The following is a 46,922-nucleotide window of genomic DNA, read 5'->3' as shown; positions in this document are numbered from 1 at the left end:
GGATAGTTGCTATCAAATATTTGCAAGTTTTCATAATAAAAAATTTTTTTATTTTGTATCTTTATAAACAGAACTAAATCAAATTTATTAAAAAACTCATTTTCACTTTTAAAAAAAATGTTAAAAATTTTTTTAATTTCTTTTTGATATTTATTATTTAATAATATTTGTTCTATTTCAAAATTATTTAAATTAACAATAAATGCTGATAGTCTTTCTTTTAACCACAAATTTATTGTATTTTTTCTTCCTAAAAAAAAATTGTATATTGGTAATATTAGATCATTTTTATTATAATTTATATTTAATTCAATTTTTTTCTCTTTTATATTAAATTCTGGTATATAATTAATAAATTTAAATTTAAAATATTTATTATTTATTTTAAAATATATTATTTCTAAATCATTATTACTAAAATTCTTAAGAATATTTAATAAATCAATATCTATAATTTCAATTTTAGTGTCTGCAAAAAATATATATTGGCCATTAATCTCATTTAAAAAATTAAAATAAATAAAAAATATATTTGAATTATAATTTTTATCAAAAATTATAATTTTTAAATTATCATATCCAGACTTAAAAAAATATGTAAAATCTGTTCCAGAGTTAAAGTCAAAAAAAAATATTTCTATTGTTTCTAAAGAAAAATTTTTGATTTTTTCATAAAAATTATCAATATAGCTTTTAAAATCTATTAAATTTTTATTAAAAATTAGAAATGTTAATAAAGAATTATTTTTTTTAGTAAAATATTTTTTTTTATTAAGTAATTCTAATTTAGAGTATCTCATTCTACATAACAAATATTTATTTTTTAGAAAAAATAAAAAAGGTAATTTATTTATCTCAAAAGTAGAAAGTGTAAAATTCATTACAATTTTTACATATTTCCGGAAAATTTCCAAAACAATGATCCTTATAATAACAAAATATATTATTGAATACAGGGGAAAGTAAAAAATTATTTTCAAAAATATTAAATTTAATTAATTCCGAATTAAAATCAGATTTACATAATGAAATAGAACCATCAGACATTATATAAAGATCTCTTCTAATATGAAAACATGGATATCTTACTACAGGAGTTAAATCTACAACATCTCTATCTTCTAGAGCCAAAGAAAAATTGTTATATTTTCTAAAAATAATATTATCTTCAAATTTTTTCCATTTTTCATAAAATAACTCTAATTCATCATCATTCTCTTTCATTCTTATAAACTGGATAAAAAAATTATCAGGATATTTTTCTAAATAGTACTTGCAGAATGTTTCAAGTTTATTAAAATTCATCTTTTTACCAAGTTTAATGTAGGTATCACTACTATAAGCATCAAGATTTAATACAAAATATACATTTTCAAATTTTGTTAATTTTTTCGTTATATCAGAGGTAAATTTGGAACAGTTTGTTTCAACATAAACTTTGTTATTTTGACTTAAATAATTTATAATATCAAAAGCTTCTTGATTTTCAAAAGGCTCTCCAAAACCTCCTATTATAAATATAACATCTTTGAAATAATCTATATTTTTTTCATATAATTCTTTAATATTATCAAGAGTTAAAAATTCTTTTTTTCTTTTTAATTTTCCATATGTATAAGGACATGAAATACATGAAAAAGAGCAAACTGAAGATATTTCGAGAACAACAGTTTTAGGATAAGAAAAAACAATTTCAGGAAATATTCTTAATATATTATCCAAAAAGAAATATGGATTATTGAAAAAAGTCTTGAAAATATCTTGTAAATTTTCCTCAATACCTACATCTATAATATCTGCTTCAAAACTTCTAAATTTTATTTTATCTGATATAAATTCTCTAAATTTATTTACATTTTCATTAAAATTCCTACTTATATCAAAAAAATCTAAAGATTCTGTTGCAATTTTTGAAATCTCATCAAAATTATATTTTTCTTTAAATTTGCTAGAATTCAATAATTTTTCTTTATAAAAAATGTTATTATAATAATCTGAATAATCTCTAAATTCTATAAAATCTTTAAAAAAATCCTCCTTGCATAGTAATAAAAACAGTTCTTTATCATAAATTAATAAAGAAAAAGCTATAAATAAAATTCTTATAATAGGTGGAATATCTTCCTTTTTATTAATGCAAAAAGATGATCTAAAAGCTTCAAAATTTTCATTTCCTTCAATAAGTTCTATATCAAAATTTGTAATATTTCTTAATAAAATATCAAAAATGAAATTTTTTTTTATTTCATCTTTTTGCTTTATAATTGCAAGTATATCTTCTATTATTTCATATTTAAATACCTGTCCAACCACACCTTCTGGAAAACCTTCTCCATAGTAGTATTGAATATCTATTTTTTCTGATTCTTCAAGAATTTTTTTATTAATATCTAAATCAAAAAAAATATACTCAGGCTGGTATATTAAAAAAAATATATCTTCTTTATCTTCATAAGAATCATAATAGTTTTTTAATAATTGAAAAAACGATATTAAATTATTATATTTAAAAGTTAAAATATTTTGGTTTATTAAAAAAATATTTTTATATTTTTTTTCATAATTATCATTAGAGTTGTCTGGTAAAAATAATAAAATTTGATTAAAAGATATAGATTTTATAAGATTATTATATTTATATTTTACTAATTCTTCAAAAATACAAAAAAAATCATAGTTTAAATTATTTATTAAAATTATTAAATTTTTCATAAAATATAATTATAAATATTTTCATTTAATTATTTAAAAGAATTTTATTATTAAATTAAATTTATAATTAAATTAAAACTAAAATTTTTTTAAAAAAACTCTTCTTCTCTTATGTTGTCTTGAGTCAAAATATTTCCAATGACTTTGAACTTTATTATTAATTTCTAGCTCAGGATTAGTTTCAGTAGATATTATTTTTCTTTTAATAGCAGATTTGATCATTTCAACCATCATTAAGACATCTGCTCCTTTACCTTGGTGTTTAGGATCTACTGCTCCTAAATAAAGATCAAGATATCTAGGTTTTTTTAATGCTAATAAAATATGGATCCAACCAAAAGGAAATAATTTTCCTTTACATTTCTGTAAAGCTTTTGAAAGTGACGGCATACCAATTGTAAAAGCTACAACATTATCATTTTCATCAAGAACTACTTTTACAAAATCTTTATCAATATTAGGAAAGTATTGTTTTATATAAGTTTCAACTTGCCTTTCTGTTAAAGGAACCACTCCATATAAATCAGCATAAGCTTTATCTATAATATCAAATATTTGTTTTGCATAAGGCAAATAATCTTTGGGTGTTTTAGCATCCAAAATTTTATAATTTCTTCTTTCTCTTACAAGTTGTGCTAATTTTTCAACTTTTTCTGGAATTTTATCTGGTGTTTTTATATTAAACTCACACCAATCAATATCTTTAACATACCCTAACCTTTGTATATATTCAGGATAATATGGATAATTATAAATAGTGGCTAATGTTCCCAATTCTTCAAAGCCTTCAACTAACATTCCTTCATAATCAAGATCTGTAAAACCAAGTGGCCCATGAATCCCTTCCATACCTTTAATCTTAGCCCACTGTTCAACTGCTTCAATTAACTTTTTAGCTACCTCAAAATCTTCAATAAAATCTATCCATCCAAACCTTGCATACTTATTCTTCCATTTTTCAATATATTTATAATTAATAATCCCAGCAATTCTACCAACTATCTCATTTTTTTCATTATAAGCAAGATATAATACTGCTTCACAATATTCAAAAGCTGGGTTTTTATCCTTTGATAAGGTAAAAAATTCATCAGATATTATTTTAGGTACATAATATTTATTATTTTTATAAAGTTTTAGCGGAAAAAGAATAAAGTCTTTTAACTCTTTTTTATTTTTTACTTCTTTAATAAAAATCATAAAAAATCCTTTCAATTTAATTTTTTTTTAATAGATTTTTAATTATGAAAAGTGAAAATATTTTGTAATTTTATATAATTATTTATTTTCAACCTGTATTAACTTACCTTGAGCATCATATGTTTCAATTCTTACAAGTTTTCCTTTATCATAAATATATTTCTTAATTTGATATAGTGCATTATTATTGAAAATTCTAACTTCAACCATCTGATTTGCATTATCATATATTCTTTCTTGTACTTTTTCACTACTACTTTTGAAATAAACAACTATTTTCCCTAAATAAATCGATCCAAAATAATTTTCAATTGAAATAATAAATTCTGATTGATAATTAAATTTACTAATTCCTACTTTAACAAAGCCAGTAGTTTCATTAAATTTATAAATTACATACTCCTTTATCTTCCCTTCAGAAAGGGTAATTTCATATTTATATAATTCTTTAAGTATTGGTTTTCCACTAGATATATTTGTTTTCATTTTTTTAATAGTTAAATTACAACTATTATTCCCCTGCCAAAGAAATTCACCAACTGAATCTAAATTGTCATATGAATAGAATTCATATTTTAATATTTTTCCTCCATCAAAAAAAACTTTGTAATAAAAATTATAATTATACAAATTAAATTCACTTATTTCATTATAAAAATTAAATAAAAGTCTTAAGTCTCTATATTCATAATATTTAAGTTCTAATGCAAAAAGATTAAAAGTAAAAATAAATAAAAAAAATAATAAAAAAAATACTTTTTTTATCACAACTATTCCCAATTATTAAATATTAAATATCTATTTTTATTTATCTTTTTTCTAAAAAATTTTCTATTATAAAAAACTATTAATAAATATTAATTTAAAAAAAATCAAAATTTTTTTTAAAATCAATTAAATTTTATTTCATGATTTCTTATCATATTAATAAAAATAATTGCTAAATTAGGATCAAATTGAGACCCAATATTCCTTGATATTTCATCTATTGCTTCGTTTATATTTAATCCCCTTCTATATGGTCTATCTGAAGTCATTGCATCAAAAGCATCCGCAATAGTTATGATTCTACTAAATATGGAAATCTTTTCCTCTTTTTTACCATTTGGATATCCTCCCCCATCCCATCTTTCATGGTGGGATAGAACATCATCACTTATATCCCATGGCAATTCTATTGGTTTTACAATTTTATAAGATAATTTTGGATGATTTTTAATAATTTCAAATTCATCCTTATCAAGCTTTGAAGGTTTTGACAAAATTTCCTCAGGTATACCTATTTTACCAACATCGTGAAGAATTGCAGCAAATTCAAGTCTATCTAATGATTCATTATCAAGATTAATCTTTTTACCTATTTCAATTGAATAGTATGTAACTCTCTCTGAATGTCCTGCAGTATATGGATCTTTTGCATCAATAGCATTAACAAGAGTTTTAATTGTTGATTTATAAATCGTTTTTAATTTGTTAATTAAATTATTATTTAATATAACTATCGCTGTTTGATTTGCAAAAGAATTCATAAGGCTGATAATTTCTTCATCTTTCATTATACCTACAAGAGGAGTATCATTCAGATTAATAATGCCTATTAAATCTTTATGAAAAAAGATTGGAAAAATTATAGAATCTTTAATATCTTTTCTATCAATATTAAACTTTGTACTTTTAGTATCTTTTCTAATAATTATGGGCTCCCCAGTTAAAGCAACATAACCAGCTATTCCACTCCCAATAGAAATAGTATTTCCTATGAATTTTTTATCAATATTAAAAACATTATTTATAATAAGTTCTTCTCTTTTATTATCCCATAAAATAATAGATCCAGATTTTGCCCCAAAAAATTCTGCTATTTTCTTTAAAATGTTGTCAAGAAGAGTATTTAAATCCTCAATTTCAATTAACAATTTAGATATATCATAAAGAGTTTTTATTTTATTCTCAGAGAATATTTGATTTAAAATAATATTTCTAAATTCTTCTGATGTAAAAATAATTTCAGAATTTTCAGAAATATTTAATTTTATTGGTTCTTTTTCTTTAATTTTAATCATTTTATTGCTAATATCTTCTTGGTTTTCAGATAAAAAATAATTTTTTAAATTATCTCTATTTATATCATTATAATATATTCTTAATTTTGAAATTTCTCTCTTTCTATAAATAAATAAGAAAATAAGTTGAAAGATAAGAAAAGCTGAAAGCACTAAAATCGACATCAGTCCTTTAATAAAAACAAATAATAATGAAATAAAAATAGTTAATGTATTTAATATAATAATAATAAAAAAAATTAATTGAAATCTTTTTTGCATACTTAATTATAAATTAATATTATTTTTTTAAAATTCAATTCTATTTTTTTCACAATTGATTTTTTTTTTATATAGTCTAATTTTCTATAAAATAAAAGTTTAATCAAAATCAAAAATAATTTAAGGGAACAATTATGTTTAAAGATATTGAAGAATTAAGAAAATCATTTAATATTGATAGTAATTCTTTACCAAATCTTGAAAGTCTAAATAATTTAAAAATTAAATACTTAGGTAAAAAAGGATTATTAACAAATTTATTTGACAATATAAAAAATATACCTTTATCAGAAAGAAAGATTTACGGACAGGAACTTAATAAAATAAAAGAAGAAATTGAATCTTTTATACAAAATAAAGAAAGATATTTCCAAAAAATTATTAATGAAGAAAAATTAAAAAATGAATGGATTGACATTACATTTCCTTATGAGGTAAAAAAATTTAATGGACATTTAACACCTATTTCAAAAGTAATTTATGAAATAGTGGAAATATTTAAAAATCTAGGTTTCTCAATTTTTGATGGGCCTCAAATAGAAGATGATTATCATAATTTTACTGCATTAAATATACCTGAAACACATCCAGCCAGAGATATGCAAGATACAATCTGGCTTAAAAATGGATTACTTTTAAGAACTCATACCTCTGCTGTTCAAATTAGAGCAATGGAAAATTTCGAACCACCATTAAAAGGAATAGCACCAGGTAGAGTATTTAGATATGAAGCAATTGATGCATCCCATGAAAATACATTTTACCAAGTTGAAGGAATAATGATTGATAAAGATATATCTGTAGCTAATTTAATTTATTTTATGAAAACATTGCTTTCAGAAATATTTAAAAAAGAAGTTCACATAAGATTAAGACCAGGCTTTTTCCCTTTCGTTGAGCCAGGATTTGAACTTGATATAAAATGTTTAATTTGTGGTGGTAAAGGTTGCTCTGTTTGTAAAAATGTAGGTTGGGTTGAACTTTTACCATGTGGCTTAATACATCCAAATGTTTTAATAGAAGGAGGAATTAATCCAGAAAAATGGTCTGGTTTTGCTTTTGGATTAGGTCTTAATAGATTAGCAATGATGAAGTATGGTATAAATGATATCAGATGGTTTCAAAGCGGAGATCTAAGATTTTATTATCAATTTTAAATTCTAGATTTTTAATTAATATTTTAAATTAACTGGAGGTTTTATTATGTATATATCATTAAAATGGATAAAAATGTATGTTGATATTGATATAAATGATGCTAAAATGATTGGATCTGATTTTACTCTAAAAGTTGCAGAAATAGAAGATTTAATTTTCCAAAAAGATTTATATAAAAATATTGTTGTAGGTAAAATTCTTGAAATAAATAAAATAGAAAATATGGACAAATTATACAAGTGTGTTGTTTATGATGGTGAAAACAAGCTTCAAATAATTACTGGGGCTACAAACATTAAAATTAACGACTTTGTTCCTCTTGCAAAAATTGGTTCAATTATACCCTCAAATGGAAAAAAAATTGAAAAAGTTAATTTTAAAGGAATAGAATCTCATGGAATGCTTTGTTCTCCTTCCGAGTTAAAATATTATAATGATGAAAGTGGTATATTAATTTTACAAGACATAAATAAAATTTTTAATGATAATATTATAGACATTTCAAAAATTAAGGAAGGAGTAAATATTGCTGATTTATTAGAATTAGATGATGTTATAATCGAGATAGATAATAAATCCTTAACAAATAGACCAGATTTATGGGGACATTATGGAATTGCAAGGGAAATTGCTTCTATCTATGGTTTAAATTTAAAGCCATATTCAAAAGAAATCATAAAATTAAAAAATGAAAACAAGATCAACATAGAAATAGAAGATAAGGATGCATGTCCAGCATATGCTGTAATACATATTTCAAACATTAAAAATTGCCAATCTCCTATTTGGTTGCAAAAGTTTTTATACTCAATTGGACAAAGACCCATATCTCTTATCGTTGACTTAACTAACTTTGTTATGTTTGATATCGGAGAACCAATGCATGCTTTTGATACTGAAAAAGTAAATCACACAAATACTATTAAAATAAGATTCCCCAAAAATGAAAAAGAAAAAAAAGTTAAAACTCTTGATGGTAAAGAAAGAGAAATTACAGATAAAACTTTATTAATACTCGACTCAAATGATAATCCAATAGCAATAGCAGGAATTATGGGATTGGAAAACTCTGAAGTAAATGAAAATACAAATTCAATATTACTTGAAATTGCTAATTTTAATCAAGCTATTATTAGAAAAGCTTCCGTTAATCTTAAATTAAGAACCGAAGCTTCTCAAAGATTTGAAAAATCACTTGATCCAAACTTTATTGAATTAGCTTATAATAAATTTATACAGATTTTATCTGATCTTCAAAAAAATATTAAAATTGAGTCAGTTAATTATAAAAAATATTATGAAGATAAAAAAATTAAAATTGAATTATCTTATGATTTTATTAAAAATAAGCTTGGAAAAAATATTCCTGAAACAATAATTAAAAATATTTTAATAAATTTAGGTTTTGAAATTATTGAATATAATAACAATTTAGAAGTTTATGTCCCATCTTATAGGGCAACAAAAGATATTTCAATTAAAGAAGATATAGTAGAAGAAGTTGGAAGAATTTTTGGTTATATTAATATAGAACCTAATGCACCTAAAGTCAAATTAGATATGCCACATAAAATGGAAGAACCAGATATTGTAAAAAAAATAAAATTATTTTTATGTTATAATGAAGGATTGACAGAAGTTAACAACTATCCTTTTTCTAGTATAGAAATTGAGAAAATATTTAACGACAAAAAACCCGTTGAAATTGAAAATCCATTAGATGAAAAATTACCTATTTTAAAAATGAGTTTAATACCTGGTTTAATCAACAATGCTATTTTAAACCTTAAATACTTTGATGAATTTGGAATTTTTGAAGTAGAAAAGATATACTATTTGAATGATAGTAATAAAACAGAGGAAATATTAGAAATTGCTGGTTTGATATGTAAAAACGACCAGGTTGAATCAGTTTATTATGCAAGAAACGCTCTTATTAATTTATTTAATCACTTCAATATTTTTGATTTAAAAATTAAAAATGAAAGTATTCCAAGTTACCTTCATCCTTTTAAATCAGGAACTATTTGCCATAATAATGAAATTATTGGATATTTTGGAGAAATACACCCTGAAATAATTTCAAAATTTGAACTAAAAAAACCTATATCTATTTTCTTAACAAACTTTAATAATATAGTTAAATACAAAAAAGATTTTATCCCTTTCAAAAAAATACCTAAAATTCAATCTACAAAGTTTGATCTAGCTTTTATAGTAGACAAAAATACTTATTCAAATGAAATAGTTGAAATAATAAAAGATTTTAGTAACGAAAATTACTATATAGCTGAAGTTACTCCATTTGATGTTTATTATTCTAAGCAATTAGGTGAAGACAAAAAATCTATAGCATTTTCAATAACTGTGCAACCTTACGAAAAAAGCTTAACATCAGAAGACACAAATGAATTAATAAATAAAATAGTTAATTCATTAAAGAGTAAAGGATTTGAATTAAGAAAGTAATTATTGAAGATAATTTTTATAAAAATTACTGTATAAATAAAGGTTATAATAAAATTCTATAAGAAAATAGACAGTTGGGATAAAAAATAAATAACCCATATTTAGAAATATTAGATAATTTGTATAATCTTTTATCTCTCCAAAACTTAAATGTCTATCATAATAGTTATTAGCTATTGAAAAAGATATTAAAGATACAAGAAAATATATTCCTGTAATTTTAAAGTAATTTATTGCTTTTTGATAATATAGATTTGAATAATTAATAAAATAGGTTGTATAATTTTTAGGTTTTAAAAATATTTTTAATATTTTTTTTTCTTCTGATTTAATGACAAAAGTTGATTGATAGTGCTCAAAATTACTACTACTTATATGTAAATATATTATTCCCTCATATGTTTCATAATCAATAATTGGACTTTTGCCAATATAATTATTGTTAATAAATACATCAGAACTTTCAGGATAAACATAAATGGTAATTCTTGATTTTTTATCTCTTTTTTTTAATTCAACCTCTTTAATATAGTCAAAATTTAAATCAATATTGTCTATTAAAGATTCATAACCTTCATTAAACACTTCTAATGTATACTTTCCTTCTTTTAAATAATAGAGATTATTTGTCTTACCAAGAATTAAATCGTTTGCCTTAATAAAATAATCTTCTTTGCTTTTAATAAAAAATTTATAATATTTTATTCCTGTAATATCTTTAATAAGGTAATAATTTATAAAATTATTAATATCATTATAAATTTTTATATGATCAAAAGGCAATAAGTATATTAATTCTTTTTCATATTCTTTATTTAAATAATTAAGTCTAATTTTTAATAATAATCCCTTTTCATTAATAATAGATTCTGCATATACAATATTTTTATATATTTTATTCAAATTTTCTATCTGCGATTTATTTACTATATCATATTCTATATCAATTCTCAAAAATCGAACTATATCCTTATTTTTATTTATTTCTTTTTCATCTAAATATTTTAATTTAAAATTAAAATCAATATCTTCTATAAAATCAATATTTATATTTTCAAATAATTCAATATCTGATTTTTTATTAAAGTCCAATTTTTCAATTAAATTTGCAATATAAACTGCAAACAATTTCTCAAATTCTCCTTTAAATAAAAAATCTTTATCATTCAATATTTCTTTAATACTAGTAAATAACATGTTTATCAAATAATTAAATTCTATCTTTCCAGAATTATTAATAATATCATCTATTTGAAAAAATAGGTTTTCTTTTATAGGATTATCTTTAAGACTATCAGCTGCAAATAAAATATTTAAAAAATCTTTATTATTAAAAGTATAGGTTGGATCAAAAATTAAATTTAAGTTTAATAAAAACATTAAAATATTTAATAATAGTATAATAAATAAAAGTTTTAAAAAATAGTTAGCTAAATAAAAGATAATTTTTTTCATTTGAAAACTAATTTGGAAAAATTTTATACAATAGCTTTTTTTAGGGCTGAAATTATTCTTTCTTCTTTAAAAGGTTTTACTACAAAATCTTTTGCACCAAGTTTTATTGCATTTATTATTATCTGTTGTTGACCTAAAGCCGAACACATAATTACTATTGCATTAGGATCTATCTCTTTTATTTTTTTTAAAGCATCTATTCCATTCATTTGGTCCATAGTTATATCCATTAAAACCGCATCTGGTCTTAATTGCATATATAGTTTTACAGCTTCTATACCATTGGAAGCTTCACCCACAACCTGATAACCATATTTATGCAAAATTTCTTTAATCATCATTCTTACAAAAGCTAGATCATCTACAACTAAAATTCTATTTTTCATAAGAAAATACTCTCTTTTATAATTTTTAACATCAAAATTTTAAAAAGTCAAATTATTTGTTCCATTTTTTCTTAAATTTTAATTTAATCATCTCAAAAATAAAATCATCTATTTCCCCATCAAATATTTTATCGACATTTGTTGATTCAAATTCAGTCCTATGATCTTTAATTAAAACATATGGTTGTAAAATATATGACCTTATTTGATTACCCCATTCTATACTTTTTTTTTCCTCTAAACTTTTTTCAATCTCTTTTTCAGTTTGATCTTTATAATACATATAAAGTTTTGATTTTAATATTTTTAAGGCTATTTCCTTATTTTTATGTTGAGATCTATCATTTTGACATGAAACAACAATTCCTGTTGGTATATGTGTTATTCTAACTGCAGAATCTGTTTTATTCACATGTTGACCACCTGCACCTGATGCTCTATATGTTTCAATCTTTAAATCTGAAGGATTTAATTCAATATTTATATCATCTTCTACATCAGGATAACAAAACACAGAACAAAAAGAGGTATGTCTTCTTTTATTAGAATCAAAAGGAGATATTCTAACAAGTCTATGTATTCCAACTTCATTTCTCATTAACCCATAAACATTTTTGCCTGAGACATAAACTGTTACAGATTTAATTCCTACACCTTCTCCAGGCAATAAATCAACAATTTTATAAGAAAAATTTTTTCTTTCAAAATATTTCAAATAAATTTTTAAAAGCATATTAGCCCAATCTGTTGATTCCGTGCCACCAGCTCCAGGATGAATAGTTAATATTGCATTCTTAGAATCTATTTCTTCAAAAACCTCTGAATATATAAAATTTTCAAAATCTTCTTTATATTTGTTTACAATAATATTTAAATCAATTAAATCATTCTGGTTTTCCTCTAAAACTATATTAATCAGCTCAAGAATATCGTTCTCAAGTTCAACTAGATTATCAATAAGTTTTATTTTTTCTTTTAAATTATTAATTTTATATATTGTTTCTTTAGCTTTTAATTTATCTTTCCAAAAATTATCAGAAATTGTCTCTTTTTCCAATATATTAATTTGATTTAACAAAGATTCTTTTGAAATATCTTTCTTTATTTCATTAAACTGTTCTTGATAAGTGAAAAATTTTTTCTTTATTTCATAAAGAGATAAAACTTGATCTATTCTTTGTTTATCCATAAATAAAATTTATATTCAATATTTTTTTTTTCAATATTTTATAAACTATATAATTTAATTAATGTAAAATTTATTTGACAAAGATAATTTATTTTATATTTTTATTTTGATGAAGATTTGGCTTGCTCAAATAAACCCTAAATTTCTTGATTTAGAAAAAAATTTTTTGAAATCCATAAAAATATTAAAAAAAATAGATAATGGTATTGTAATTTTTCCTGAGCTATATCTATCAGGTTATAACTTTTCAACTAAAGAAGAAGTTGAAAAATCATCTTTAACAATAGACAATGATTATTTCAAAGAATACAAGAATATAACTAAAAAAAAAGAAATAGCAATTTGTGGTGGATTTGCAGAAAAAGATAATAACAAAAAAATCTATAATTCATCTTTTTTTATTGCAAATGGAGAAATAATTAATATATATAGGAAAACTCATCTATTTAGTAGAGAAAAACTCTTCTTTGAAAAGGGTAATACCGGTTTTAATGTTTTCGAATACAAAAAAGTTAAAATCGGCATGATGATCTGTTTTGATTGGTATTTCCCTGAAGCTGCAAGAACTTTAGCTATTAAAGGAGCTCAAGTTATACTTCATCCTTCTAATTTAGTTTTACCATATTGCCAAAGAGCACTTTTTACTAGAGCTCTTGAAAATAAAGTTTTTATTGCTTGTTGCAATAGAATTGGAAAAGAAAAAGAAAATCAAAATAATATAATTCTCAAATTTAGTGGAAGATCAACTTTAGTATCACCTGATGGAAAATATTTGCTATATTTACCAAAAAACAGAGAATCTATTAAATGTTATGATATTAATCCAGAACAAGCATTGGATAAAAATATTACTAAATTAAACAATTTTTTAGAAGACAGAAGACCTAATTACTACGAAATATTTTAACTTTTTAAAAAATATTTATTAAAATATTAAATATTATATTAATATTATTTTATATAATATCTAATTATATTTTTATATTTTTAAAATGAAATTATTTTAATTATTTTATTTTGAGTATTTATTTTAACTTATAAAAACTAAAAAAGTAATTTAACTTAAAGATACAAATAATGACAAAAAATTGAAATATATCGTCGAAGTGGTGGAACTGGTAGACACGCCAGATTCAGGATCTGGTGGAGGAAACTCCTTAGGGGTTCAAGTCCCCTCTTCGACATTAATTTTTTTTATTAAAGAAATTAAATAAAAAGAAATTTGAAATATGAAAACTCTATTAAAAATTATTAAATCTTTATTTAAGTATTTTATTTTTTTTAATTTTTTATTTGTAATTTATGTGTATATATTTATAAATTTATTTAACAAGATAAATCCTTCTGTTTACGGTTTTACTATTTACAGAACAATTAAAAATAGTTATAAAATTAAATTTCCAAAATATATTAACAAAAATGAATTACCTAACTTTGTTTTTAAAATGTTAATTTATGTTGAAGATTGTAATTTTTATAAACATAAAGGTTTTGATTTTGAAGCTCTAAAAGAAGCTTATATTTTATATAAAAAATATAAAAAACCTATCAAAGGGGGAAGCACTATTTCACAACAACTAGCCAGAACTCTTTTTCTTTATCCAGATAGAACAATCATTAGGAAATATTTAGAAATTATAGCTACTTTTATAATTGAAAATTCAATACCAAAAGATAAAATATTAGAATTATATATAAATACAGTTGAATTTGGTAAAGGAATATTTGGTATTGAACAAGCTTCTTATTTTTATTATAAAAAAAGTGCTAAATATTTAACAAAGGAAGAAACAATTATTTTATTAACATTATTGGCAAGTCCAATAAAATATGATGTTAATAATTTTTATAAAAGAAAAGCACTGATTCAAAGATATATTCTACTAAAAAATAAATTTATTGAAACAAATTAATTATTTCATGTGGCTTTTCTAATATAATATCTGGATAAATTTGATTTATTTCAAGATCTTTTAAACTTCCAAATCCCCATTTTACAAAACAACTATATACATTAGAATTTTTAGCTGTTAAAACATCTATTTTACTATCACCTATTATAACAATTTCATTAAATTTAATAGATTCGTAATCATCAATATAATTTAACAAATTGTATAAAGATTCTTTAGAAGGTTTTAGAGGAATTTTAGCTGATCCACCAATTATGGGGTAAAAATTATATTTTTTAAAATATCTATTTACCATTTTTTTTACAAAAACATCTGGTTTATTCGACAATATAGAAAAATTTATTTTTTCAATTTTTCTTATTAATTGCACCTTTTCAAGAAAATCAATAATTCCCTCGTATGGTTTTGTATAATTAAAGCAATTTTCATTGTAATTTTTGTTCATGTAATTTGTAAATATTTTTAAATTTATATTTTTATTTTTAAAAAATTCCTCCAAAATTTCTTTATCAGGTAATAAATCAAGATCAACTTTTTTCTTAACCAATTTCTTGAAACTATAAGAAATAGCCTTGGCACACAATGTTTCCATCCCTTCACCTATCATATTCTTACATTCATAAATATTAATTTCAGGTAAATCAAAATAATTTAAAGTTTTATTTATAGAAAAAGTAATATCTTCAATCGTATCCAACAATGTTCCATCAAGGTCAAAAATAAACAATTTAAATTTAGTTTTCATAAGTTCTAATTTTTCTTATTTTATTTAAAAATATAATAAAAATAATAATACCAATAAATAATAAGAAAATAGAGCACATAAAAGCACCTTTATAACCATGTATATCTGATTTACCACTTTTTATAATAATATCAGCAATAGGCGCTATAAGGATTGTAGAAGCTACACCCCAACTCAAAAAGAAAGTTGAATTATAATAACCAAATAGTTTTCCTCTTCTATTATAGGGAATTATTTTTGAAACTATAGTATAAGAAGTTGATGATATAATATTTTCAGAAATACCATTCAATAAATTAGCTAAAAATATAAAAATAACTTTTTTTGAAAACACATAAATAGCTAAATATAAAAATGCAAGAAATAATCCAAATATAAATAAAATCTCATCCTTAAATTTATTTGTTAAGCTTTTTATAAAAAAACTCATCATAAATAAACCTAAAGAATAAAAATTTATAATATAAGAAAGCATTTGACTTGATAAATTAAATCCATTTGGGGATTTTAAATATTGATTAGTTATGGAACTTATGCTGTTTCTCCCAAAGTTAATAAAAACAAGAGAAATAATAAATACTATAAATAAATTTATCAATAATTGTTCTTTTTTATAAGAATAGTCTAACTTTAATTCATTAATATTGCTTTCATCTAAATAATTTGAATAATTTACAAATTTATTATCTAATGAATTATTATTTTTAGAGTTATTTTTGTTTTCTAAATTAAAATTGCCAAATTTTCTATAAATATTAACACTATCTGGTATCTTAAATAGAGGAATAACTGAAAAAACCATAAAAAAAGATGATAGAAAAAACAACAAACCTTCTCTAAAACCATAACCTTCATATTTTAAGCCAAATAAATCGTATAAAAAACCAGCAGCAAAAACTCCTATCATTCTACCTATTGCTCCAGAACTTATAAATTTAGTTTGTATTAATGTTCTTTCATTATATAAATACACATCTGAAATATAGACTGCCCATCCTAAATTTGACATTGACCAAAATATTTCTACAATAGACATTCCTATAATTATTATCAAACCAGAATTTCTTAAATTATTAACAATATAATGCATATACCATACTAAAATTGTTCCAAAAGCTGCTAATAATTCCCCTATTATAATTAAATTCTTTCTCTTTTTTGTTTTATCAGAATATGGCCCCCATATAAATGTTTGAAAAAACGAATTTAAAATCATTGGAATGGTAGAAAAAAGAGTAGTTTCAGTAATAGACAGCCCTATATAATATCTCAAATATATTGTCATATAAGAATAAAATAAACCACGTCTAAACATAGCAAAAATTTGAAAAAAAGTTAAACTTCTGAAAATATCTTTTTTTATTTTTTCATTAATAATAAATTCCATAAACAAACTTTATCTATTAATTATTAAAAATTTAGTTAAGATAAATTAACTACTTTGAAATATCATTTAAAAAAATTTATTCAATAAAAATGTTTTATTGTTTTATCTATTTTAACATGTTATTAAATTATTTTATTTCTTTATATTAAGATATTTTATTTATTTTTAATAGAAAAAATATTTTTCTAAAAAATTTAATTTTTTAACAAAATTAAATTAAATTTAAATTGAAATTTATAAAAATTAAATTAAAATAGTTTAAGAAATCTTTTTATATCAAGGAGAAAAAAATGTATATATCAGCTTCAACTATTCTCAATATTGCCTTAAATAAAGAAAGAAAAAGCATAGAATTATATGAAAAAATTTTTCAAAAATTTAACAATCCCATACTGAAAAATCTAATTGAAGATGAAAAAAAACATATTGAAACAGCAACAAAACTTTTTGATAAAAATTCAAAAACCTTCATAGGAGAAAGATTTAATAATCCATATTTAGATGATGATTTTCTTGCTTATGCTTTTGCATCAGAAGGACCATATGATAAAATTAATATAGATAATTTAAATGAATTTGAGTTGTTAGATGTAGCATTAAATAAAGAAAAAGATTCTGTTGTTTTTTATTCAAACTTAATTGACACAATAGGACCAGATTTCCCTGAGGAAAAAAAATTTATTGAAGAATTAAGAAATCAAGAAAAACAACACATTATTAAGATAGTAGAATTAAAAAAAATTTTAAATAAATAAAACCAATTAATAATTTTTCTAAACAATTAAATTTTATAAGAACTTTAGAATAAATAATTCTATATACCTATATCATTAACTATCTTAATTTGATGATGAGCTATTTTAATGTTATTATTTTTTAATTCATTTAGTAATTCTTTAATAATAGTGTTTTTGACTTCTACAAAGTTTTCCTTTTGAAAGTATACCCCAAATAAAATTCTTATTCCATTAGTTTCAAGAGAATTAATAAGATAAAGTGGTTCTGGATCTTCAAGCACATAAATATTATTTTTTGCTAATTTTTTTAATATATTCTCAAGATTATCCAAATCAGTACCATATTCAACATCGAACAGTATATCCATTCTTCTAACTTTGAATTTTGTAATATTTATAATTTCAGTTTTAATTAAAACCTCATTTGGTATTCTTATCATTTGATTATCAAAAGTTCTTATTTTAACTGCCATCAAATCAATTCTATCAATTATTCCCATAATATTATTAACTTTGATAACATCTCCTATTTCAAAAGGTTTTTCTGATAATAAAAAAAAACCCGAAATAAAATTAGAAATACTTGTCTGAGCAGCAAAACCAACAGCAATACCAATAATTCCTGCAGCCCCTAATATTGCAGTTAAATCAATACCAAGTTTTCTCAATATAGTTGTAATAATTATAGCCCAACCTATAAATTTAATCACTTTTATTATTATATCTTTAGTTTGGATTGAAATTTTTTTACCTATAAGCTTTTTAGAAATCTTTATAATTATATTAAGAAAAATTATACTAATAATAAAAAAGAAAAATATCCTTAAAATATTAATGTAACTTTTTTTTTCAAAAAAATCTTTTATTGTTATTAAAAAAAACTCATCAAAAAAATTTTTTATATATACATATATATTTTTTATATATTTCATATTATAAAAATTTCCTTTTCTAAATAAAATTTATTGAAATAAAATATTCATTGTCCTTTTAATAATTGAGTTTTCAACAATTTCTCTTTTATTAATAACAGAAACCAAATTATATTCAAATTTAGTATTTGTGCTATAAACCTTATACTCTTTAACAATTTTATCTCCTGATAAAAATGTGTACTCTAAAATATCACATAATAATAATTTATTGTCAAAATTATAAACATTTAGTTCATTTTGTTCTAAAATTATATATTGTAATTCAATAATATTAAAACTTTTATTTACAAGTTTTAAAGGTAAAACAGAATATAAAAACATATTATTTTTTAAACTAAAATTACTGTTTATTAACAAATTATCTATATTTGAAAAACTAATTTCTTGTAAGTTTTCTTCAAATAAATTTAAATTAATAATTATACCATCAATAGAATAACAAAAATAACCATTATCTAAATTTATTTCTCCTATATAAGAATTTTTCATTTTTATTTCCAATAAATTAAAATAGACAGTATCATCATCTTTATTATATAAAGATATTTGAAATGGTAAAACTAAATTAAAATTTAATGTAGAGTCAGGGTATAATTTTATTTTGTTTTTAAACTTAACTTGTATAGGTTTATCTAAAAAATTGATATTCAATTTTAGTGAAAATTGATAGATATTAGAAATTATCTTTATTATTTTAAACTCTTCTTGATCTTCATTCTTATTACTATTTGGAACAATTTTATCAAAATTATTTAAAAGTCTATCTTTAATCAATTTAGGATCTACTTTATACTTCTCTAAATTAATTTGATTTCCAAAATTATTAAATATTTTTTCATCTTCGATAAATTTAACATTATCTTTTATAAAATAGGATAAATCTCTTTTTAATAATTCAAATATTATTAAAAAATCTTTATCTTTATAAATAAAAATATTTTTAAAACCATTTTTAATAGCTACTAAATTAATATCTTTAAAATCTATCTTTAAAGGTAAAGCCATAATTATTCTCAAAAAATAAATACTAAAAAAATAATATCATATAAAAAAAATAAAAAAAGAGGTATCCATCTTAGGATACCTCTTTTTAATAATTATACAATAATATAAAGTTTTATTTTTTGGTTTCTTCTGCGGATTCAGTAGCCATTTTTTTCTTTTCTTCAAATCTTAATAATTGTATTATTCCAACTCTAGCAGCTTCTGCTCTCTTCTTAGCTTCTCTTCTAGCAGCTAAAATACCCCAAACTAATTCATCATTAATATCTTCTTCAGCAGTTAATACAGCTAAATCATAAATCATTTCAACAGACTTTATATATATTATAAAATCACCACCAGGACCATCTGAATATTTATATATAATAAAAGAATCTAATTTAACATATGGTTCTTCTTGTGGATAAAGAGGAAATTTCTTTAAATTTCTTTTTCTAACATCTGGAATATAATTTGGGTTATCAATTCTAAAAGTTCTCCATCCATTAAAATCTAAATATCCAACAAAAATATCAATAAACTCATCATTTTGATTTTTTAATCTAATAGTTAATGAATGTGGGAAGTTTCTTCCTTTTACAGTAACCATAACAGTTTTAATTGGGCCAACATTTCTTAAAACACCCTTATTTACATATTTATTACCTATTTTATCATTTTGATCTGCTGCTTCATATGATGGGATTTCGTAAGGTGGCATTATCTTAGCCCATGCAGCATATTTTCCTGTTGGAAAGTGAATTCTAGCCCCAAGAACTTTTTGCCCTTTATATTCTCCACTTTCTGGAGTTACTGTTTTTGTAATAGAGTTTACAATGTTTTCTATAGTTCTTGCTGAAGGAGATAATTGAACCTCCCAGTTATTTGGGTCAAGGGAAATCAACAATTTATCTTTATCTGCATCAGCTACTGTTAATGCATTTGGTCCTGCAAGCTTAACTATATCGAGTTCAGTATTTGATAAATTATTAAAATCAATTAAAATTTGTCTTTCAGCAAAAATATTTATGCTGAAGAAGATTAATAAAAAAAGAACAACAGAAATCCATTTCTTCATATTTATCTCCTTTAAGTTTTTTTCTTTTATCGGATTCCCCTACCCCAAAATTTAAACATTTTTACCCTCAAAAATTATTTTAATTTAATTTTTCATATTTGTCAAATTTTTTTTTCTTTATTTTAATTTTTTAATTTTTATTTAAAATAAATTAAATAAAATATTTTTTTATAAAGATTTAACTTAATTGCTATTTAATCTTATTATTTCTTAATAACATTAATCTCTTTAACAGCAACCCCAGTAAAACTAGAAATAAAAATAATTTTTTCTATTTTAATTTTATGAATCATAAAAGTTCTCTTAATAGAAACTCCTATTAATTTTAATATATTATCATTTATTTCATTTATCTTTTTTAATCCTTCATTATTTAAAACTAAATAGAGTTTTTTATCTCTAACATCTATTTTTTCATAATATTTTAAATTAAAAATATAATCTGGAAATTTCTTTTTATTAAAAGGACCAGAAAAATATACACTACAAATATCTTCTACATTATAATTTAATGGCAAATTAAATTTTTCATATTTAATCTTTCCATAATAATCAACAAAATAAAATTTATACTTATCTAATTTTTTATATTTTAAATTATAAATAGTCAAAACAGCTAAAATAAAAATAATTAATGCTATTATTATTGGAATTAAACGAATTAAACTTTTATAATTATTCTTGAAGTATTTTGATAAATCACTTAAGGTTTTATTTAAATATTTAAAAAAATTATTAATAATATTTTTTAAATAAGAAATAATTTTATTATCCATAATTTCTCCATCTATTTTTTAAATCCTTTAGTATCATTATAATTTTTTATAAAAATATCAATAGCTTCCAAAATAGAGCTTATAAAATCATCTATAAATTTTTTTGATAATAAATTTTTAAGATCATTTTGATTGGTTAAATATCCTAATTCTATAAGAATCGAAGGTATTTCACTATAAGCTATAACATAAAAAGGGGCTCCAGCTAATTTATTAGGCAAAATGACAGGTTTTTTATTTTTATAAATTTCATAAAATGTCTTCGCAAAAAAATTTGATGCATAAATCAAATTCTCATTTAAAATTCTATTTATAAAATAATTTAAATCTTCTTTACTATTATTAGTGCCTAAATTATTTTCAGTTGAAACTAAATCCTTAATTTTACTATCGGCTATATTATAATCAAGATAATAAACTTCTAATCCATTGGATTTATTTGAAAGTGGATTAGAGTTGCAATGAATAGAAATCATTAAGCCTGTATATTCTTTAGTATTATAATTATTTATAAATTTAACTCTATCTTCAAGAGAAATATATCTATCATCTTTTCTTGTCATTAAAATTATAAAATCTGAGTACTTTTTATTAAGTTCAGAAAATAAAATATTTGAAATATATAGGTTTACATCTTTTTCCTTAATATTTCCATATATGGCACCTGGATCTTTTCCTCCATGGCCTGGATCAATTATAATATATTTTAATCTTTTATATTCAAATATCTCTTTTTTAGCAAAATCATAATAATTCTTAACTACATTTTCATCTTGTTTCTTTTTTTCAATCTCCTCTTTGATTATATTATCTTTCTTATTATCTTCCTCTATCTTTTCTTTTTCAACTTTATTTAGATCAAATATATTTTCTGTATAGCTTTCAATTGGTTTATAGTTTAATAATTTAAGTTCTTTTAAATATTTTTTATACTGAAACCACTTATCAAACTCATCTTTATAATTTTTTGGAATAAAAAATATTTTATAATAATAATAAACTATATCTGAATTAATGAATATCTTAAAATCAATATTTTTATTTAAATTAAAATTATTTTTTTCTTCTTGATTATTATTTTCCTTATCATTAATAATAATAATTAAAGGTTCTGAAAATGTTTTAAATATATACTTATAAATAGATATATTTTTTCTATTATTAATCCTTAAGGTTAAATTTGTATCTTTATTTTTAATATCAAAACAAAAGTCTTCATAATTATAAATAAATGAAAGATCAAAAGATTTTAATATAAAATTAAAGTTAAAATAATCATTTACCAAATTATTTTTTATAATATCTGGAATTAGAACTTCTTCTTCTGAAAATGAATTTATATTTAAATTATTAATTAATAATATTAGAAATAATGAAAATATAAAAAAATAAAATACTTTATTTTTTAATTTTTTATCCAATTTCATATTAAAGTTTTTATAGATAAAATTAATTTCATATATTTATCTAATAATTAATCTTTTTAAATTTAAATTTTTTCTATATTTTTTATACAGTAAACCTCAATTGTATCAGAAAAACCAATTTTACCTGCAATAAAATTATAAAACTTTTTTTTGATAAATAAAGATAATATTTTATTTTTTTCTTTCCACCTTAAATAATGATGCTCTGGTATATTAATTTTAATAACCTTAATATTATGCCTTTTTAATAACTTTTTAATACCTTTCAATGAAATATCATAATAATGTTCTATTGGTCTTGTATTAAAAAATTTTTCTTTATTAAAATAGAAAGTCGGGCCATAAGAATTTGGGAAAGCAAGAAATAAAATACCATTATTATTTAATATTTTTGAAACTTTATTTATAAAATCTTCAACATCAAAAATGTGCTCAATTAAAAAAGTAGCAGATATTATATCAAATTTATCATCTTTTAAATTATTTTCACTTTTTAAAATATAATTATTGTAAAAAGATTCAAAATCACAATTATAAAGATTAATAAATTTTGGAACAAAATTTTTTGATAATGGATTTATCTCAATGCCATAAAATTCAGTATTTAAATCCAATTTTCTTAGTTGGGGAGACAGAAAGGTATTAAAATCTTCAAGCAAAAACCCATATCCACAACCTATATCTAAAATTTTTAAAACTTTTTTATTATTTTGTATTAAATTTGAAAATAAATAATTCTTTTTTCTTTTAATAAAAAATTTTTTAATTAACTCAAATAATAGTTTTGATCTTTTAATATTTATATTTCTGATATTATTTCGATCCTGCAAATAAGTTTTACCATATCTCTCTTTATAATTAGAATCAAAATAATTTTCATCTATATAAGTATCTTTTTCTATTTCATTATAAAATATATCATCCTTAATTATACTTTTGCATTTATTACATATTAACAAATTATATTTTTCAGATAAATAAATTAAATATAAATTATTTGATAAGCAAAATGGGCAGATTTTAATAAAATTTTTCTTTTTCTCTATATTACTAATTAATTTTAAAATAATTTTTTTAACATCCTCATTAAATTTTACTATATTATTTTTTATTGAAGCTTCAAAATTAGCTTTTGTTTGATTAATCTCATCTTTTATTATATTTTTTAACCTCTTTATAAATTTATTAAGTAAAAAAGTTCTTATTATAGGTAAAAATAATATATTAGATAATATTCCACTATTTATTTTAGAAAAATTTTTCTCTGCTATAATATTATGATATCTTGTAGGTGAAATAATAATACATTTTTTATTAAGTTTTATAGCTTCATATAGTGATAAACCTGGATGTGAAATAAAAATATCACATTTTCTTAAATAAAAATAGTATTCATTTTCATCTTCAATAAATTTAATAAAATTAAAATTTTTTTTACATAGGATTTTATTTATATCTATTAAATTTTTTAAAATATATTTTGGTTTTAATATTACAATTCTAATTTTATTATTAATAATATAGTTTGAAAAAGAATCGTCGATAATCAATTTCAAAAATTTTAAAACCATTTTCTTTGGATCAAGAGTTCCAAACGAAACAAGAATAGTTATTTCATCCTTAAAATTTATAAAAAAATTATCTTCATAATTATTAAAAGAAAACTGATCCATTATTTTAGCATAAGAATTTTCATTTAATAAAACAAAATCAAATGAAGTGATATTTCCAAAATTCTTAATTGAGGGAAGTGAATTTATATAGTATAAAAAATTAATGTTTTTATTATTATATTTATAATAGTCATCAAATGTTATTAAAAACTTATCTTTTAATTTTTTTTCAATTTTTTTATTACCATCTCTGGTATCTTTTATAATTATATCAAAATCTTCAATTGGAAGATCAAGAAAATCGTTTTTTTTTTCTATCATCATTAATCTTGAATAATATAAATTCTCTTTTAAAAAATTATCCAAAACTTTCATTCTAATAAAATGACCAGAACCATAATATTTACCAAAGCCACAAATTATAGCAATTTTAATTTTTTTATCCATATAAATTTTTATAATCCATTAAAATTTATTTATTAATTTTACCTTCTTTTTTTTTTCTATTAATTTTTCTATCCTTAAATAATATTTCTTTTTGATAGCATTTGTTTTTTAATCTTTTTTCAACAAATATTTTACTTTTTGTTTGTGGATCCCGTTCAGTAAAGTAGATCAATGTTGCATAAGTTGATGGGGTAGGCTGAAAAATTTGAACTTGTTCAGGAATAGGATACTTACAATACATTTTAAAAAATCTCTTCAACTCCATTTGTTCCTTTATTGTACACCCTAAAAAAGCAGATATTAAATAAAATGTCAAAAAAATATTTTTATTCTCTTCTTTTTTTATTTTTTCAAATAAATTAATAAATTTAATAAGCTTATCAACTGTTGGTTTTTTCATAAGCTTTAAAATATTATTATTGACATGTTCTGGAGCAATTTTTAGTTGACCACCGACATGATTTTTTATTAAAATTTTTAAATACTCTTCTCCATTTCTATTATCTTCAATAATTAAATCGTATCTTATACCAGATTGAATAAAAACTTTCTTTATTTCTTTTATTTTTGAAACTTCTTTATACAATTTAATTAACCTATCATGATCTATCTTAAAATTTTTGCATACTTCTGGATATAAACAATCTTTATTTTTACACTCGCCTAATGTTGAAATTTTTTTACAATACATACCAAAAAGATTAGCTGTAGGACCACCTAAATCATAAATAATACCATTAAAATCTTTTCTTTTTACTATAAAATTTATTTCTCTTAAAATAGAATCAATAGATCTACTAATTACATTTTTCCCTTGGTGAATATTGATAGAACAAAAAGTACAACTTCCTGCACACCCTCTAGTAATTGTAATAGAATTTTTAATTGTCTCTAATGCTTTAATTATTCCCTTCCTTTTGTAAAAAGGATGTGCATCATATTCATATGGTAACTCATAAATATAATCAAGTTCTTTAGTTTCAAGATATCTTTGAGGTCTATTATGAATTAAATATCTATCTGCTACCTTTTGAATTAAAGAAAAAGAATTAATTGGATCACAATTTTTATTAAATATTTCATACATAATTTCAAATTTGTTTTTATCTTCTAAACATTCTTCAAAAGAAGGTAATATTATATAGTATTCATTATCATTTAAAAATTCACAAAAATTATCTAAATCTAAAAAGTTATTATTTATAAATAAGTTTAAAATTTGATCGTTATATAAATATAATTTGTTAAATTTATTTTCTAAATTGATCCTTTCATTTAAATACTTATAAAATTTATCAAAATTAAATTTATTATTTCTATAAACTTCTTTATAGTCAATTATTTTAAATTTTTCTATACTTTTTTCAATAAAACATAAACCCCTTAACTTTTTAATCATTCCTAAATAATCTTCTACTTTTCTTTTAATAATAAAAGAAAATAAGAGTGTTGTTAATTCACTCATGCCATAAATTAAAAAATTTGCTTTTGAATCAAAAAGTATCGGTTTTCTTAATCGATTTTCCCAAACATCATAATGAGTAATTCTTCTTAAACTTGCTTCTATTCCACCAAGCACCAGTGTTTTGTTTTTATAATATTTTTTAACTAAATTTGAATAAACAATTGTTGCTCTATCTGGCCTTTTAATATTAAATGCCCCAGGGGTTAAATCATCAATCTTTCTTTTTTTCATACTTGAAGTGTAATTTGCAACCATTGAATCAACAAGGCCAGCAGAAATACCAAAAAAAAGTTCTGGTTCTCCAAATTCAGTAACAGTTATATTATTTTCATTATTTTTTACATAGTCTGTATTTTCTCTATAATTAAATTCTGGTTGAACTATTAAAGCAACTCTAAATCCTTTTTGTAATAGCAATTTACCTATAATAGTTATTCCAGAATAAGGTGAATCAATATAAGTATCGCCATTAATTAGAACAATTTCAACATTTTGCCAGTTTAAATTTTTAACTTCTTCATTTGTTACTGGTATAAACAAGAATAAAAGCTCCAGAATATTTTTTATAATTCAATTTCTAAACCTTCATAAGCTAAAATAACTTTAAATTTAAAATTCCTTTTATTTAAATCTTTTTGAATTTGATCCAATTTCTCATCTGAATGAGTTGTATTAAAATGGGTACATATAAGATATTTTTTTATATTGGCTTGGTTAGCATTTTCTATAGCCATTTCATAAGTTGAATGCCCAAATCCTTGAACAATAAATTTAGAAGATATATATTCTTCTTCTGTATATTGAGTATCATGAATCATAACATCAGAATCTTTTGCAAAATTAATAACAGCCTTATCTCCCCCAATTTTAGATTCTATATCCCAAATACACGATAGAGAACTACCATTTTCTAAATCTATTATTTTATAATAAATAGCTCCCTGTTGAGGATGAGAAGGGGCAAAAGACTGCATTGCATTAATTTCAAAATAATCCCTTCCATTATAAGACAATTTAAACTTTGAATTATCTTTAATAACATAATGATTTCTTCTACTTTTTAAATCTTTATACTCTATAGGAAAGTTTGGTGGAATCATATTTCTTTCAATCACTTTGCCTACATGCATTTTTAATGCTTGCATTCCATACATATTTATAACCGCATCTTCTCTATAGTTTGGAGCAAAAAAAGGAAATTCTGCAGTATGGTCTGGATGTAAATGAGTAAATAATATAGTTAATGGTTTTATTTCATTTTCCCAATTTTGCATTATTTCCTTACCAAGTTTAACAATTCCTGAACCAGAATCTATGATTATCCTTAATATTTTATTATTTTCAATTACTTTATATACTGTAACACAACTTGTGTTTCCTCCATATCTAACTGTTGTATTACCTGGAACTGGATGACTCCCTCTGACTCCATAAAATTTAATTTTCATAATTTATTCCTTAAATATTTTTACTTAAAATATTTTCATTTAAATTTTTATTAATTTAATCTTTAATTTTTTTTAATAATTATGTTATTTTTAGAAATTTATATTAAAATTTAGTTTTAAAATATAAAAATTTACTTTTTATATTTATATATTAAAACATAAAATAATTATTTCAACATATTAAAAAATAATATAATATTTTTAATTTTTTTAAAATTAATAATTGTAATTTATTTTTATATTGCTAATATAAAAGAAAAAAATTTAAGGAGTAATTATGGACTACCCCAGTTCGAGTTCTATTAAGATTGGTTTAACATATGATTTAAGAAAAGACTATGTAAATTTAGGTTTAACAGAAGAGGAATTAGCAGAATTCGATTCGGAAGAAACTATTATCTCAATTGAAAACACTTTACAATCTCTAGGTTTTCACACCGAACGAATAGGAAACATAAAAAATCTTATAAAAAATTTATCAGATGGTAAAAGATGGGACCTTGTATTCAATATATGTGAAGGAATTTATGGATATGGAAGAGAATCACAAGTTCCAGCTATACTTGATGCTTACCAAATTCCTTACACATTTTCAGATCCATTAACTTTAAGCATAGCTTTGCATAAAGGATATGCTAAAGAGATAGTTAAAAATCATAAAATAAAAACTCCTGATTTTTATATTATAGAAAATTTAGATGAATTAAATAAAAAAATAAATGAGATTAAAAAATTAAATATCAACTTCCCTCTTTTTGTAAAGCCAATTGCTGGTGGGACAGGAATTGGAGTTTCTAAAAATTCTAAGGTATTAAATTTTAGAGAACTTGAAATACAAACAGAAGAAATAATCAGAAAATATAAACAACCTGCAATCATAGAAGAATTTCTTCCTGGTAAAGAATATACAGTTGCTATTCTTGGTACTGGAGAAAACTCAAAAATATTAGGAGCAATGGAAATAATATTAAAAGAAAATGCAGAAGAAGAAGTATATTCTTATTATAACAAAGAAAATTGTGAAAAATTAGTTTATTATAAAAAAGCTGAAGATGAAAATGCAAAAGAAGCTTCAAAAATTGCACTTGAAGTTCACAAAATATTAAATTGTAAAGATTCTTCAAGGGTTGATATAAGACTAGATAAAAATGGTGTACCACATTTTCTTGAAATAAATCCTTTAGCAGGGTTACATCCAACTCATTCAGATTTACCAATAATTGCTTCTATGTTTGATTTTTCTTATATAGATTTGATAAAATTTATTGTAAACTCTGCATTAAATAGAGCAAATTATAAACAAGTAATGGTTTAATTTTTTTAGTCAACAGTTATTGATTTTGAAACATTTTTCGGAGCATCTGGATGTACTCCATGGTTCTCAATATGAAGTGAATTTAAATATTTCATTTTCATAACTGACATTTTAAAAGCTAAATTTTGTAATATTACAGTTACAGGAAAAACAAATAGATTCTTATCATCTGTTTCTTTTACTTCTATAAACTTATAATAGTAATTTTTTGAATCTGCTGGACTATTTGAAATAGCTTTATATAACTCATCATCATTTTCAGCTATTAATATTATATCAGCTCCTCTTATCTTATGAGTATGAATCTGAGAAATTGTAATTCTTTTATCTCTATCATCGCTATTACATATAAATATTAGTGGATAGTTTGAAAAATAATTTTCAATATTTATACTTTTTTTAAAATCAAAAATTAATCTTTCTATATTACTTGCATTATTTTCATTAAAATTTTCAAAAAAATTCTTATCATTATCAAGTCCACAACTTAACAAAGCTTTAAAGAAATCGTTAACAATCTCACTTGTTAAATCTATTTTGTTTTTATCCATTTTAATCTTTAAAAAGTTGACAAAATCTGAAAAAAGTTTTGTAACCTCTTCTATTGAAAAAATTGTATTCTTGCCTAATATAGTATTTGGTCCATGCTTGAACTCAGCTGAATCATAACCTTCAGTATGATTTAAAACAACTTCTCTTATTTTCAATGCTCCTTCTTTAGCAATACCAATAAGTGAAGTACCTAAAATATGTATTGATGGTTTTAAATATAATTTTAATGCAACTTCAGTTAAATCTTTATCTGTTTTTTTTAATGAATCATCAATTAATTCTTTTATTTTATAAATTTTTGTTTTTAATTCATCATTAAATTTTAAGGATGTTCTCTTTAATAAAGGGTAAATTGAATCAAAATTTCTTTCACTATCAAGGTTACTATCTTCAAATATCTTTGAGATTCTAAATGCAATCATATAAAAAAGTAGTATCTGACTTATAAAAGATTTTGTTGCTGCAACAGCTATTTCAGGACCACACAATATTGGAAGATAAAAATCTGATAATTCTTGTGGAATTCTAGAATTTTCATTATTAACCAAACTTACAATATGAACATCATTACATAATTTTTTTATATCTTGAATAATATCAACTAAATCTTTTGTTTCACCAGATTGAGTAACAACAATAATAATATCATCTTTTTTAACCCCATTTAAATACACTGATCTAAAACCTCCGGGATTAGTTGCAATTAGAGATATTTTAGTAAGATTATTAAAAAAATATGAACCAGTTAGGCAAGCATGATAAGATGTCCCACTTGCTATTGTAAATATTCTCCCACCTTTTAAATAAGAAATAATTATGAGATAAATTAAAAAATTAAAAAAATGAATAATCTTTCTCTTCTTTTTCCATAAAATCATATTATCTATTAAAAAAAGTTTATCTTCTATATCAGCAAATTTTATTAATTCAGAAAGAAATTGTTTTTCCGAAGATATAAACTCTTTTCTAGAATAAATTAAACTTATTATAGCAATATTTTTATACTTTATCCATAATTCATTAAACAAATTAGAATTAATAAAATCATTAAATTCTTTTTTTAGTTCGTCTTCATTTTTTTTCAAACTTAATCCAGTAAAATCTGAAAATAACTTATAAAAATCCTCTTTGTTTTGTTCAAAAAAATCAAATAATTTCTCCTCTTTGGTATCATAAAAATAATACAATAATATTTCATCAATATTTGATGAAGATGAAAATATTTCCTGTTCCATATAAAAATGATATCTTGGAGAAAGTGTAGTATCCTTTAAATTCAATTTTGATCTTTTTGCCTCAGGTTTTATAATGTTTAATCTACCAGAAAGATTAAATATAAAATAATTATTGTAGTTAAAGAATATACCTTCCCCTTCTTTAATTGGGATAAGAAATCTAGTTTTACTTAAAACTGATGTTAGATCACTTGATACCAAAATAAATTTGCCATTTTCATCCTCACCAATCCCAGCATATAAAGAAGATCCAGATTTTATAGCAAAAATTCCATCTATTTCAGGATCTATTATTGCTGCTGCATATGACCCATTTGCCTTTTCATCGGCTTTTCTTATGGCATCTATAAAACAAAATAATTTTTTGTGGATATTATTAAAATTGTTTTTATTTTTTCCATTATTAAAATTATCAAATTTAAAAATATTAGTAAAAATTTTATTAAAATTATCAAAATCATTCGATTCATAAATATTTTCTTTATCAAAATTTTTAAGATTAATGTTGTAAAAATGTTCTACTAAATGCACTATTATCTCACCATCATTATCTGAAATAATTTTATGACCAGATTCTGCTAAAAATTCTTTAAGTGTATCACAGTTAGAAATATTACCATTGTGTGCTCCAATAAGATTTATAAAACAATTTACTTCATGTGGTTGAGAATTCTTATCGGTAACTGAACCAAAAGTTGCCCACCTTACTTGACCAATAAAGGTTTTGCCTGCGAATTTATCAATATTTAAATCATGGACAACTTTTGAAGGAGCACCTACTTTTTTCTTTAATATAATGTTACCTTTATCATCTATAAATGCAGCCCCAGTAGAATCATAACCTCTATATTCTAGTTTTTTGAGCAAATTACATGCTTCTATACCCATTTTTTTATTTTCTTTCTCATAAATAATAGAAACTATACCACACATAAATACTCCAAAATTTCTTATTAATTTTTTTATTTAATTAACTACAAAAAATATAGCACAAAAATTTAACTTTACTTATATTAAATTATTAACTAATTTTATAATATTAGCCTAATTCAATTATTTTATCTGCATATTTTAAAGATTCAATTCTATGAGTAACCATAATAATGGTATTATTTTTACTTAATGCTTTAATATTTTTAATAACTTTATGCTCAGTTTTAGCATCAAGAGATCTAGTAGAATCATCAAATATATAAATGTTCGGTTTTTTATAAATTGCTCTTGCTATTGTTATCCTTTCTCTTTGTCCGCCAGAAACCATTATTCCTTTAGTTCCAACTTTAGTATTTATTCCATCAGGAAACATTTTTATATCATCAGTTAAGTTAGCAAAATTAATAGATTCTATAAGATTTTCATCAATTTTAATCAAATAATTTAAGTTATATTTTTCATTTTCTTTAAATTCATCGATTTGAACTTTTTCTAATTTTTTATAATTAAATATTTCTTTTATATCTTCATTTTTATTAAATTCTTGGATCATTTTATAATTTTGATCTTTATTTAATTCTTCTCTTTTTTTTAATTCTTCATCTTCATCAATTTTAATCTCCCTATCTATCTTTTTAAAAAAATCAAAAAATTTTCTTTTTTCATATTCATAATAAAAACTATCTTCAATATTGGAGAAATTTAAGTTATCTAATTTTCTAGAATTAAAATTACTAAAAGTAATGTTTTCCTTAATTGATTCAGAAAAAAGCAAAGGTTCTTGTAAAACATATCCAAAATTGGCTCTATAACTTTTTATATTTATTTTCTCGATTGGTATACCATTTACTAATATTTCTCCTGAAGATGGCATTTCATTACCAACTATTAAATCACATAATAATGTTTTACCACTTCCTACTTTACCTTTTATACCAATAAAATCTCCCTTATTTATTGTCAAATTTAAATTTTCAAATATAGTTCTATCACCAAACTTTAATGTAACGTTTTTAAACTCTATTTTTTCAATATTTTCAATATTTATTAAACTCTTATATCCTTCATAAAATATTTTATCATATTTTAGTATAGAATCATTTTCATAAAGTTCCATAATTCTTTTAGAAGCAATAGTATTCCTTTTTAAATTTACAAAAAAATAAACTATAGAATAAAAATATTCATTAATAGTATAATAGTATTGTGTAAAAGCTATAAATGTGCCCAAACTTAAAGTACCCGCAATAACGAATTTCCCCGAAAATAAAATTATAATAAAAAATCCAAGATTCATATAAAACATATTTGAACCATGCCAAATAGCATCTAATAATACAATTCTTAATTCCTTGTTTTTTCTTTTATTCATTAATAATTCAAACTCTTTTGATGAAAATTCTTCCATATTACAACTTTTAATAATTTTTATAGCAGAAAAAGCTTTTTCAATATTATCATTAACTTCAGAAATACTTTTTTGCAATTGTTCATAAGCATAGTCAAGTTTTTTCTCAATTAAAACAATATTAATAAATATTAAAATAATTGGTATTAAAATAAAAAGAGTAATTTGTGGAGACAAACTAATCATAACTACAAAAGAAAAAATAATTATTGATAGAGCATCAAAAAACCTAAATATTCCAGAACATGAAAACCAAGACAAATTTTGTATATCATCTATAATTCTTGTTAGAATATCTCCTGTTTTGAATTTATTAAAAAATTTTTTGGATTGTTTTAGTATAAATATAACAAGATCAAGAGTCATCTTAAAAAAGAAAGATCTATTAATGAAAATTCTATTTAATTGTATCGAAGTATAAAAAAATACAAAAAGAAAAGATAAAATAACAAAAATAAAAAGATTTTTTAATACATTATTCAACTTTAAATTTTCTGTTATTGAGTCTATAACATTTTTGAGAATAACAGGCCAATAAACCATTATAATAGTACTAATTATGGAAAAAACAATTAATATTGATATTCTCCATTTATGTTCTTTCCAATATTTTAAAATATATTTTAATAACTTTTTCATAAGCATTCCTTAAAATTAGTAAATATATTTCTATAAATTTATTTATTAATTTAACATATTTTAATTTTTGTATAAGAAATTTATGTTTTTATATTTACAAGCTCAGCAAAATAACCATTTTTACTTACTAACTCATTATAACTACCTTCTTCTATAACTTCTCCGTTATGAAAAACTATAATTTTATCAACATTTTTTATAGTTGATAATTTATGAGCAATAATAATACATGTTTTATCTTTAGAAAATTTGTTTAATGATTTATAAATTAAATCTTCTGTCTCCCTATCAATAGATGCTGTAGCTTCATCAAAAATAAAAATTTCAGAGTTTCTTAAGTAGGTCCTAACTATAGAAACTAATTGTTTTTCACCTGTAGAAATATTAGTGGCTTCATTTCCTATATTTGTATACAAACCATTAGAAAATCTTTTAAAATATTCTTTTATTCCTATATTGTCAAGAAAACTAAAAATATAATCATCATCAATATTTTTTCCTATTGTAATATTATTTTTAACATTATCTTCAAACAAAAAAATATCTTGAAAAACTGTTGAAAATAAATTTCTTAAAGCTCCTTTGTTTATATTTTTTAATTCTATACCATCGATTTTTATAGAACCTTTATATCCATCATACAATCTTAATAAAATAGAAATAATAGTGGTTTTCCCTGACCCTGTTTTACCTACAAGAGCAACTTTTTCACCTTTTTTTATGGTAAAAGATACATTTTTTAAAACTATTTTCCTATTATCATAAGAAAATGAAACATTATTAAATACTATTTTATCCTTAAAATCATTGATATCCAATCCAGAAAAATCTTCTTTTTCAATATTTAGTATCTCTTCAATTCTAGATAAAGCAGCTAAAGCTTTTTGAACCTCTTGATATTGTTGGGTAAGATTTTTAATAGGCCCAAAAAATTGTCTTATATAAGAAGTAAAAAGGTATAATAAACCAACTGAGAAATTTACCTTAACAATTGATGTCTTAAAAACAGTAATCCATATAATTAAAGCTATTGTTAAAGATTCAAAAATAAATAAAGTATTATGATATAAACTATCAATGAAATCACCTTTTTTTCCTAATATAAATATTTTTTTTAATTCATTGTTTAGTTTATTGATGCCCCAACCTTCTAAATTATTTAATTTTAATAAGATAGATCCTTTAATTATATCAGATAAAACACCAGTCATAGAAGAGAATACTTTTCTAAATTTTTCCCATATAGGATAAATCCTGTTTTTATACCATACAGAAAAAATAGCTAAAAAAACAACTACTATCATTAAAAATAAAGTTAAAACCGGGGATTTATTAATCATAACAATTAACATACCAATAAACAAAATTATATCATTTAATATTAAAAGTATTGAATTAGTAATAAAAATTCTAACAGCTTCTCCATCAGATTCTATTCTTGATATAAATTTTCCAACTGGGGTTTTATCAAAATAATTACTTGGAAGGTATATAAGATGATCAAAAACTTTCTTCTTTAAGCTAAACAAAATATTTTGTCCTAAATACTCATTGGTATAAATGTTAAAAAAAGTAATTAAACTAAATACCATAATAAGAATAAATAGTTTAATAAGTTCATTATAAAAACCAACTAAATCTTTATTTTTAATATAAATATCTATTACATTTTTTGTAATTATTGGAATTATTATATTAACTATATTTGATAGCAAAATAATAATTATAGCAATAAAAAAAATCTTATAATTTTTTTTGATTAGATCAAAAAGTATACTATATTTATTAATTTTTTTATTTTTCCTCATTTTACTACTATCTATTTTGTTTCTTTTATAATTCATGTTATATCTCCTTAATAAAAATCCCTCTGGATGCTAATCCAGAGGGATTCTATATTTTATAATTATTATCTTTAATCTTAATATAATATCCTACTTATCATAGAGGATTAGCAAAGATTTTGAACCAATCCTCTAATTTTACTTGAAAGTAAATCAAATCATTCTACGTAAATTGACTAAATCTTATATTTCAATAATTTAAATTTTATATATTTATATCTACAAGTTTTAATTTAAATTATTACTTTATTTAGCTAATTTAAAAATCATTAACCATTATCAAATTGAATAATTTTTATTATTAGAAAATAATAATTAAGGATTGGCTCATATTAATATATATAATAATATATTAAAAATTATTTTGCTTATATTTAATTGATTAATCATTTTTTAACCTCCATTCATAAAAAGAATAGAAGCAAACATTTTTTTTGTCAATAAAATTTTAATTAAATTTACTTAACTATTTTTAACTTAATAATCTATCAATTTATTTATTTTAATTTATAAAGAAACTAAAATATTTTAAAAAACAAAAAATAAATGTAATTAGCAGAAATACCAGCAATTAAACCCCCTATTGTGTGTGAAATAATAGCTTTAGATGTAAGATCTCTATACCCTAATGCATCCATCATACCAACATGAGTTGATAGATAACCAGACCAGGTCATTCCTATTGCTGTAAATACTGCTATATCATTAGCTTTTATTAATCCTGCTTGTAAAAATTTTGGTATTAAACCTAAAGCAGCCCCAACAGCACCAAGTGAAGTTACAGGAAAAGCTATAGATTCTGGAGAAGAGAATCCGAATAAGAATTTTAATGGTTTAAATATTAATGAACCTATAAAAGGTAAAATTGGTACACCCTGATAAGCTGAACCATTATAGTGACCTCCTGAATCAAAAGTAACGAGCAAGACAAAGGTACAAATAATTAAAACCCCTGGTATAATTTGAAATCCCATCTCAAGACCATTCTTACCTCCATCTAAAATAGAATCTAAGAGTCTTTGAAAATAGTTTCCTTCTCTAATATATCTATAATTCAATAGATCTTCTTTATCCTTTTCATGTAAATTAAGATGTTTAAAGTCTTTATGAGTAGCAAAGTATTTTTTTGAATAATTTATCATCATTCTAGTTGAAAAAATAGATCCTATAACAGTCCCAACATTGCCAATTAGAGCTTCAATAAAAAACCCTTTAGAAAACATATAAGCAGTAATAATTAAGCCCATACCAAAAGATGTTCCAAAATTAGTTAATGCTGGTTTTTGATAATCTTCAAAATAACTCATAAAATTCTTATCTTTAGCAAGTGCTATTATTGCGGGATTATCAGAAATATAAGTTGACAAAGCTCCAATAGCAGCAGCTCCAGGTAACCCCCAAAATACTTTTATAACTGGAGCAAGTATTTTGTTTAATAGAGAAATAATACCAAACTCTACAAGAAAAGAACCAAAAGCACCTGATATTACCGACAAAGCCATTATGAAAAAACATGTATTAAGTAATAGATCATGTGCTGTTTTCATTATAGTAGAAATAAAATTTGCAAGCCCCATTTTGTAAGAAAAAAATAAAAAAATTAAAACTAATAAAATTAATAATATAAATGTTTTATATGTAATTGCCTTAACTTTTTTCATTAAAAGATCCTTTTTGAAAATTAAAATATTAAAATTATTAATAAACCTAAAAAGATAAAACATTAATTCCAATTTGAAATTTAATTATTTTTATTTAAGAAAAATTAATCATAAAATAATGAAATTACAAGCTAATTACATTTTAATTTTATATATTTTTATTTCTTTTTCTTTTCCTTTAAGTTTGACTTCATTAAACTCTACAAATTTTTCTTTGCTTTTAGAATTAAGATAAATTTCTTCAGAACATAATATTTCCATAGGTTTAGCAATTGAGCATAATCTTGCTGTAGTATTTACAGCATCACCTATACAGGTAAAAAGCATTCTAAAGTCTGATCCTATATTCCCTACTACTACATCCCCCATATGGAGACCTATGCCTACTTCAAAAATTGGTAAATTATCTTTTTTTCTTTTAATATTAAGCTCTTCTATATAATTTATTATTTCAATTGCTGTTCTGATACAATTATCAACTCTTTTTTCACCTTTAAAATGAGCGACTACTTGATCTCCAACAAAATTATCTATATCTCCCTTATTTTTTTTAATTATTTTAGACTGAGCATCCAAATAAATATTTAATATGCTTATTACATCATCTGGAGAACTTTTCTCTGAAAAAGAGGTAAAGCCTCTAATATCTGAAAATAAAAAAGCAAAATTTCTTCTTTCCTTAAGATTTAAGTTTTGAGATTTATCTTGCATATCTTTTATTAAATTAATTGTCCCCTTTGAAACATACCTTTCAAGGTGATATTTTTGTATCAATTCAGATAACATTATATTAAATATATCTGAAAGTCTCCCGACTTCATCCATTGAATTTATTTTGATTTTTGCATCAAGATTCCCTTTACTAACTTCGAGTCCCCAATTTTCAAGTATTTTAATATTTTTAACAAATATCTTTGATATTAATGAAATCAAAATGATTGATAATAAATATATCACTAAAAAAATTATGAATATGATTCTTAAACCTTTATTTATTTCTTTTTGAATATTAGTAATATCTAAAACAATCAAAACATTCCCAAGAAACCTAAACTTTTCAGCATAATCTCTTAATACAAGAAAATTTTTATAAATTTCATTTGTTATATTAGCAGCTAAAGTTATATTTTTATCTTCTAAAGCCTTTTGCTGCTTAATTTTCAAATTAATTAGCCAATAAATATTACAAAGCCATTCATCTTTTTTTTCAAACTTACCTTTTCTAAAATTAAAAGCTTCTTTGTATAAATTAAAAAAAATAAAATCTAAATCTCCATAGTATTTTGATTCTTTTCTAGTAATATCTTCTGATAAAAAACTATTGTACTTTTTAATTAAATAATTAACATAGTAATCTTTGCTTTTTGTTGATAATCCTTTATCATAATAAGTTTTAAAAATCTTATCAAAATCATTATTAATTGAAACTAATAAACCAAAATTTAAAAAAATAGGTTGTAAAAGTATTTTATATTTTAATTTCAAAACTCTATATTTTTGATTTTTGCTATCTTTATTATTGCTTTCTTTACTACTATTATTATTATTTTCATATACTATAACTTTTTTGTTTTTAATTATATCATAACTATTTTGACTAAACTTATCTTTTATCTTAAGACTGCTAATATCTTTTGAACTTATTACATTATTTCCTTCATTTACAAGAATTCTCATTCTATCATCAACAATTATTACTTGAACAACATCTTTATTAATATTAATAAAATTTACTATACTGTTTTTAACAAAATTTCTTTTACTCTCTTTTTCAAGTGAAGAGGAAAAAAGGCTTTCTTCCATAAATATTTCAGAAACATTACTTAAAATAGTATTCAAAATCGATGCTCTATTAAATTTTTCAATTAAAATAATTCTATTTTGATAAAAGTAGTTAAAAAATAAAATTATAGATAAAATCAAAAGAAAAATAACACTGAATGTTAATATTAATTTTAACTTTATCCCTAGTTTTACACTTCTGATTTTTGAAGACTTTAACTTTTTCTTTCTCTTAAATAAAGAAAAGAAAAAATTTAATATTTTTATTTTCATATTTTTATTATATTTAATATTAATAAAATTTCAATAATATTAAACAACATTAGCTTTTTTAAAAAAAAAAATAAAACAAAACTAAATTAAGAATTAAGAAATTAATTAAATTAAAATACTTTGAAGAAAAATTATATTTCAATAATTAAAGGATCAAGAAGTTTTATTAAATCAATATATTTAATTTTTAATATAACTCCTCTTTGACCCCCATTTATGAAAACATATTCAAATTTGCTCAATTTTTTATCAATTATAACTTTTAACTTATTTTTTGATCCAAATGGAGATATTCCTCCTACAAGATAACCAGTAATTCTTTGAGCTTCATCAACTTCAGCAAGTTCAACTTTTTTTGTTTTTAAAAAAAAAGCTAATTTTTTTAAATCTATTTCCTTATCACCACCAATAAGGCAAAAATAAAAATCGTAATTTTTTATATCTTTTATAACAATAGATTTTATCATTGATTCTAATGGTACAGATAAAGCTTCAGCAGCAAATTCTGCTCCTTTTTTTTCAAAATTATATTCAAATACTTCAAAATTAATATTATTTTTTTGAAGAAAATCTATTGCTCTAGTCTTAGCCATATTAAACTTATTCTATATTAAAATATCGATGTTATTAGTGTTTAAAATGCCTTGTATTTGTTATTACCATAATTATGTTATTTTTTTCCGCAAGTTCTATAGATTCATTATCTTTTATTGAACCTCCTGGTTGAATAATAGCTTTAACTCCATATTTTAGAGCTTCTTCAACAACATCTGGAAATGGGAAAAAACCATCTGATGCAAGAACATCAATTTGATTAAATCTATCTTTAGCTCTTGATAATGCTTGTTTTGCTGCCCAAATTCTATTAACTTGACCTCCAGCAATACCAGATGTTGCAAAATCAGTAGTTACAACTATGGCATTTGATTTACAATACTTAACAACTTTATAAGCAAAGATCATCTGATCTTTCAAATAGTTATCTGGAACTTTAGATGTTACAACATTGAAACCTTCAAATAAAAAATTATCATATTCCTGTAAAAGTATTCCTCCATCAACTGGAGAAAAATCATATTTTTGTTTAATTTTATTATCTTTAATTTTTATAATTCTCAAATTCTTTTTCTTTTTTAGAATATATAAGGCTTCATCACTAAAATCATTAGCAATAATAATTTCAAGAAATATTTCATTTAATTTCTTTGCAAGATCACTACATACCTTTCCATTAAAAGCAACTATTCCTCCAAAAATTGAAATATCATCACATCTTAACCCTTTTAAATAAGCATTGTATAAATTATCAGCAACTGCAACAAAACATGGTACATTGTGCTTTACACCAACAGCAACAGGGTTTTCAAACTCACAAGCTATTTTCCAGGCTGCATCAATGTCTTTAATATTATTGTAAGATAATTCTTTGCCATGTAATTTTTCAAAATTTTTAAAAAAACCATCATAATAAGAATCAATATAAAAGGATGCTTTTTGATGAGGATTTTCACCATATCTTAAATCAAAATCTTTTTTATAAGACAAACTTAGATACTCAGGAAAACCATAACTTTTATCATACAAAAAATTAGATATACAAGCATCATAGCTAGAAATCATATTAAAAACTTTAAAAGCAAGATATTTTCTTGTTTCATAAGATATACTTTCTTTTCTTTCAAATTCATCTATAACTAATTCATAATCTTTTGGATCAGATAAAACAACAACATCTTTAAAATTTTTAGCAGCAGCTCTTAAAAGTGTTGGACCTCCTATATCAATAAATTCAATTTTTTCATTAAAACTTAAATCAGAATTAACTTTTTCAAAAAATGGATAAAGGTTTACAACAACAAAGTCAATATATGGAATATTGTAATTTTTATTAGTTTCCATGTGTTCCATCTTATCTCTTAAACTTAAAATACCAGCATGAACTTTAGGATGAAGAGTTTTAACTCTACCATCAAGGATTTCTGGAAATCCTGTATAATCCGAGATTTCTATTGGACTAAAACCTTTTTCCCTTAAATACTTTAAAGTCCCACCAGTTGAAATAATTTCATATTTTTTTTTAATTAAAAATTCTACAATTTTTTCTACATTATTTTTATCAAAAACACTTATTAATGCATATTTTTTATTATCACAACCTAAACTCATAAAAAGTCCTTCTGTTTCATTATTCATTTTAATTTATTGATAATTAAAGAAATTATTAATATATTAGATCTTAGCAAGCAGAGGTACTTAGTATTCCTAATTAAATTTTAATATAAATTATTTGATCAAATTTATAAACTATGTATTATTTTTTTCAATGTTTATAATTAAAATTATTTTAATTTATTTAAATTATCCTGATCATCCAATAAATATGGATTTTCTTTTGCATAATCATAAGCTGTTTTTCCAAAATTATCTTTAATATTTTTATCTGCACCTGCTTTTAATAAAATATCAATCACATCCCAATTTGTTAAAAATTTAGCAGCATATATTAGTGGAGTCTGACCATTTTTATCTCTTTTATTAATTTCTATATTTCTTGATATTAACAATTTAGCTAATTCTAGTGAATTACTGCTTAAAACAGCATAATGCAAAGCATTTTGTCCATCATTATTAGACTCATTAATTAATATTTTATTATTTAATAAAAATTCAATAACATTAATACTATTATTATATTTTATTGAAATCATCAATGGAGTATCTCCATTTTTAATCTTATGGTTTATGTTATCTCCATTTTTTAAAAGCATTCTAAATATATCAAGATCACTTCTATATCTAGCAGCTATAGAAATTGGATTGTAACCATCTAAAGTTAATGTATTTAAACTAAAACCATTTTGTAACAAAAAATTAATTATTTCTATATTTTGATTTGATTTTACTGCATGATGAAAAGCATTATAACCTTTATTATCAAAGTCATTTATATTTATTTTTGATTTTAATAATACTCTAATAACTTCTACATTTTTATTATTTGCAGTAGCATGCATTAAAGCATTCATTCCATTTAAATCTTTTCTTTTTAAATCAGGTTCAAATTTTAAAATAGTTTTAATTATTTCTGGATTTTCGTTAAATTTTGCAGCAATCATTAAAGCATCCATATAATCTTTATTAACTTCGTTAACATTAGCTCCTCTTTGCAAAAGATATTCAAGAACAATGTGATTTGGGTTATAAGCAGCAGCAAACATCAAAGGTGTCCATTCATCATAAGTTTTGACATTTAAATTAACGCCTTTCTCAATATAAATATAAATAATTTGTGGATTAGGATTGAATGCAGCATACATAACTGGTAACATTCCAAAATAATCATTTGTAGTTTGGTCTAGTCTTGCACCTTTAGCTATTAAAATATAAATAACTTGAGGATTTGGGTTATATCTTGACGCTAGCATTAAGGCATTTTGACCATAATTATTTTGCCAATGAACACTTGATCCTCTATTTATTAAAGTTTGTATGACAAGCTCATTCCTATTATATCTGGCAGCATATAAAGAAGCTGTGTTGCCAAGTTTATCCTTAAATTCATGTAAGGCACCTTTATCTAAAAGAAAATCAACAACAAGTTCATCAGGATTATAAGCCGCAGCAGCCATAAGTGGAGATATTCCTTCAGAATTAAGAAAATTAATATTACTAAATTTTGTAATCTCTTTTTTAATTTGATCAATTTTTCCATTTTTGCATAATTCAACAAACTTATCTATGTCAGTATTTGTTTGAGATAAAAAAACAATATTTATTAGCATTAAAAATACTATTATTAAAATATTCCTTTTCATAAAAATATTCCTCTTTTTACAAAATATCGTTTTATAAAATAATTAATAAAATAACAAATAAAATTAAAATATTAATTACTTTACATATTTATTATTCCTCACAATTAAATTTTATTCAAAAATTAAAAAATTCAAATTTTTACTTGACATCCTATAAATATTTTTTATATTTTGGTTGAGGCTAAATCTTTTTATATTAGCTATATTTTTTATACAAGGCAAAATTTTTAATTAAATGAAAAATAAAAGTAAATTTATTAAATATAATTTTATGGAGTATAAATTATGGATAAAATTTTAACTCAAAGTCTTGAAGATTATCTTGAAGCCATATATATATTGTTACTTAAACATAAAGTAGTTAGAGTTAAAAATATAGCTGAATATTTAAAAGTTAAGCAATCTTCAGTCAATAAAGCAATAAATGAATTATCTAAATACAATTATATAGACCATGAAAAGTATGGCTATATTGACCTTACAGACCAAGGATATAAAAAAGCTAATGAAATATTTAATAAACATAATCTTATAAGTAATTTTTTAATAAAAATATTAAATGTTTCAGAAGAAAACTCTTACAAAGATGCTTGTATAATCGAACATTATCTTTCCAATGAAACCATTTCAAAAATGGAAGAATTTATGAAAAACTATAAAAAATAAATGATAATAATTTAAAATTAAATAATTATATTTATTAATTTATTTATAAAATTTTATAAAAAATAAAAAAAATCTTATATAATTTAAAATTTAATTACAATAAAAAAACAACAAATATAAAAAATTAAATATATCAATTTTAAATATTTTAAATAAAATATTATAAGAAAAATATCATAAGAAAAGAGGGGAAAATGTGTATAACAGAAATAAAAAATAATGAAAGATTTAGAATAGATAAAATTAACGGAGGACCTGGTCTTATTAGGAGACTTAGAGATCTTGGACTTTTATCTGGTGAAGAAATATTAATGATAAAAAATGAAAACAAAGGACCAATAATAATAAATGTTAAGGGATCAATGATTGCATTAGGCAGAGGTATTGCTCAAAAAATTTATGGACAAAAAATAAGTTAGAAAATCTAACAAATATTTTTCCTGATAATTTTTTTAATTAAACAGGAGATCAAAACATGTATAAGATAGCCTTAGTTGGTCAACCAAATTCTGGTAAAACTACTATTTTTAATTATCTAACAAAATCTAATCAACATGTAGGAAATTGGCCTGGTGTAACAGTTGAAAAAAAAGAAGGTTTCTTACAATATAATGACTTAAAAGAAATTGATATCGATACAAAGATTAAATTAAGTTCTCTAAGAAACAAAATAATAAATATAGTTGATCTACCAGGAATTTATAGTCTATCTTCCTTAACAATAGAGGAAAAAATAACAAGAGATTATTTAATAAATGAAAAACCCAATCTAATTATCAATATTATTGATAGCAACAACATTCAAAGACATCTTTTTTTAACTTTTCAAATTTTAACCCTTAATATACCTATAATAATAGTCTTCAACTTTATTGATGAACTTAATGAAAAAAATTTAGATATAAACGAAAAAAAACTCAACACCATGCTAAATACAAAAATTGTAAAAGCTAATGCAAGAAAACAGAATGGACTTAATTTGATAATAAAAAACATAGTAGATTATCTTTACAATTTTGAAACAATAGGAAATGGAAGAAAAGAAAATAATTATTTCCCTGTATTTAAAATACCAATTGAAGACTCTGAAATCAAAAATAATTTAGAAAATTTAAGTAAGTTAATTTTTGAAAATATTGACATAAAATATAGAGATTTTTCCCTATTCTTTTCATTAAAATTTTTTGAAAACGATGAAGATATTTCTAATTTTTTAAGTAAACTCTTAGAAAAAGAAATACTAAATAAAATAACAAATATTAAAAATAATTTTTATAAAAAGTTTAAATATGATGATATTTTTCATATTTGGATTTATAGCATTGCTGCAGGAATCGAAAAAGAGATAATAATAAGTAAAAATAATATAAAAAGAAAAAACTATACATTTTCCCCTGATATCATATTATTAAATAATTTTATTGGTTTACCTTTATTTTTTTTAATTATATTTTTTGTATTTTTTCTAACCTTTAAATTAGGAGATTTCTTTTCTTCAATTATAGAAAATATTTTATTATATTTTTCAAATACAATAGAAAATGTTATAAAAAATAATTTAATTATTTCATTAATAAATAATGGAATTATTTCTGGAATAGGAAATATTTTAATTCTTTTACCATATATTTTTATAATGTTTTTTCTTTTTGGAATTCTTGAAGATATAGGTTATTTTCCAAGAATTACTTTTTTAGTGGATAAATTTTTTCATAAATTAGGTCTCCATGGAAAATCTTTCATACCATTAATTCTTGGTTTTGGATGTAATGTACCTGCTATTATGGGAACAAGGACTCTTGAAAAAAAAGAGGAAAGAATTAAAACAATTCTTATGATACCATTGATCTCTTGCTCAGGGAGACTACCTATATATCTAATCTTTACTTCTGCTTTCTTTTCAAAATATGAAAGTTTTGTAGTGTTTTTTTTATACTTTTTAGGTATTATTTTTTCTATTATTACTGCTTTAATTCTCAATAAAACATTTCTAAAAAAAAGTTCAGAAGGATTAATTATTGAGCTTCCGCCATATAGAATGCCTATACTAAAAAATCTTCTTTTCTATTCAATTCCAAAAGTAAAAGAATTTCTTAAAAAAGCCGGAACACTTATTTTCTTTTTTACAATATTATATTGGTTTATTTCATATTTCCCTAATCCATCATTTTATGGAACTGAAAAAAGTATTGCAGGAAAAATATCAAAAATTCTAAGTCCCATTTTTAAACCTTTAAACTTTGATTGGAGACTTTCATTAAGTTTAATTAGTGGATTTTTTGCAAAAGAATTAGTTATTTCCACCTTAGGTGTAATTTTTGCTAATAGTGGAAACCTTATAAATATTTTACCTTTGCATTATGAACCAATTACTGCCTTAAGCTTCTTAATTTTTGTTTCTTTATATGTACCTTGTATATCAACCTTAGTAGCAATTAGAAACGAAACAAAATCATTTTTCTGGACAATTTTTGGAACAATATATCCTATTTTTGTAGCTTGGATAGTAACTTTTTTATTTTTAAAACTATACAGTATTATTATTTTACTTTTCTAATAATTACTTATCATTATTTTTTTATCAAAATTCTTTTTTATTAAATTCATTATTTTTTTTTCTCATTAAAAAAATAAATTATGCTTTTCATTTTTTTAAGTATTTCTATCTTAACAAACCAATTAAATAAAAATTATTAAAATATAATGTTAATACCTATCTGAAAAAATAAGCCATCTATTTTATAAAAGGGATTAAAATAAAAATTCTTAAAATAATAAATAATATTCATATAATAACTAAAATTATTAATTTTATTTATAAATGAAATTTCTAACTTATTAGAATACAAAATATTAATATTTTGATATAAATTAAACTTAATTGCATAATAATAATATGAAAAAATTATATTATTAAAAATTAAAAGATCTTTTTCAATAATAATATTAAAAAT

Annotated in this window: 36 protein-coding genes and 1 tRNA gene; 10 read left to right on the top strand and 27 right to left on the bottom strand. The window is 21.7% G+C overall.

What is annotated here, in order from left to right; translation table 11 throughout:
- The 5 genes from N3A58_06700 to N3A58_06680 form a co-directional block, all read right to left on the bottom strand.
- The coding region (locus N3A58_06700; protein MCX8059087.1) for a hypothetical protein at positions 1-914 on the bottom strand (914 nt) is incomplete at its 3' end.
- A complete protein-coding gene (locus N3A58_06695; GenBank protein MCX8059086.1) occupies positions 856-2,712 on the bottom strand; it encodes a radical SAM protein in 1,857 nt (618 codons plus the stop codon). The genes N3A58_06700 and N3A58_06695, both read right to left, overlap by 59 nt.
- Positions 2,713-2,790: 78 nt before the next feature.
- The gene (locus tag N3A58_06690; protein MCX8059085.1) at positions 2,791-3,912 is read right to left on the bottom strand and encodes a CUE domain-containing protein; all 1,122 of its coding nucleotides are present in this window, start codon (positions 3,910-3,912) and stop codon (positions 2,791-2,793) included.
- 78 nt (positions 3,913-3,990) lie between these two features.
- Positions 3,991-4,680, bottom strand: coding sequence for a hypothetical protein (locus N3A58_06685; protein ID MCX8059084.1), 690 nt, complete (start codon positions 4,678-4,680; stop codon positions 3,991-3,993).
- Positions 4,681-4,802: 122 nt separating this feature from the next.
- Positions 4,803-6,140 (bottom strand): HD domain-containing protein, encoded by a 1,338-nt coding sequence (locus N3A58_06680; protein ID MCX8059083.1) that lies wholly within the window; start codon positions 6,138-6,140, stop codon positions 4,803-4,805.
- A gap of 230 nt (positions 6,141-6,370) precedes the next feature.
- On the opposite strand from N3A58_06680, the gene pheS reads away from it, so the two are divergent.
- Together pheS and pheT are read left to right on the top strand one after the other, a co-directional pair.
- Positions 6,371-7,393, top strand: coding sequence for a phenylalanine--tRNA ligase subunit alpha (gene pheS, locus N3A58_06675; GenBank protein ID MCX8059082.1), 1,023 nt, complete (start codon positions 6,371-6,373; stop codon positions 7,391-7,393).
- Between the two features lie 46 nt (positions 7,394-7,439).
- The gene (gene pheT / locus N3A58_06670; protein ID MCX8059081.1) at positions 7,440-9,863 is read left to right on the top strand and encodes a phenylalanine--tRNA ligase subunit beta; all 2,424 of its coding nucleotides are present in this window, start codon (positions 7,440-7,442) and stop codon (positions 9,861-9,863) included.
- On the opposite strand, the gene N3A58_06665 is transcribed toward pheT, so the two are convergent.
- From N3A58_06665 to prfB, 3 genes are all read right to left on the bottom strand, one after another.
- On the bottom strand, positions 9,864-11,243 hold the full coding sequence (locus N3A58_06665) for a hypothetical protein (GenBank protein ID MCX8059080.1): 1,380 nt from the start codon (positions 11,241-11,243) through the stop codon (positions 9,864-9,866).
- A gap of 98 nt (positions 11,244-11,341) precedes the next feature.
- Entirely contained in the window at positions 11,342-11,704 is a 363-nt protein-coding gene (locus N3A58_06660) for a response regulator (protein MCX8059079.1), read from the bottom strand.
- A 52-nt stretch (positions 11,705-11,756) separates the two neighbouring features.
- Positions 11,757-12,851: a peptide chain release factor 2 gene (gene prfB / locus N3A58_06655; protein ID MCX8059078.1), complete on the bottom strand. Its 1,095-nt coding sequence runs from the start codon at positions 12,849-12,851 to the stop codon at positions 11,757-11,759.
- 151 nt (positions 12,852-13,002) lie between these two features.
- Here prfB and N3A58_06650 point away from each other — a divergent pair, with 151 nt between their 5' ends.
- The 3 genes from N3A58_06650 (at position 13,003) to N3A58_06640 (ending at position 14,806) form a co-directional block, all read left to right on the top strand.
- Complete coding sequence (locus N3A58_06650) at positions 13,003-13,800, top strand: nitrilase (protein ID MCX8059077.1); 798 nt, start codon at positions 13,003-13,005, stop codon at positions 13,798-13,800.
- Between the two features lie 193 nt (positions 13,801-13,993).
- Positions 13,994-14,077, top strand: a tRNA-Leu gene (locus tag N3A58_06645).
- Between the two features lie 120 nt (positions 14,078-14,197).
- Positions 14,198-14,806, top strand: a complete 609-nt coding sequence (locus tag N3A58_06640; protein MCX8059076.1) for a transglycosylase domain-containing protein — start codon at positions 14,198-14,200, stop codon at positions 14,804-14,806.
- On the opposite strand, the gene N3A58_06635 is transcribed toward N3A58_06640, so the two are convergent.
- Complete coding sequence (locus N3A58_06635; GenBank protein ID MCX8059075.1) at positions 14,790-15,551, bottom strand: HAD family hydrolase; 762 nt, start codon at positions 15,549-15,551, stop codon at positions 14,790-14,792. The two genes, N3A58_06640 and N3A58_06635, sit on opposite strands and share 17 nt — an antisense overlap.
- Positions 15,541-16,938 carry an MFS transporter gene (locus N3A58_06630; protein MCX8059074.1) on the bottom strand — a complete coding sequence of 466 codons (1,398 nt, stop codon included), beginning with the start codon at positions 16,936-16,938 and terminating at the stop codon, positions 15,541-15,543. Before N3A58_06630 ends, N3A58_06635 begins: the two co-directional genes overlap by 11 nt.
- Before the next feature lie 290 nt (positions 16,939-17,228).
- Here N3A58_06630 and N3A58_06625 point away from each other — a divergent pair, with 290 nt between their 5' ends.
- Positions 17,229-17,693: a hypothetical protein gene (locus N3A58_06625; GenBank protein MCX8059073.1), complete on the top strand. Its 465-nt coding sequence runs from the start codon at positions 17,229-17,231 to the stop codon at positions 17,691-17,693.
- 59 nt (positions 17,694-17,752) lie between these two features.
- Here N3A58_06625 and N3A58_06620 read toward each other — a convergent pair whose 3' ends face one another.
- The 8 genes from N3A58_06620 to N3A58_06585 all read right to left on the bottom strand — a co-directional run bounded on the left by N3A58_06620 (position 17,753) and on the right by N3A58_06585 (position 27,845).
- Entirely contained in the window at positions 17,753-18,607 is an 855-nt protein-coding gene (locus N3A58_06620) for a mechanosensitive ion channel family protein (protein ID MCX8059072.1), read from the bottom strand.
- Positions 18,608-18,637: 30 nt separating this feature from the next.
- Positions 18,638-19,615 carry a hypothetical protein gene (locus N3A58_06615; GenBank protein ID MCX8059071.1) on the bottom strand — a complete coding sequence of 326 codons (978 nt, stop codon included), beginning with the start codon at positions 19,613-19,615 and terminating at the stop codon, positions 18,638-18,640.
- A 112-nt stretch (positions 19,616-19,727) separates the two neighbouring features.
- Positions 19,728-20,669 carry a flagellar filament outer layer protein FlaA gene (locus tag N3A58_06610; GenBank protein MCX8059070.1) on the bottom strand — a complete coding sequence of 314 codons (942 nt, stop codon included), beginning with the start codon at positions 20,667-20,669 and terminating at the stop codon, positions 19,728-19,730.
- A gap of 203 nt (positions 20,670-20,872) precedes the next feature.
- Positions 20,873-21,445: a hypothetical protein gene (locus tag N3A58_06605; GenBank protein MCX8059069.1), complete on the bottom strand. Its 573-nt coding sequence runs from the start codon at positions 21,443-21,445 to the stop codon at positions 20,873-20,875.
- An 11-nt stretch (positions 21,446-21,456) separates the two neighbouring features.
- The gene (locus N3A58_06600; GenBank protein MCX8059068.1) at positions 21,457-22,872 is read right to left on the bottom strand and encodes an N-acetylmuramoyl-L-alanine amidase; all 1,416 of its coding nucleotides are present in this window, start codon (positions 22,870-22,872) and stop codon (positions 21,457-21,459) included.
- Between the two features lie 62 nt (positions 22,873-22,934).
- A complete protein-coding gene (locus tag N3A58_06595) occupies positions 22,935-24,932 on the bottom strand; it encodes a methyltransferase domain-containing protein (GenBank protein ID MCX8059067.1) in 1,998 nt (665 codons plus the stop codon).
- A gap of 25 nt (positions 24,933-24,957) precedes the next feature.
- Positions 24,958-26,937, bottom strand: coding sequence for a YgiQ family radical SAM protein (locus N3A58_06590; protein MCX8059066.1), 1,980 nt, complete (start codon positions 26,935-26,937; stop codon positions 24,958-24,960).
- 23 nt (positions 26,938-26,960) lie between these two features.
- Positions 26,961-27,845, bottom strand: a complete 885-nt coding sequence (locus N3A58_06585) for an MBL fold metallo-hydrolase (protein ID MCX8059065.1) — start codon at positions 27,843-27,845, stop codon at positions 26,961-26,963.
- A gap of 277 nt (positions 27,846-28,122) precedes the next feature.
- Between N3A58_06585 and N3A58_06580 the strand changes: the two genes are divergently transcribed.
- A complete protein-coding gene (locus N3A58_06580) occupies positions 28,123-29,160 on the top strand; it encodes an ATP-grasp domain-containing protein (GenBank protein ID MCX8059064.1) in 1,038 nt (345 codons plus the stop codon).
- Between the two features lie 5 nt (positions 29,161-29,165).
- Here N3A58_06580 and N3A58_06575 read toward each other — a convergent pair whose 3' ends face one another.
- The 8 genes from N3A58_06575 to N3A58_06540 all read right to left on the bottom strand — a co-directional run bounded on the left by N3A58_06575 (position 29,166) and on the right by N3A58_06540 (position 43,302).
- A complete protein-coding gene (locus tag N3A58_06575; protein MCX8059063.1) occupies positions 29,166-31,880 on the bottom strand; it encodes an SIS domain-containing protein in 2,715 nt (904 codons plus the stop codon).
- A gap of 106 nt (positions 31,881-31,986) precedes the next feature.
- Positions 31,987-33,927 carry an ABC transporter ATP-binding protein/permease gene (locus N3A58_06570; GenBank protein ID MCX8059062.1) on the bottom strand — a complete coding sequence of 647 codons (1,941 nt, stop codon included), beginning with the start codon at positions 33,925-33,927 and terminating at the stop codon, positions 31,987-31,989.
- 80 nt (positions 33,928-34,007) lie between these two features.
- Complete coding sequence (locus N3A58_06565) at positions 34,008-35,771, bottom strand: ABC transporter ATP-binding protein/permease (GenBank protein MCX8059061.1); 1,764 nt, start codon at positions 35,769-35,771, stop codon at positions 34,008-34,010.
- A gap of 518 nt (positions 35,772-36,289) precedes the next feature.
- Positions 36,290-37,432, bottom strand: a complete 1,143-nt coding sequence (locus tag N3A58_06560) for a hypothetical protein (GenBank protein ID MCX8059060.1) — start codon at positions 37,430-37,432, stop codon at positions 36,290-36,292.
- A gap of 135 nt (positions 37,433-37,567) precedes the next feature.
- Positions 37,568-39,487, bottom strand: a complete 1,920-nt coding sequence (locus tag N3A58_06555; GenBank protein ID MCX8059059.1) for a hypothetical protein — start codon at positions 39,485-39,487, stop codon at positions 37,568-37,570.
- Positions 39,488-39,618: 131 nt separating this feature from the next.
- Complete coding sequence (locus N3A58_06550; GenBank protein ID MCX8059058.1) at positions 39,619-40,080, bottom strand: hypothetical protein; 462 nt, start codon at positions 40,078-40,080, stop codon at positions 39,619-39,621.
- Between the two features lie 34 nt (positions 40,081-40,114).
- The gene (purH, locus tag N3A58_06545; protein ID MCX8059057.1) at positions 40,115-41,653 is read right to left on the bottom strand and encodes a bifunctional phosphoribosylaminoimidazolecarboxamide formyltransferase/IMP cyclohydrolase; all 1,539 of its coding nucleotides are present in this window, start codon (positions 41,651-41,653) and stop codon (positions 40,115-40,117) included.
- Between the two features lie 173 nt (positions 41,654-41,826).
- Positions 41,827-43,302: an ankyrin repeat domain-containing protein gene (locus N3A58_06540; protein ID MCX8059056.1), complete on the bottom strand. Its 1,476-nt coding sequence runs from the start codon at positions 43,300-43,302 to the stop codon at positions 41,827-41,829.
- A gap of 285 nt (positions 43,303-43,587) precedes the next feature.
- Here N3A58_06540 and N3A58_06535 point away from each other — a divergent pair, with 285 nt between their 5' ends.
- From N3A58_06535 to feoB, 3 genes are all read left to right on the top strand, one after another.
- Positions 43,588-43,968 (top strand): metal-dependent transcriptional regulator, encoded by a 381-nt coding sequence (locus N3A58_06535; protein MCX8059055.1) that lies wholly within the window; start codon positions 43,588-43,590, stop codon positions 43,966-43,968.
- Between the two features lie 194 nt (positions 43,969-44,162).
- On the top strand, positions 44,163-44,387 hold the full coding sequence (locus N3A58_06530; protein ID MCX8059054.1) for a ferrous iron transport protein A: 225 nt from the start codon (positions 44,163-44,165) through the stop codon (positions 44,385-44,387).
- Positions 44,388-44,443: 56 nt separating this feature from the next.
- Positions 44,444-46,525 (top strand): ferrous iron transport protein B, encoded by a 2,082-nt coding sequence (gene feoB, locus N3A58_06525; protein MCX8059053.1) that lies wholly within the window; start codon positions 44,444-44,446, stop codon positions 46,523-46,525.
- A 136-nt stretch (positions 46,526-46,661) separates the two neighbouring features.
- Here the strand turns inward: feoB and N3A58_06520 are convergent.
- Positions 46,662-46,922: hypothetical protein (locus N3A58_06520; GenBank protein ID MCX8059052.1), on the bottom strand; the 261-nt coding region annotated here is incomplete at its 5' end.

The organism is Spirochaetota bacterium, from assembly GCA_026415295.1.
Lineage (GTDB): Bacteria > Spirochaetota > JAAYUW01 > JAAYUW01 > JAOAHJ01 > JAOAHJ01.
Note: the sequence above shows the minus strand (reverse complement) of the source record. Positions and strands in the feature narration are given on the sequence as shown.

Coding starts and splice junctions, on each gene's coding strand:
- N3A58_06695 (MCX8059086.1), bottom strand. CDS start 2,712: ATGAAAAATTTAATAATTTTAATAAATAATTTAAACTATGATTTTTTT.
- N3A58_06690 (MCX8059085.1), bottom strand. CDS start 3,912: ATGATTTTTATTAAAGAAGTAAAAAATAAAAAAGAGTTAAAAGACTTT.
- N3A58_06680 (MCX8059083.1), bottom strand. CDS start 6,140: ATGTCGATTTTAGTGCTTTCAGCTTTTCTTATCTTTCAACTTATTTTC.
- pheS (MCX8059082.1), top strand. CDS start 6,371: ATGTTTAAAGATATTGAAGAATTAAGAAAATCATTTAATATTGATAGT.
- pheT (MCX8059081.1), top strand. CDS start 7,440: ATGTATATATCATTAAAATGGATAAAAATGTATGTTGATATTGATATA.
- N3A58_06665 (MCX8059080.1), bottom strand. CDS start 11,243: ATGTTTTTATTAAACTTAAATTTAATTTTTGATCCAACCTATACTTTT.
- N3A58_06660 (MCX8059079.1), bottom strand. CDS start 11,704: ATGAAAAATAGAATTTTAGTTGTAGATGATCTAGCTTTTGTAAGAATG.
- N3A58_06650 (MCX8059077.1), top strand. CDS start 13,003: ATGAAGATTTGGCTTGCTCAAATAAACCCTAAATTTCTTGATTTAGAA.
- N3A58_06635 (MCX8059075.1), bottom strand. CDS start 15,551: ATGAAAACTAAATTTAAATTGTTTATTTTTGACCTTGATGGAACATTG.
- N3A58_06630 (MCX8059074.1), bottom strand. CDS start 16,938: ATGGAATTTATTATTAATGAAAAAATAAAAAAAGATATTTTCAGAAGT.
- N3A58_06625 (MCX8059073.1), top strand. CDS start 17,229: ATGTATATATCAGCTTCAACTATTCTCAATATTGCCTTAAATAAAGAA.
- N3A58_06620 (MCX8059072.1), bottom strand. CDS start 18,607: ATGAAATATATAAAAAATATATATGTATATATAAAAAATTTTTTTGAT.
- N3A58_06615 (MCX8059071.1), bottom strand. CDS start 19,615: ATGGCTTTACCTTTAAAGATAGATTTTAAAGATATTAATTTAGTAGCT.
- N3A58_06610 (MCX8059070.1), bottom strand. CDS start 20,669: ATGAAGAAATGGATTTCTGTTGTTCTTTTTTTATTAATCTTCTTCAGC.
- N3A58_06605 (MCX8059069.1), bottom strand. CDS start 21,445: ATGGATAATAAAATTATTTCTTATTTAAAAAATATTATTAATAATTTT.
- N3A58_06600 (MCX8059068.1), bottom strand. CDS start 22,872: ATGAAATTGGATAAAAAATTAAAAAATAAAGTATTTTATTTTTTTATA.
- N3A58_06595 (MCX8059067.1), bottom strand. CDS start 24,932: ATGGATAAAAAAATTAAAATTGCTATAATTTGTGGCTTTGGTAAATAT.
- N3A58_06585 (MCX8059065.1), bottom strand. CDS start 27,845: ATGAAAATTAAATTTTATGGAGTCAGAGGGAGTCATCCAGTTCCAGGT.
- N3A58_06580 (MCX8059064.1), top strand. CDS start 28,123: ATGGACTACCCCAGTTCGAGTTCTATTAAGATTGGTTTAACATATGAT.
- N3A58_06575 (MCX8059063.1), bottom strand. CDS start 31,880: ATGTGTGGTATAGTTTCTATTATTTATGAGAAAGAAAATAAAAAAATG.
- N3A58_06570 (MCX8059062.1), bottom strand. CDS start 33,927: ATGAAAAAGTTATTAAAATATATTTTAAAATATTGGAAAGAACATAAA.
- N3A58_06565 (MCX8059061.1), bottom strand. CDS start 35,771: ATGAATTATAAAAGAAACAAAATAGATAGTAGTAAAATGAGGAAAAAT.
- N3A58_06560 (MCX8059060.1), bottom strand. CDS start 37,432: ATGAAAAAAGTTAAGGCAATTACATATAAAACATTTATATTATTAATT.
- N3A58_06555 (MCX8059059.1), bottom strand. CDS start 39,487: ATGAAAATAAAAATATTAAATTTTTTCTTTTCTTTATTTAAGAGAAAG.
- N3A58_06550 (MCX8059058.1), bottom strand. CDS start 40,080: ATGGCTAAGACTAGAGCAATAGATTTTCTTCAAAAAAATAATATTAAT.
- purH (MCX8059057.1), bottom strand. CDS start 41,653: ATGAGTTTAGGTTGTGATAATAAAAAATATGCATTAATAAGTGTTTTT.
- N3A58_06540 (MCX8059056.1), bottom strand. CDS start 43,302: ATGAAAAGGAATATTTTAATAATAGTATTTTTAATGCTAATAAATATT.
- N3A58_06535 (MCX8059055.1), top strand. CDS start 43,588: ATGGATAAAATTTTAACTCAAAGTCTTGAAGATTATCTTGAAGCCATA.
- N3A58_06530 (MCX8059054.1), top strand. CDS start 44,163: ATGTGTATAACAGAAATAAAAAATAATGAAAGATTTAGAATAGATAAA.
- feoB (MCX8059053.1), top strand. CDS start 44,444: ATGTATAAGATAGCCTTAGTTGGTCAACCAAATTCTGGTAAAACTACT.